Raw genomic sequence first — 52,955 nt, 5'->3', positions numbered from 1 at the left:
GGGGTCAGGGCTTTTTCCAGATTGACCGGGCTGCCGCTTTTCAGGTCATTCATGGCGGTGCAGTCGAGGGTTTCGCGACTGACGTCGGCGGCAAAGCCGTCGCCCGGCAGCTCTACAGCGGTCAGGCACACGCCGTTGACCGCGATGCTGTCGCCGAGTTTGACGTCGCTCAGGTCGAGCTTGCCGGTTTCGACATGCACCCGCACATCACCGCCCTTTGGGGTCAGTGCGCGGATACTGCCGATGGATTCGATGATGCCGGTAAACATGGGGTTCTCCTTGAGAACGAAGCCAGCGCTAACGCGATGGCCGGGAATTATACGCTCGCCGATGAGACAGGGATTGCAGTGACTCGCCAGTCATCGCCAACCGCGCGAATTTCTGTGATTTTCAGCTCCGGCGCATCCTTCATATAGGCTAGCGGCCAGTCCAGCAACGGACGCGCCGTGGAGCCGAGAAACTTACCGGCGATGAAGATCACGAACTCATCGACCAGGCCGAGCTGGGCAAACGCACCGGCCAGTCGCGGGCCGGCCTCGACCAGCACTTCGTTGACGCCACGGCTGGCCAGCTCTATCAGCAATTGGCGCAGGTCGACCTGACCGTCATCACCCGGCACGATCAGGCATTCCGGGCCGTGGGCATATTGCTCTTCGATGGCCACGCAGGTGGCGACCAGCGCCGGGCCAGCCTTGAAGAACGGCGCATCCAGCGGCACCCGCAGACGCCCGTCGATCAGCACGCGCAGCGGCGGACGGCTCAAGGCCAGCGCGGTTTGCTCGGCATCCAGCCCCAGTTCATCGCCGCGCACGGTCAGTCGTGCGCCATCGGCCAGCACCGTATCAGCGCCTGTCAGCACCACGCTGGCCTGGGCGCGCAAACGCTGCACCGCCGAACGCGCGGCAGGGCCGGTGATCCATTGGCTTTCACCGCTCTCCATCGCCGTGCGACCGTCGAGGCTCATTGCCAACTTGACTCGCACGAACGGCAAGCCGTGTTCCATGCGTTTCAGAAAACCTTGATTGAGCTTGCGCGCTTCGGCTTCCAGCACACCGCTTTCGGTGGCGATGCCGGCATCGGCCAGACGCTGCAATCCGCGTCCGGCGACTTGCGGATTGGGATCGCGCATCGCCGCAACCACCCGACCGACGCCGGCATTCACCAGCGCATCGGCGCAGGGCGGCGTGCGGCCATGATGGCTGCAAGGTTCGAGGGTGACGTAAGCGGTCGCGCCCCGGGCCAGCTCACCGGCGGCGCGCAGGGCGTGGACTTCAGCGTGGGGTTCGCCGGCACGTTCATGCCAGCCTTCGCCGACAATCTGCCCGTCGCGCACGATCACACAGCCGACCCGTGGATTGGGATGGGTCGTGTAGTGTCCCTTGCGCGCCAGTTCCAGGGCCCGGGCCATGAAGTGGGCGTCGAGGATGGCCTGTTCGGCGGCGGCGGTCATTCTTTCACCGGTTCACGGGCGAGGCGGTCGATCTCTTCGCGGAACTCGTTGAGGTCCTGGAAGCGGCGATACACGGAAGCGAAACGGATGTAGGCGACTTCATCGAGCTTTTGCAGCTCGGCCATCACCAGTTCGCCGACCACGAGGGATTTGACCTCGCGTTCGCCGGTGGCGCGCAGCTTGTGTTTGATGTGCACCAGCGAGGACTCGAGACGCTCGACGCTCACCGGACGTTTCTCCAGGGCGCGCTGCATGCCGGCGCGGAGTTTTTCTTCGTCGAACGGTTGGCGGCTGCCGTCGGTTTTGATCAGGCGCGGCAACACCAGTTCGGCCGTCTCGAACGTCGTGAAACGTTCGCCGCAGGCCAGGCATTCACGCCGGCGGCGCACCTGTTCGCCCTCGGCGACCAGACGCGAGTCGATGACCTTGGTGTCGTTGGCACCGCAGAAGGGACAGTGCATGGTGGCTGGCAACAAAAAAAGGGAGGGCCATGGTAGCGCATCCCGGTGGCAAGACAAGCCATAGGCTTTGCGGTATACAGACTGCCATGATCGTTTGATCCATGGATTTCATTTTGCTGGAGCCGCCAATGTCGTTACGACCGCTCGTTTTGCTCAGTGTTTTCAGCCTGCTGGTGGCCTGTGGCAGCGACGCGCCCAAGCCGCAGCCGCCAACACCGGGCCCGGCGCCGCAACAGGCGCAGAAAAAGGCCAGGGAAGCTGCCGACCTCGGCCCGCTGCCTGCGTATCAACGTGAACTGAGCGGCACCCTGCAAGGCGTGCCGGCTGGCGCCGAAGTCGAACTGGCGCTGCTGGTGATCGACGAGAAGGGGCGCCCGCAACAATTGCTCGCCAGCTCCAGTCTGATCGGCAACAACCAGGTTCTGCCGTTTCGCCTGCGTTTCAACCCTGACGCCTTCCCGGCCGGCGCGCGAGTCGAACTGCGGGGCCGCGCCACTCAATCCGGCCAGTTGATCCTGCACCTGCCGTCGCAGACCATCAGCCAGCCGACCACCCAGGCGCTGGGCCAACTGCAATTTGTCAAAGCCCCATGAATGCACCGTTAGACCTGCAACAGGCGCTGGGCGAGTTGCTCGGCGACGCGCGACTGAAAGCCTGTGCGTTGCCGGACACCGATTTGCAGCTGTGGCTGATCGACGGCGACAACATGGCCCGCGAATTCAGCCAGGAGGAAACCCAACGAATCCTGCACGAACCGCCGTACTGGAGTTTCTGCTGGGCCAGCGGCCTGGCCGTGGCGCGTTACTTGGCGGAATTTCCCGAGTGGGTGCGTGGCAAACGCGTACTGGATTTCGGTGCCGGCTCCGGGATCGCCGGGATTGCCGCCGTGAAGGCCGGCGCGCTGGAAGTGGTGGCCTGCGACCTCGACCCGCTGGCGATTGCCGCCTGCCGGGCCAACGCTGAACTCAATGATGTGCAGATGAGCTATTCCACGGACTTCTTCGCCGAGGCGGATCGCTTTGATCTGATCCTGGTGGCCGACGTTCTGTACGACCGCGAGAACCTGCCGCTGCTCGATGCGTTTCTCAGTCGCGGTCGCGAAGCATTGGTGGCGGATTCGCGGGTCAGGGATTTCCGTCATCCGCTGTACCGGCGGATCGAAATGCTCGAAGCCATGACCCTGCCGGATCTGGCCGAGCCCGAAGAGTTTCGCCATGTCAGCCTCTACCACGCGGCCCGCGCCTGACCGTATAGTTGCCCCATTCACGCTTTTACGAGATACCCCATGAGTCAGCAAACGCCGTACATTTTCGACGCCACGACGGCCGACTTCGACCAGTCGGTGATCGAGGCTTCTTTTCAAAAACCGGTGCTGGTGGATTTCTGGGCCGAATGGTGCGCGCCGTGCAAAGCGCTGATGCCAATGCTGCAAGGGATCGCCGAGAGCTATCAGGGCGAGTTGCTGCTGGCCAAGGTCGACTGCGACGTCGAGCAGGACATCGTCGCCCGCTTCGGTATCCGCAGCCTGCCGACCGTGGTGCTGTTCAAGGACGGTCAACCGGTGGACGGTTTCGCCGGGGCCCAGCCGGAGTCCGCTGTGCGTGCCCTGCTCGAACCGCATGTGAAGATGCCGCCACCCGCCGCCGCCGATCCATTCGAACAGGCTCAGGCGCTGTTCGACGAAGGCCGTTACGCCGATGCCGAAGCCGCGCTGGTGGTGATGCTCAATGAAGACAACACCAACGCCAAGGCGCTGATTCTCTACGCCCGCTGCCTGACCGAACGCGGTGAACTGGGCGAAGCGCAAGCCGTGCTCGACGCGGTCAAGAGCGACGAACACAAAGCCGCACTGGCCGGTGCCAAGGCGCAGATCAAGTTCCTTGGTCTGGCCCGTGACCTGCCGGACGCCGCCGACTTGAAAAGCCGTCTGGCGCAAAACCCGCAGGACGATGAAGCGGTGTATCAACTGGCGATCCAGCAACTGGCCCGTCAGCAATACGAAGCGGCGCTGGACGCTCTGCTCAAGCTGTTCATCCGCAACCGCAGCTACGGCGAAGGCCTGCCGCACAAGACCTTGCTGCAAGTGTTCGAACTGCTGGGCAACGATCACCCGCTGGTGACCGCTTACCGGCGCAAGGTGTTTGCGGCGCTGTACTAAGCGCTTACTCGATCCAGCTGTAGAGCGGCGTATCCCCGCCGCTCAGCACTTTCACGTCGGATGAATGACGCAGGCGCACCAGCAAGCGCTTGCCCGCCGCCGCGCTGCCGGTCAGCCCTTCGAGTTGATCCAGCAGCTCCGGCCCGCTGAGTTGCCCGGCCTTGCGCAACAAATCCCTGGCGACCTGCCACAACGCGTCATCCTGATTCACCGGTTTCGCCACCGGCGCCACGGCTGCTTGCGGCTGGGCCGCCTGCACCTGCACGCCAAACTGCGAACCGAGCCGCGCCCAGTCGCTTTCATCCAGTTCCAGGGTCAAATCCACCGGCAACTCACCGACGGTTCCGCGTATCCGCAACATAACTTCGCTCCCGCACATTTCTGACCTGCATGCTCCCATGGGACTTGTGTAACGCCAAGTGTCAGAAGCTGGCGACGCTTGCCTTATCGGCTACATTTCTTCTTTTTTTCATGGGAAGGAACCCCATGTCTTCAGGAAGAAAACTGGCGTCGAAGGGAGGCCCCACCTCTACAGGTGGCGTGATTCTCGAAGGAAACGAAAACCTGCGTATCGAAGGCAAAATCATCGCCTCGATCGGGCAACTTGCCAGTTGCCCGGCGTGCAGTGCTGGCCAAGGACCGATTGTCGCCGTTGGCGAAAGAACTCTGATCCTGCCCGCCGGCCCAGCTGCACTGGAGGGTGACTATATCGCCTGCGGCTGCCCGCCCATGGCCAACAAACTGCTCACTCAGCAACACAGCGGCTTCGCCGGCATTGGCCGTCCAGCTCCCATCGATATGGGCCCTTCGATTACCGCCCCGACTTCACATCGCTATCTGCAAGTCATCATCGAACGCCTGGACGACTCCCAGAAACCAGGACTTGCCTACAGACTCAAAGACAAGAAAAAAACAGCCGTCCTGCAAGACATCACCTGTAATGCAACAGGCGAAGGCTGCGAACACCCTGTGGAAAGCCATTCGGATTACGACACTCTGTTGGTCGGTGAAGAGTCCGAGTGGACGTTTTACGCTTATGAAGAATCCCTGAATCAGGACTTGCCATGAAGTCGGAAATCAAACTCGTCTTTAAAGACTTTCTGATGCAGCCACCAAAAGGCGTGAAGTTTCAGTTGCTGATCGACGGACTTGTCATTGATGACAACATCGTTCAAAACGATGACAAACCCCGCATCTACTCACTCGTTTCGGACAAGACTCAAACCGCTATTACCCGCTTGGACGCCCAGAAATTACCTTCGATAAAAAGCCGTGACAGCTACGAAGTCACCGTTCAAATTGTTGGTAACTCCGGCGCAAAAAAGGCAATGCATACAGCCACGCTGAATTCAGGTAAATCGCTGTCGATAGTTGCAGTATCACCTTGGGTAAAAGTGCCCCTATCCACCAGCGGCAAAGTCTCTAACGACACATTCTACGAGGTCGAGTATGGCGTCAAACGGAGGGATGAAACCCGCACCGTAAAGGTGGTCATCCAGGACATGCCGCGCCGCATACTGATGGAGGCGCTATCACACCGAGGTTCGACTGAATGGGCCGGCAACAAAGTCAAACATTCTTTACCGCATCCAACGCTTAAGAAAAGCGTGGAGTTCAGGGCGGAATCAAACAAGTGCAATGTGTTCGTCTATGACGTATTGACTGCCATCGGTGTCAACGTGGCGATGATCGAACATGGCTCTTCAAAATACATCCCGGGCTATTCCAAAGTGAGCCCGCCAACCGCAGGGGAATGGGCAGATGAGACCCGGCTGCTCAATAGTTGGAACGCAGAGAAATCTCCCCTACCCGGAGACGTTGGTGCGTATGCTGTCAATTACTCTGATGCCAGCGGTCACGTCGGATTTGTTCTGACTCAAGGTGTCTGCATTTCAGCAGGCTGGGACAAAATCGAAGTCAACGACGCAGGTTTTCGAATCGCATCGGGTAATGCTGCTCGCAGTGACCACGACTTCACCATCTTCCGACGTTACAAGTACAGCAAACCACAATGAAACGACTCTGGATAATCCTGGCTGCTTCACTCCTGCTCGTTGTGGCATGGCGCTTTTGGTCGCCTGCCGACCTTTCAGCCTGCACCTCCGAAGGCGCAGCACCAGGGCCGTTGAGCGCCATCATTCACAATTACTTTGAAAGTAATAGACGTATCGGATGGCGCGATATGGATGACCGCTTCGACATACTCTCTACTCCCGAAGGCCAAAAAATTGCCGGCCAACCAAAGCCGTACGCATGTGAAGCGTTACAGATACTGCAAAATCCCGCGTTCAGTGAGAGTGAAAAAATCTTCACTACGGCGTTGATGTTCCAGTTGCCGATCAGTCAGTACATGGGCTTCATGGATCGCAGCCATCAACTCTACTCAGAGCACAAAATAGATCCGGAGGTCATGAAGGTGGTGGTACTTCCGCGTGGAACGGCGATCAACTACTGGTGGCTTCCAGCCTGGCGCCAGCGCTTCACTCGCGATGCTCCGAACCTGCTCGACGAAAGTCTGATCCGCCATGTGCTAACGGGAGGCTACTGGTTCGACTATCCCGGCGCCGGATTCTGATTCAAAAATCGTGACACTCAATCTACGTGCCGCTCCGGGAACATCCCGGACGGTGCTCAGTGATGCCTTGCGCAAAGCGTGCGGGGCGGGCAAACTCTGCGCACTTTCGTTATAAGATTACATAACAAACTCTTCACTTTACTTCCCGGAGTTCGCCATGCGTCGTCTGCTGCTCGCTTTGCCGTTTGCCCTGTTGCCACTGGCCATCGCCCAGGCTGCCGATGAGCATGACCACGATCATGAACACGGCAGCCTCGGTGCCCACGAACATGGCGTCGGTCGCCTGAACGCTGCGCTCGACGGCCAGACCCTGGAACTGGAGCTGGAAAGCCCGGCGATGAACCTGGTCGGCTTCGAACACGTCGCCACCAGCGATGCCGACAAGGCCAAGGTCGCTGCCGCTCGCGCGCAACTCGAAAAACCGCTGGCGCTGTTCAGCCTGCCGGCCGCCGCCGGTTGCAAGGTCACCCGTCAGGAACTGTCGAGCCCGCTGTTCGGTGACAAGCCGGATGCCGACGATCATGACGACGATGACCACGACGAAGACGCCAAAGGCGGCGAAGCGCATCACCACGATCACAGCGAAATCCACGCTCACTACCAGTTCACCTGCGCAGCGCCCGGTGCTTTGAACACTCTGGATCTGGCGAACATTTTCAATACCTTCCCGGCGACCCAGAAAATTCAGGTACAACTGATCAGCCCGAACGGCCAGCAAGGCACGGAAGTGACGGCCAAATCCGCCGCCCTGAAATTCTGATCACGAACCGGCACCATGACCCAAGCACTCATCGAACTGTCCGACCTGGGCTTCAACTGGCCCGGTCACCCGCCGCTGCTGGATATCCCGGCGTTTCGTCTGGAACCGGGTGAAACCCTGTTCCTCAAGGGCCCCAGTGGCAGCGGCAAGACCACCCTGCTCGGCCTTCTCGGCGGGGTGCAGAAGCCCGGTCGCGGCAGCATTCGCCTGCTCGGCCAGGAACTGACCGAACTGGGTGCCGGCGCTCGCGATCGCTTTCGTGTCGATCACACCGGCTACATCTTCCAGCAGTTCAACCTGCTGCCGTTTCTCTCGGTGCGCGAGAACGTCGAGCTGCCGTGCCACTTTTCGAAGCTGCGTGCAGAACGCGCGAAGCAACGTCACGGCAGCGTCGATCAGGCAGCCGCCACCCTGCTCGCCCACCTGGGCTTGAAGGACGAAGGCATTCTGGGACGCCGTGCCGACTCGCTGTCGATTGGTCAACAGCAACGGGTTGCCGCTGCACGCGCGTTGATCGGTCAGCCGGAACTGGTGATCGCCGACGAGCCGACCTCGGCGCTGGACTACGACGCCCGGGAAAACTTCATTCGCCTGTTGTTCGCCGAGTGCCGTGAGGCCGGGTCGAGCCTGTTGTTCGTCAGCCACGACCAGAGCCTGGCGCCGCTGTTCGACCGTCACCTGTCCCTGGCCGAACTCAATCGCGCCGCCACGTCTGCCGAGGTCTGAGATGTATCTGTTCCGTCTGGCCATGGCCAGCCTCGCCAACCGCCGCTTCACCGCCCTGCTCACCGCTTTCGCCATCGCCCTCTCCGTCTGTCTGCTGTTGGCAGTGGAACGGGTGCGCACCGAAGCCAAGGCCAGTTTCGCCAGCACCATCAGCGGCACCGACCTGATCGTCGGTGCTCGCTCCGGTTCGGTGAACCTGCTGCTGTACTCGGTATTCCGCATCGGCAACGCCACCAACAACATTCGTTGGGACAGCTTCGAACATTTCGCCAGCAACCCGAAAGTGAAGTGGGCGATCCCGATGTCCCTCGGCGATTCCCATCGCGGCTATCGGGTGATGGGCACCACCGAAGCCTATTTCGAGCATTACCAGTACGGTCGCCAGCAGCATCTGGAACTGGCCGACGGCCGCGCCTTTGCTACCGATCCGTTTGAAGTGGTGCTCGGTGCCGAAGTGGCCGAGGCGCTGCATTACAAACTCGGCGACCAACTGGTACTGGCCCACGGCGTGGCGGCGATCAGTCTGGTCAAGCACGATGACAAACCGTTCACCGTGGTCGGCATTCTCAAGCGCACCGGCACGCCGGTGGATCGCACGTTGCACATCAGCCTCGGTGGCATGGAGGCAATCCACATCGACTGGCACAACGGTGTGCCGGCCCGTGGCAACGGGCGGATCAGTGCCGATCAGGCGCGCAACATGGACCTGACGCCGCAAGCGATCACCGCGTTCATGCTCGGCCTCAACAGCAAGATTTCCACCTTCGCGCTGCAACGGGAGATCAACGAATTCCGCGGCGAGCCGATGCTGGCGATCCTGCCGGGCGTGGCCCTGCAGGAACTCTGGAGCCTGATGAGCACCGCTGAAAAAGCGCTGTTCGTGGTCTCGCTGTTCGTGGTGCTGACCGGGTTGATCGGCATGCTCACGGCGATTCTCACCAGCCTCAACGAACGTCGCCGCGAGATGGCGATCCTGCGTTCGGTGGGCGCGCGGCCGTGGCACATCGCGAGCCTGCTGGTGCTGGAAGCGTTTGCGCTGGCGCTGACCGGGGTGATCGCCGGGCTGGCGTTGCTGTACATCGGCATCGCCGCGGCACAGGGTTATGTGCAGGCCAATTACGGCTTGTATCTGCCGCTGGCATGGCCAAGCGAGTATGAATGGACGCTGCTCGGTGGCATTCTGGCTGCCGCGCTGCTGATGGGCAGCGTGCCGGCCTGGCGCGCGTATCGCCAATCATTGGCCGATGGCCTGTCGATCCGTTTATGAGGATGTTCACCATGCCCCGCGCTGTCCTTGCGCTGCTGTTGCTGGTCGCCCTGCCCGTGTGGGCAGCGGCGCCGAAAGACCTGACCTGGTCGGAGATGATCCCGCCGGACGCGGCGCCCGAAGTGCCGAACATGACGCCGCTGCATGACCTGTCGAAGATGAGCGATGCGCTGTCCGCAGAATCGGCGCCAGCGGCCAAGCAGGACCTGCCCAACGCCCCGGTGGTGCAAAGCCTCGACGGCCAGAACATTCGCCTGCCGGGCTACATCGTACCGCTGGAAGTCAGCGAGGAAGGCCGCACCACGGACTTCCTGCTGGTGCCGTATTTCGGCGCCTGCATCCACGTGCCGCCACCGCCGTCGAACCAGATCGTGCATGTGAAAAGCGCCGTCGGCGTGAAGCTCGACGAGCTGTATCAGCCGTACTGGGTCGAGGGGCCGTTGCAGGTCAAGGCGTCCACCAGCGAACTGGCCGATGCCGGGTATCAGATGGACGCGGACAAGATTTACGTCTACGAGCTGCCGGAGTAATTCCGGCAATCAGTTATAGCCCGCCAAATCGGCTTCGCGAGCAAAGGTTCCACAAAAAAACCGTCCATCACTGTTTCATTGAGCTGAGTCAAAAGACCGTATCAGACGGATTCGTACCATAGGACATCAAACATTTTTAACGTCCTTTGGGAGCTTCCATGAACAAGTCCTTGCTCAGCGCTTCGCTGTTTGCCCTCGCGCTCGCAGCCCCGCTCGCCCACGCCCATGAAGCCGGCGACATCATCGTTCGTGCCGGTGCGATCACCGTCAACCCGAAGGCCGACAGCTCCAGCGTCAAGGTCGATCAGGGTCCGCTGAGCGGCACCAACCTGGGCGGCAAGGCGACCATGAGCAGCGACACCCAACTGGGTCTGAACTTCGCCTACATGCTGACCAACAACATCGGTATCGAGCTGTTGGCCGCATCCCCGTTCGAGCATGACGTGAAGCTCAAGGGCACTGCACTGCCAGCGGCCAACGGCAAGCTCGGCACCCTGAAACACCTGCCGCCGACCCTGAGCGTCGTCTACTACCCGCTGGACGCGAAGTCGGCCTTCCAGCCGTACATCGGCGGCGGCATCAACTACACCTGGATCTACGACGAACACGTCGGCAGCGAAGCCCAGTCCAACGGCTTCAGCAACTTCAAGGCGAAAAACTCCTGGGGCCTGGCCTGGCAGGTCGGCGCTGACTACATGCTGACCGACAACATCATGCTCAACGCCCAGGTGCGCTACATCGACATCGACACCCGCGCCACCGTCGAAAACAACGCCGTGGCTCCAGGCACTCGCGCAAAAGTGAACGTCGACGTCGATCCATTTGTGTACATGGTCGGTCTGGGCTACAAGTTCTAAGCGAGCAATCAAAGAACGTTCACGTGGTGGTGAATGAGGCTTGGTGGCGGGCAGACTCAGAACTGACGGCGATGTTACGCAATCGACCGGGGAGCAAGCTCCCTCGCTACAGGAAATGTGTTTGAAATCCGATTTCCGGCCGTGAAAAAGGCGCCTGTCAAAAGGCGCCTTTTTCATGTCCGCGAGAAGCTCAGCGGCCGAGCAAACGTGCCAGGCCGACGCTCATCAGCGTTGGCGTCGGGCACTTGAATCGCTCGAGCAACCGAGCGTTGTTCGCCCGCGAATGACGGATGTCACCGGAGCGCGCCGGGCCATAGCTGACCGGCGGCAGTTCACCGACCACTGCTTCCAGCGCGGCCAGCATCTGCTTGAGATTGGTCGCCTGATTCCAGCCGACGTTCACCGCGCCGACTTGTGCTTCAGGTTTTTCCAGGGCCTGCACCAGCACGTCGACCAGATCTTCGACGTACATGAAATCCCGGGTCTGCTCGCCATCGCCGAACACGGTGATCGGCAAGCCTTTCTGCGCGCGCTCACTGAAGATGCTGATCACGCCGGAGTACGGCGAGGACGGATCCTGACGCGGGCCGAAAATGTTGAAGAAGCGGAAGATCACCGGTTCCAGACCGTGCTGGCGACGGTAGAAATCGAAGTAGTGCTCGCCGGCCAGTTTGTCCGATGCATACGGCGTCAATGGCGCTTTCGGCGTGTCTTCATTGATCGACTCGCCCTCGCCATTGTTGCCGTAGACCGCGGCGCTGGAGGCGAACAGCACGCGCTTCACGCCGGCCTCGCGCATGGCTTCGCAGACGTTGAGCGTGCCGATGAAATTGCTCTGGTGAGTCTTCACCGGATCATCCACCGACGCCTGCACCGAGGCCACAGCGGCCAGGTGCGCGACCGCGCTGCAACCTTGCATCGCTTGTGCAACCAGCGCGGCATCGGCGACGTCGCCGACGATCAGCTCGACCTTGGGATTGTCCAGCGGCAGGTTGCTGCGTTTGCCGGTCGACAAGTCATCGAGGATCCGTACCGAGTGGCCGTTGGCGAGCAACGCGTCAGTCAGGTGCGAACCGATGAAACCGGCGCCGCCGGTGATTAAAACAGGGCCGTCAGCCATGGCGATAAAACCTATCCAGTAAGCCCGGGAGTGCGGCGCGCCAGGCGCGCGGCTTGATCCCGAAAGTGTGCAGAATTTTCTTGCAGGCCAGCACCGCGTGTTGCGGCTCTTCAGCGGCATCCTCACGCGCGGCGTGCGCCTGGGCGGTCGGTTCTTCGATCGCCAGCGGATGCAGGCTGCGGGCCTCGGTGAGAATCGCCTGCCCCAGCGCCAGCGGCGTAGTCGCCTCGTGGCCGGCGTAGTGGTAAGTGCCCCACAGCGGCGCGGCGCAATCGAGTTGTTTGAGCACCGAAATGATCACCCGGGCCGCATCGTCGACCGGGGTCGGATTGCCGCGACGGTCGTCGGCCAGCAGCAATTCTTCCGGCTGTTCGGCACGGGCCAGGAATCGCCCGAGGGTGCCTTCCGGGCTGTCATCGAGCAGCCAGCCGAAGCGCAGCAACACGTGCTGTGGGCAAGTGGCACGTACGCTCTGCTCGATCCGCCACAGCGCCTGACCGCGCAGGCCCAACGGCACAGGTTCGTCCTTTTCGCTGTAGGCGGTGGCACGGGAGCCATCGAATACCCGGTAGCTGGACGGCTGCACCAGCACGATGTTGTGGTGCTGGCACAGTTCGGCCAGACGCTCGATGGCGCGTTCCTGGCCCGACAGACGGCTTTCGCTGACGGTCTCGGCCTGAAACCAGTCGAAATAGTAGGCAAGGTTGATCAACGCATCGGGACGGGTGTCGTCGAGCAGTTGTGTCAGGCTCGCGGCATCCCAGCCGTCTTCGGGCGGGCGGGGGGCGAGGAAACCGATGTCTTCCTCCGCACCGAGGCGAATCAGCGCCTGCCCAAGGGCATTTCCGCCGCCCAGTAACATAAGGCGCATTCGCATAGAGTCAGCAGGCCCAGTCTGATTGGAACGATGGCTTTAGCGACGATGCGTGTGGCACCGTCGTCGATAATTGCCGGAATCGTTGCATTTTGCGGGTTTAGTGCGCAACCGTCACCCGTAAAGTGTAGATCCCCAGCGGTACTTGCAACTTCGCCCGCTCACCCGCATAACTGAAGCCATGAATCTGCCCCTTCCCAAGGACGCGGCCCTGGCAGGCTTCCACCCCGCTGTCAGCGCCTGGTTCAGCCGCACATTCGCGACGGTCACCGCCGCCCAGGCCCGCGCATGGCCGTTGATCCGCCAGCGTCGCTCGACGCTGATCGCCGCGCCCACCGGCTCCGGCAAGACCCTCACCGCATTTCTCGCGGTGCTCGACGATCTGGTCCACCGTGGCCTGGAAACCCCGGACGGTCTGCCGGACGAGACGCTGGTGGTCTACGTTTCGCCGCTCAAGGCGTTGTCCAACGACATCCGCATCAACCTGCAAAATCCGCTGGCCGGGATAACCGACCAGTTACGTCAAATGGACCTGCCGGCACTGGAAATCACCACCGCCGTACGCACCGGTGACACCCCGCAAAAAGACCGCGCCGCCATGCGCAAAAGTGCGCCGCACATTCTGGTGACCACCCCGGAATCGCTCTATGTGCTGCTAGGTTCCGAGTCCGGGCGCAAAATGCTCGGCACCACGCGCACGGTGATCGTCGATGAAATCCACGCCATTGCCGCCAGCAAACGTGGCAGCCACCTGGCCCTGAGCCTAGAACGCTTGCAGGCGCTGTGCGTCGAACCACTGACCCGCATCGGGCTGTCGGCCACGCAAAAACCGATCGATGCGGTCGCACGGTTTCTGGTCGGCCATGAGCGCCCGTGCGAAATCATCGACATCGGCCACGCGCGCCCACGGGATCTGGGCATCGAAGTGCCGCCGGTGCCGTTGTCGGCGGTCATGGCCAATGATGTCTGGGAGCTGGTCTACGACCGCCTCGCCACGCTCGCCCGCGAACACCGCACCACGCTGATTTTCGTCAACACCCGGCGCCTCGCCGAACGCCTGAGTCGGCACCTGAGCGAACGCCTCGGCAAACACGCGGTGGCCGCGCACCACGGCAGTCTGGCCAAGGAGTTTCGTCTCGACGCCGAACAGCGACTCAAGCGTGGCGAGTTGCAAGTGCTGATCGCCACTGCATCGCTGGAACTGGGGATCGACATCGGTGAAGTCGACCTTGTGTGCCAGATCGCTTCGCCGCGCTCGATTGCCGGTTTTCTGCAACGGGTCGGCCGTTCCGGACACCAGGTTGGCGGCACGCCCAAGGGGCGCCTGTTCGCCACCACCCGCGATGACTTGATCGAATGCGCCGCGCTGCTCGACTGCGTGCGCCGGGGCGAACTCGACACCCTGCACATCCCCGAAGCGCCGCTGGATGTGCTGGCGCAACAGATCATCGCCGAGGTCAGTTGCCAGGAGTGGGCCGAGGACGCGTTGCTCGCACTGCTTCGTCACGCGGCCCCCTACGCCGACCTCGACGAAAAGCATTATCAGGCGCTGCTGACCATGCTCGCCGAGGGCTATAACGGCCGTCAGGGCATCCGCAGCGCCTACCTGCACCGCGATGCCGTGAGCCGAACCTTGCGCGGACGACGCGGTGCGCGGCTGACGGCCGTGACCAGCGGCGGCACCATCCCCGACAACGCCGACTACAGCGTGCTGCTGGAGCCCCAGGGCCTGAACATCGGCAGCGTCAACGAAGACTTCGCCGTGGAAAGCATTGCCGGCGATGTGTTCCAGCTCGGCAACACCTCCTACCGAATCCTGCGGGTGGAAACCGGCAAGGTGCGGGTCGAGGATGCCCAGGGTCAGCCACCGACCATTCCGTTCTGGCTCGGCGAGGCACCCGGTCGCAGCGCCGAATTGTCGATGGCGGTGGCACGCCTGCAAGCACAGCTCGACGAATTGCTGAGCGCCAGCCCCGGTAACCTGCAACCGGCCCTCGACTGGCTGACTGCGACCCTGGGACTGGATCTGGCCAGTGCCGAACAGCTTGTGGATTATCTGGCCCGTGCTCGCCTCACCCTCGGCGCCTTGCCGTCCCAGGACACGCTGTTGATGGAGCGGTTTTTCGACGAGTCCGGCGGCACCCAACTGATCATCCATTCGCCGTTCGGCAGCCGTATAAATCGCGCCTGGGGACTGGCCTTGCGCAAGCGTTTCTGCCGTACCTTCAACTTCGAATTGCAGGCTGCCGCCAGCGAAGACGCCATCGTCCTGTCGCTGTCCACCAGCCACAGTTTCGAACTCGACGAAGTCTGGCGTTATCTGCACAGCAACAGCGCCGAGCACATTTTGATTCAAGCGGTGCTGGATGCGCCGTTGTTCGGCGTACGCTGGCGCTGGAACGCCGGGGTGGCGCTGGCCCTGCCGCGTTTTGTCGGCGGGCGAAAAGTCCCGCCGCAGTTGCAGCGAATGAAAAGCGAAGACCTGATCGCCAGCGTGTTTCCCGATCAGATCGCCTGCCTGGAAAATCTCGCCGGCGAACGGGAAATCCCCGAGCATCCGCTGGTGGAACAGACCCTCGACGATTGCCTGCACGAAGCGATGGACAGCGAGGGCTGGCTCGATCTCCTGCGACGGATGGAACGCGGTGAAGTGCGCCTGATCGCTCGCGATCTGCCGGCGCCCTCGCCGCTGGCGGCGGAAATCCTCAGCGCACGCCCCTACACCTTTCTCGACGACGCGCCGCTGGAAGAGCGTCGCACCCAGGCTGTGCTCAACCGCCGCTGGAGCGATCCACAATCCACCGATGACCTCGGTGCGCTGGACGCCGACGCGATCACCGCCGTACGTGAAGAAGCCTGGCCGACACCGAACAGCGCCGATGAAATGCACGAAGCGCTGATGAGCCTGGCCGGCATCAGCGACCGCGAAGTCGAGGCCAACCTGCATTGGCGCGATTGGCTGAATGCGTTGGCCGACACGGGTCGAGCCTGCCAACTGCAAATCGATCCCGAGCATTCGCTCTGGTTGGCGCGAGAACGCCTGACCTGTCTGCAAGCGCTTTATCCACAGGCATCTTCAGTACTGCAAGCCCTGCCCGGTTTTGATGAAGTCTGGACCGCCGACGATGCCTTGGTGGAAGTCATCCGCGCGCGACTGAGTGCATTCGGCCCGCTGCCACTGGAGACCATCGCGCAACCGCTGTCATTGCCGCCCGCTCACGTCCATCAAGCCCTCGCCCGACTGGAACGCGAAGGCTATGTACTGCGCGGTCAATTCACGCCGGGGCTGAAGACTGAAGAATGGTGCGAACGGCATCTGCTGGCGCGAATTCACCGCTACACCGTCAAGCGCCTGCGCCGGGAAATCGAACCGGTGGCGTTGCAGGATTTCATGCGTTTCCTGTTCGACTGGCAGCATGTCTCCCCGTCCACCCGGGGTCAGGGCAGCGCCGTGTTGCCGGCGATTGTCGGTCAGTTCGAAGGCTATCCGGCTGCCGCCTCGGCGTGGGACAGCGACATTCTTCCGGCGCGGCTCAAGGACTATTCACCGAGTTGGCTGGATGATTTGTGCCGCAGCGGAAAACTGGTGTGGACACGCCTCAGCGCCCGGCAAAAAACCAGCGGCACGGCGCTGCGCAGTACGCCCGTGGTGCTGTTGCCGCGCAGTCAGGTCGGGTTGTGGAGCGCACTGGCCGAGCAGACGCCGATCAGTGAACTGTCGCCTAAAACGCAGAAAGTCTTCGAGGCCCTCAGTCAGCACGGGGCGCTGTTTTTCGATGAGCTGATTCATGAAGCGCACCTGCTGCGCACCGAACTGGAAATCGCCTTGCAGGAACTGGTCGGCGCTGGCCTGGTGAACGCCGACAGTTTTGCCGGCCTGCGGGCACTGATCACCCCGGCGAGCAAGCGCCAGCAACGCAGCAGTCGACGCGGGCGCGGGGCTTTCGTGGGTGGCATGGACGATGCCGGGCGCTGGGCGCTTTTACGTCGTGGGTCAGTTGCGGAAAGCAGCCAGACAGCGCCGCCCGAGACGTTTGAACACATCGCCATGACCTTGTTGCGCCGATACGGCGTGGTGTTCTGGCGCCTGCTGGAGCGCGAAGCCGATTGGCTGCCGAGCTGGCGCGAACTCCTGCGCACCTTTCACCGGCTGGAGGCCCGGGGCGAGATTCGCGGCGGGCGGTTTGTCAGTGGCCTGGCCGGTGAACAATTCGCCCTGCCCGAGGCGATTCCGCTGCTGCGCGAAGTGCGCCGTCGCCCCCATGACGGCAGCCTGATCGCGGTGTGCGGGGTCGATCCGCTGAACCTCGCCGGCACTTTGTTGCCGGGCGCGAAAGTGCCGGCGCTGGCGAGCAACCGGCTGGTGTATCGCGACGGGTTGCCGGTGGCGGCCGAGATTGCCGGCAAGCAGCAGTTCTGGCCGGAGCTGGATCAAGTCTCCATGGAACAGGTGCGCAACAAACTGATTCGGCATTGAGCTCAAGAACGCCTTGAGGGCAGCGTTTGATCTTTGCTCCCAGGTCAAATATCAAATGCCCATCCCTGTATTTTTCCTCCCTCGCCAAACCCCGACACTGCGCTCCATTCAATCCTCAACCGGAGTGCTGTCATGCCCATTGCCTTGCTCGCGCTGACGCTCAGCGCATTTGCCATCGGGACGACCGAGTTCGTCATCGTTGGCCTGCTTCCTACCATCGGCGCCGATCTTGGCGTCAGTCTGCCGTCCGCCGGTCTGCTGGTCAGTCTCTACGCCCTCGGCGTGGCCATCGGTGCGCCGGTGCTGACCGCGCTCACCGGCAAAGTCCCGCGCAAACTGTTGCTGCTGTCGCTGATGGTGCTGTTTACCCTCGGCAACCTGCTGGCCTGGCTGGCACCGAGTTATGAATCGTTGGTGCTGGCGCGGATCGTCACCGGCCTTGCCCACGGCGTGTTCTTCTCCATCGGCTCGACCATTGCCACCAGCCTGGTGCCCAAGGAAAAGGCCGCCAGCGCGATTGCAATCATGTTCACCGGCCTGACCGTGGCACTGGTCACCGGCGTGCCGCTGGGCACGTTCATCGGTCAGCATTTCGGCTGGCGTGAAACCTTCCTCGCCGTGTCGGCGCTGGGCGTCATCGCGTTCATCGGCAGCTTGCTGTATGTGCCGAAAAACATCGCCCACAGCAAGCCGGCTTCGTTGCTGCAACAGTTGCAGGTGCTCAAACAGCCGCGCCTGCTGCTGGTCTACGCCATGACCGCCATCGGTTACGGCGGCTCGTTCATTGCCTTCACCTACCTGGCGCCGATTCTTCAGGACATCTCGGGCTTCAGCGCCGGCACGGTCAGCCTGGTGCTGCTGGTGTACGGCGTATCGGTCGCCGTCGGCAATATCTGGGGCGGCAAACTGGCGGACAAGCGCGGGCCGATCAGCGCCCTGAAAATCATTTTCGCCCTGCTCGCCGCCGTGCTGTTCGTGCTCACTTTCACCGCTGGCAATCCGTGGCTGGCACTGGCCACCGTGCTGGTCTGGGGCGCGGTCGCCTTCGGCAACGTGCCGGGTTTGCAGGTGTACGTGGTGCGTCAGGCTGAACATCACACGCCGCAGGCAGTCGATGTGGCTTCAGGGCTGAACATTGCGGCGTTCAACCTCGGGATCGCCGGCGGTGCCTGGGGTGGCGGGCTGATTGTCGAGCACATCGGCCTGATCCACACCGCGTGGATCGGCGGGCTGGTGGTGCTGGTGGCATTGGCCCTGACAGCCTTGAGCGGTCGCCTCGACCGGCTGGGCCCGATGTATGCCGAACCCGCTGAAGGCTCTGCTCGCGTCATTACCGGCCACTGATCCGGCGAATACCGACCGTCCGTAGTCCCGCCGAAACTTTCTCGAACCGCCCGCAGTCACCAATAGACAGAGGCGGTACGAGGACTTTCGACGGGAGGACGGCATGGCGGCGATTCGCATCGATTACTCAAAGGGGCGCCCTGCCCCTTGGCGCGACCGGCGCCACCCCCCTGCGGGCATGCCGTCATGAGCATTCCCGAGCCGGTCGGCGTCACCGATGAACACGCCACCGTCATCACCACGGTGCGTCGTTTCACGGTACTGACGGTCAACACCCACAAGGGCTTCACCGCGCTGAACCGCCGCTTCATTCTCCCGGAACTGCGCGAAGCGGTCCGCAGCGTGTCCGCCGACGTGGTGTTCCTGCAGGAAGTCCACGGCACCCACGAACACCATCCCAAGCGCTACAACAATTGGCCGACGATGCCGCAATACGAGTTCCTCGCCGACAGCCTGTGGCCGCAGTTCGCCTACGGGCGCAACGCGGTGTATCCGGAGGGCGATCACGGCAACGCCCTGCTGTCGAAATTCCAGATCGTGCGCCACGACAACCTCGACGTTTCCATCAGCGGTCATGAAAACCGTGGTCTGTTGCATTGCGTGCTGCGCCTGCCGGGAGACGCTCGCGAATTGCACGCGATCTGCGTGCACCTGGGCCTGCGTGAAAGTCATCGCAACGCACAGCTGAAACTGCTGCGAAAACGCCTCGCCGACCTGCCCGACGATGCACCGGTAATCGTCGCCGGCGACTTCAACGACTGGCGCCAGCGCGCCGATGCGCTGCTGGAACCTTGCGGTCTGCGTGAAGTGTTTGCCGAGCATCAGGGCAAACCGGCGCGCAGTTTTCCGGCGCGCTGGCCGGCGCTGCGGCTGGACCGGATCTACGTGCGCAACCTCAAGACCAGCCAGCCGAAGGTGCTCGCCAACCGGCCCTGGTCACATCTTTCCGATCACGTGCCGCTGTCAGTGGAGATCGAACTATGAGCAGCGCGCCGCTGGAAAAATCCGCCGTGGAACCGATCACCATCACCCCACCGATCCGCGAGCCCGGTCACGTCGATGTCGACTATGGCTGGCAGGGCAACAACCGCGTCGAACTGCTGGAAAACGGCGAGGCGTATTTCCCGCGAGTCTTCGACGCCATGCGCGCGGCGAAGAGTGAAATCCTGCTGGAGACCTTCATCGTTTTCGAAGACAAGGTCGGCAACGAGTTGCAGCAGATTCTGATCGACGCCGCCCGGCGTGGTGTGCGCACCACCGTCAGTCTCGACGGCTTCGGTTGCGGCGAATTGAGCACCGGTTACCTCACCGCGTTGAGCGAGGCCGGTGTGCACCTGCAAATCTTCGACCCAGCGCCCAAACGCCTGGGTTTTCGCACCAACTGGTTCCGGCGCCTGCACCGCAAGATCGTGGTGGTCGACGGGCTGATTGCGTTCATCGGCGGGATCAATTTTTCCGGCGATCACTTGGCGGATTTCGGCCCCGAGGCGAAGCAGGATTACGCGGTGCAAGTTCAGGGCCCGGCGGTGGCCGACATCCATCACTTCGCCCTGCTGCAAAGCGGTCGTCCCGGCCGGGCGCGGTTCTGGTGGCAGCGTCGACGCCAGCGGCGGGCGGAGATGGCGTTCACCGAACATGACGGTCAGGTGCGATTGGTATTCCGCGACAACGACCAGCACCACACCGATATCGAAGACGTTTATTTGCAGGTATTGCGCCGCGCCCGGCGGCGGGTAGTGATCGCCAACGCGTATTTCTTTCCCGGTTACCGCTTGCTGCGCGAGATTCGTAACGCGGCCCGGCGCGGCGTCGATGTGCGGCTGATCCTGCAGGGCCAGCCGGACATGCTGGTGGCCAAACTTGCGGCGCGCATGACCTATGACTACCTGCTCAAGGCCGGGGTGCAGATCCACGAATATTGCGAGCGTCCGCTGCACGGCAAAGTCGCGCTGGTGGATGAGGAATGGAGCACCGTGGGGTCGAGCAATCTCGATCCGCTTAGTCTCTCGTTGAACCTGGAAGCAAACGTGCTGATCCGTGACCGGGTCTTCAATCAGGAGCTGTTTCGCCGCCTGGAAGATCTCAGCCAAAACCACTGCAAAGCGATGGACGTTGATCAGGCTCCGCGCGGGCGCCTCTGGCACATGACCGTGGGGTTTCTGGTGTTTCACTTCCTGCGTCATTTCCCGGCCATGGCCGGTTGGTTGCCAGCGCACAAGCCTCGGCTGAAGCCCTTCATTCACACTGCCGGGAGCGATCCGTCATGAGCCGCTCCGATGCTCCCGCCGCCACACATTTGAAACCCGCTGCCACATCTCGCTGGAGCCGCTGGAAGCGTCCGCTGACGCTCCTTTTTTTCCTCGCGCTGATCGTCCTGCTGACGATGTTCGCCAGCCGCATCGAATGGGCCGAGGTGCTGCAAACCCTCGCCGACTTCAAGGTGCGCACGCTGATCATCGCCTCCAGCCTGACGCTGTTGAGCTTTCTGGTATACGCCAGTTTCGACCTGATCGGCCGCACTTACATTCGCCAGGAGCTGACCTGGAAACAGATCCTGCCGGTGGGCATCATCAGTTACGCGTTCAACCTCAACCTGAGCGCGTGGGTCGGCGGGATCGCCATGCGTTATCGGCTGTATTCGCGACTCGGCGTGAGCAAAAGCAACATCGCCAAGATCCTCGGGCTGAGCCTGGCCACCAACTGGTTCGGCTACATGACCATCGCCGGCGCGGTGTTCAGCAGCGGTCTGGTGCGCATGCCGCCGGGCTGGAAAGTCAGCAGCAATGCGTTGCAGGGCATCGGCGTTTTGCTGCTGTTGCTGAGTGCCGGTTACCTGGTCGCCTGCCAGTTTTCCCGGCGGCGCGAGTGGTCGATTCGCGGGGTGGAAATCAACCTGCCGTCGCTGCGCATGGCCGTCCTGCAACTGTTGCTCGGCGCGCTCAACTGGTCATTGATGGCGGCGGTGATTTTCACCTTGCTGCCGGACAAACTCGACTACCCACTGGTGCTCGGGGTGCTGCTGATCAGCGCGATTGCCGGGGTCATCACTCACATTCCGGCCGGGCTCGGCGTACTCGAAGCGGTGTTCGTCGCGCTGCTGCAACACGAGGCGTCGCGCGGCAGTCTGGTCGCGGGGTTGCTGGCCTATCGGGCGATCTATTTTCTGCTGCCGCTGCTGATCACGGTGGTGATGTATCTGGTGGTGGAAGCCAAGGCCAAGGCACTGCGGATCGAGAAGAAACCCAAGCCCTGATCAGCGCGACTGAATGATGCTCAACCGTTCGCCCACCACCATCTCGGTGATCCAGTCGACCAGGATCGAGGTGTAGGCCTGCTGAGAAGTTGGATCGCTCAGGGCATGGTCGGCGCCGTCGATGATGCGGTGAGTCAGCGAGTGGGTCTGCTGGCACGCGGCGCGATAACTCATGATCGTCGCGTGGGGCACGTAGTCATCGGTTTCCGATTGCACCAGCAGCACGTCGCCGGTGAATTGCGAGCAGGCATGCAGCGCCCGATTGCTGTCGGCGCGCACCAGCGTACCGCGATAATCGCGCAGGTCAGCCTTGTCCAATTCGCGCTTGGGCGTGTGCCATTGTTCGTCGCGATAAAGCGCCGGCACCCGCAGCGCCAGCCAGCGCACCGGGCGCAATGAGGTGAGGATCGAAGCGAGATAACCGCCGTAGCTGGTGCCGACCACCGCGATGGCCGAGGTGTCCAGCGCCGGGTGCGCGAGCAGCCGGTCGTAGGCCGCCAGTAAGTCACGCAGGTTGTCTTCACGGGTGACCCGGCTCAGCGGAATGCCGGTGCCGCCGGTGTGCCCGCGCAAGTCGAAAGTCAGGCACACGCAGCCCAGGCCGGCGATGCCTTTGGCCCGTTCCAGATCTCGCTCCTGGCTACCGCCCCAACCGTGCACGAACAACACGCCGGGGACTTTCGATTTGGGACTGAGGAACGTCCCGCTCATCTGCTCGTCATCAATGTCGATCTGAATGCTTTCGCTTCTAGCCGTCATAGGATTTGACCGTTACGTATTTGAGGAGAAAGTCGCTGTTCTCGGCCGGGCCGCGATAGACCTCGATAGCATCCGCCGGCAGGGCCTGGTCGATGTAGGTTTCCACCGACGACACGCGGATCGCGCACATCGACGGATCGTTGACGAAGCTCTGCAACGCCGCCACTTCCGCGCTGCTCGCGCCGCCCATGCGCCAGGATTGTTCGAGCACGCCGCTGCGCTGCTGACCATCGCTGCCCAGCCCCTGGGCGATGTCGTAATTGCGCCGCGAAGCGTAGAACCGTGGATAGGCTTCATCCGCCGCGCGGTCGAACACCTGCGCCTGCTCGATGGCCAGCCGCACATCGTCCGGCAGGTCCAGTGTCAGCAGTTCCTCGTAACCGCCCTGCACCACCAGCAGGTTCGAGCCGCCGTACACGTCTTCGCCGTGGGCGTCTTCGGTCAAGTATTGATCACCGCAGTAACTGAGCACCCGGTCGCCGATGAATGACTGACCGACGCTGTGGGTGACTACCTGGCTCAGGTCCTGCTCCAGCACCACGCCTTCGTTGAACTGTTTTGCAATGTCCGGGCGAGTGAGGATCTCGTCGAAAGCGTCGAGGCTCTTGATCACTTCCTGTCCGCGGCCGGCGCACGCATGAATCGGTTTGAGACGGATCGGGCCGCTGTACAACAGATGCTCGGCGGCGGGTCGCGCATCCTCCAAAGCAAACACACTGAGCCCGTCGAGTACGACATTGCGCGTGCGTTCGGAAAACAGCGGCGACCAGCCTTGCGGCGCGCGGGCCAGATGACTGCGCAAACCGTGGCTGATGGCTTTGGTGCAGATGAAATCGTGCTCGACGAAACCGCCCCACAGGTCGTCCGGGCCTTTGATACCCAGCTCATGGGCCTTGGCAGCGCCGACGATGGTTTGGGTCGGCAGCAGATACAGGTCGCGACCACGATGCTTTTGCGCGTCGTAACTGCCACCGAATTTCAGCCCGAGAATCTGCGCCAGCCAGCGGGCCAGCGCCTTGTTGGTCTGCACTTCGTGTTGTGGTGCGTCGGGGCGTACGGAATGGGCGACCACTATTTTGTTGCGAGGTGTCGGGGTCATGCGTCCCCCTTCCAGCGGCAAGATGAATGTAGGTCAGAGGGTGCAGAGATCAGGCCAAACGGCTGCTGCGCGAAACCCCACGCAAATCAGTGAATTAGCCTTTTCGTACTGGCACCCCGCCCGTTTCAATCTGCACGACTGCCGCAATGGCCCCGGCATTTTGCACGAACGTCAGACGCTATCTCGCCAGCGCCGTCGGCGGTGTCACGCCAAACCGCGCCCGATAATCGCTCGGCGCCAGCCCGGTGATTTTTTTGAAGATGGCGCGAAATGCTCCCGGATCCTGATAACCCACCGTCCAAGCAATGTGATCGATGGTGCCGTTGGTGAACTCGAGCATTTCCCGTGCCTTGCCGACCCGCAGGTGCTGACAGTACTCGGTGGGTTTCAGGCCGGTCGCGGCACGGAAACGACGCAGGAATGTGCGCTCCTCCAGCCCCGAGCGCTCAGCCATCGAGGCCAGCGAAACGTCAGTCGCACCGGTGCTTTGCAGCCAGTGCTGGACCTTGAGAATCGACGCATCGCCATGGCTGAGGATCGGCGCGAAATTGCTGCCGCAGGCACTGGCGCTGTCGCTGTGTTCCATCACCAGGAACCGCGCAGTGGCGCTGGCGATGCTCGGCCCGAGCAAACGATCGACCAGCCGCAACCCCAGCTCCGACCAGGCCATCAGCCCGGCGGTGGTGATCAGGTCGCCGTCATCGACAATCGGTGTGTCGGCCTTGAGTTTGATGTCTGGATAACGCTCGGCAAACGCCTTGGCCGAGGTCCAGTGAGTGGTGGCGCTGCGACCGTCGAGCAGGCCGCTTTCGGCCAGCAGCCACGAGCCCACGCAGACGCCGCCCAGCGTCGCGCCACGGGCATGCTGATCGCGCAGCCATTGCAGCAATCCCGGCGATGTCTGCTCTGCACTGAACCCGGCGATCGAAGGTGGGATCAGCACCGCCAGCAAGCCTGTTTCGGCTGCAGGATGACTGTCGTAAACCCTGACCGGAGCCTGTTCGTTTTCGACCTGCCAGTGACTCACCCGCAGCCTTGGCAATTGCGCGGCCTGATGCTCGACCGCGATCCGGTCGGCCACGCCGAACAGGTCGGTCAAACCATGCACCGCCGCCAGTTGCGCGCCGGGATAAATCAGCACGCCCAATTCGGCAACGGCCCTTTCAACACCCATTGTCAGTTTTCCCCTGTCTATTGTCGGTGCGGCCAATCCTCGAAGACGTAGCTGGCGCCGATACTGATTCCACACCCAACAAACACTTCGAGGACACACCCATGGCCAGGCAAGCACTCATCGTAGTCGATATCCAGAACGACTACTTCCCCCAAGGCAAGTGGCCACTGGCTGGCGTCGACGCCGCTGCCGACAACGCCGCCCGACTGATCGCAGCGTTCCGTGAAGCGGGTGAGCCGGTGATCCATATCCGTCACGAATTCACCTCGGCGGATGCGCCGTTCTTCACCCCGGGCTCCGAGGGTGCCAAGTTGCATTCCAAGGTGCTCAACCGCGCCGACGAACCGGTGGTGCTCAAGCACTTCGTCAACTCGTTCCGCGAAACCGAACTGCAATCGATCCTTGATGAGCAAGACATCAAGGAACTGGTGGTGGTCGGCAGCATGAGCCACATGTGCATCGATGGCGTCACCCGTGCGGCGGCGGATCTGGGTTACACCGTCACGGTGATCCACGATGCCTGCGCCACCCGCGATCTGGAATTCAATGGCCTGACCGTGCCGGCGGCCTATGTACACGCAGCATTCATGTCATCGCTGGGTTTTGCCTACGCCAGCGTGGTCTCGGCAGACGAATTCCTCGCGGCCAGCCGTTAATCCTCGTCCGCGAACCTTCGCAAGAAACACAGGCCCGCCATGTTGCGGGCCTTTTTTCGTGCGCTGAAAAAATCTCACGCGTGAGCCATTGATGGCACTTTGAATTGGTTGTAGTGTGGCTCACGCGTGAGTTATTCATAACAGAGTCATCGCCATGAAAAGCAACTCCCCAGCAACAAAATCGGAGAGCCCGAAGGGAGTACGCTCGACAACGTCCGTGAAAAAACCATCGAGTTTCTATATGAAGCAGATGCGTGCGGGCCTGGCGGCCGCCGGTTATGTGAAACACGAAACTTGGGTGCTTCCGGAGAACCGAAGCTTGCTCAAGCAAATGGAGCAACAGCTACGCCAACCGATTCTGGCTGGCTCTTTCATGTCGGAGAATTACATGAGCGCAGGCAACAACTGGAACATCGATAGCCTCTACAACGCTTTCAAGGCACTGGACGAAGTGGCTTCGCAAGAAATCACCCTGTCCCTGATCCAGAGCGCCGAACCCAGCCTCAAACTGGAAATGAACGAATTCGGCGGCCTGCCGATTCACATCGCCATCGCGGGTCAGCAGATCATCGTCGACACCGTGCTGGTGGACATCGATTCGATCACCGACGTGCGCACCTTCAACGATGCGGTCCTGCGCAGCCGGGAAATGTTCCCGCTGTCGTCGATCGGCATCGAGACCATGCCCAACGGCCAGACTGTCTACAACATGTTCGGCGCGCTGAGTGCTGATTCGAGCCTGACCAACGTGGTCACCGAGGTGAAAACCCTGGTCGATAACGTGCAGCGCGCCAGCGAAGCCTTCGAACATTTCTTCAAGTAATCAACAGGGAAAGTCCAATGACTCAGTCCATCTGGAACAAGTTGTTCACCGCGCTGCGCGGCGGCGCCAATGAAGTCGGCGAAGCGATCGTCGATCAACAGGCCCTGCGCATCCTCGATCAGGAAATCCGTGACGCCGACAGCGCCCTGTCCAACGCCCGTCGCGAACTGGTCACCATCATGGCCAAGCACAAGCTGTCCGCCGACCGCGTGAGCGAGTACGACGCCAAGATCAAGGATCTGGAAGCCAAGGCAGTCTCTGCCCTGAACGCCGGCCGTGAAGACCTGGCGATGGAAGTGGCCGAGGCGATTTCGACCCTGACCAACGACCTGACCACCGAGAAGGCCCAGAGCGACGAGTTCGGCACCTACGCCGACAACATGCGCAAGGACATCAACAAGGCCGAAGCGCGGATCAAGAGCCTGCGTCAGCAAGTGGATATGGCCAAGGCCCGTGAAAGCGTGCAGAAAGCGCAGGTCAGCGCCTCCATCGCCAGCGGCGGCGCCAACGGCAAGCTGGAAACCGCAGTCGGCACCCTGAACCGCTTGCAGGAGAAGCAAAAGCAACGCGCCGCCGAGCTGAACGCTCAGGACGAACTGGCCGATGCCACGACCGGCAACGACCTGGAGCGCAAACTGCGCGACGCCGGCATCACGCCGAACGAGGGCAGCGCCAACGCGATCCTCGAGCGACTGAAGCAGAAGTCGGCCCAGTAAGGGCAGCCAGAGAAAAGAAGGGCACCGGGTGCCCTTCTTTTTCGCCTGCTCGTTTGTCACGAGGCCGGTACACTAGCGGCGTTTTGCCAACGAACACCTCCACCCGCTTCAAGGAATGTACCCATGGGATGGTTAAAGAACTTGCTGGGGACCCCGGCTCCAACACCTGAAGCTGTCGGCGGCCCGCTTGGCCTGGCGCAGGGCAAAGGGATCCGGTTCGATTCGACGCTCGGCCTGCTGCTCGATGGCAGCACCTCGGTACGGGTTCCCGATGCCCAGGCCATCTGGAGCGCCGGCTGGATCGACCTCGGCCAGTCGAACAAGCTGCATCGCTATTACCTGAACAACGAAGATTTCTGGCTGCAGGTCCACGTCACCGGCGACGATCAGATCGAATCGGTGACGCTGTTCAATTACGTCAGCTATGTCACGGTCAACAGTGACGCCGAGCTGCAGCGCCTGGCGGGCCCGAACAGCCTGATCGGCCTGCCGGCCTACACCCATGAGGGCGTGTCCTTCACCCGTGAATGGGGCACCGAACGCGGCCAGACCGAACTGGTCCCGCTCACCGAACAAGTGATCAATCCCGACGAGTCCTACACCATCGAACACCATTCGATGCTGTACGCCCGGGAAACCGGCCTGACCGACCGTCGAGAGCTGCTGCTGTTCTCCGTCGAACAGGACGAAGAAGGCACCGTCAGCCTGAGCACATCGCTGGGCATCTCGCTGTACACCACCGATCTGAGCACCATTTAAAAGGAAGTTCCCCATGCTGGAAGTGCTGTCCGTTTCCCTGAACAAGGCCGCGCTGGTCGGTTTCGCCGCCTACCTGATCGGCGCCGTGCTGCTGTTCATGCTGTTTCAGTTCGTCTACACCCGCATCACGCCGCACAAGGAATTCGAACTGATTCGCGGCGGCAACAACGCTGCCGCCATCGCCCTGTCGGGTGCGATCATCGGTTTCGCGATTCCGGCGAGCAACATCATCGCCCACTCGATCAACGTCCTCGATTTCGTGCTCTGGGCGGTGATCGCCGCTGCGGTGCAATTGCTGGCATTCCTGGCGACCGGCCTGGTGCTCAAAGGCACGTCCCAGCGCATCGCCAACGGTGAAGTCGCCGCCGGCATCTACGTCGCTGCGGTGGCGATCAGCGTCGGCATGCTCAACGCCGCGTGCATGACACCGTCCTACTGATCGGCAGGAAGCCTGAGATGAAACGAAGCAAGTACGTTCAACTGTCCCTGGCGGCCTCCGTGGCGCTGGCGATTTCCGGCGAAGTGGCCGCCCAGGAACAACGCAACTTCCAGAGCGTGGAACAGTGCGTTGACGCCGAAGTGGCCGCCGATGCCTGCTCGAACGCCTACGTCGCGGCCCTGACCGAACACCGGCGCATCGCCCCGGCCTATGACGATAAAGCGCAGTGCGACGCAGACTTCGCCGCCGGCTGGTGTCAGAAAAATTCCGACGGCCGCTTTGTACCGAAGCTGGGTGGCTTCAAGGTGCCGCAGAACGTTGAGCCGGCGCAGAACCTCGATGCGATCGCCAATGCGCAGATGCCAGCGGGTGACCCGGCACCTGCCCAGACCATACAGAGCACTTCCCATGGTTCCAGTGGCGGTGGCGGTGGCGGTGGTAACGGCTGGCTCAGCGGATGGCTGATCGGCAATGCCATGAGCAACAATCGCGCAAGCGACACGCGGACGGTCTATCGCGATCGTGACACTCGCCAGACGTACGACACTTCGACGCTGAACCGCCGGATCGAATCGGCTCCGACGACTCGAAACGATTCGGACTACACCAGCTCCCGAAGCAAATCCGTCAACGTGGCGTCTTCGACTTCCCGTGGCGGTTTCGGCAGCCAGTCCAGTGCACGCAGCGGTTGGGGCGGCTGGGGCAGTTCGAGCAGCTGATCATGAAGAAGATCCATTGCGCTGAGCGCCCCGACTGGAAACAGACCGCCGAAAGCCTCGGCTTCCTGTTTCACACCATCGACGACGAACCCTATTGGGACGAACGCGCGTACTACCAGTTCACGCTCGCGCAGATCGAAAACGATCTCGAGGATCCGACCACCGAACTGCACGAGATGTGCATGGACCTGGTCGACCGGGTGGTGCACAGCGAAGAGTTGCTCGATCGCCTGAGCATCCCAGCGTCGTACTACGACATGATCCGAACATCCTGGCTGGAAGGTCATCCGCATCTGTACGGACGCATGGACTTCTCCTACAGCGGCAACGGCCCGGCAAAGTTGCTGGAGCTCAACTACGACACGCCCACCAGCCTGTACGAAGCAGCGGCGTTCCAGTGGGGCTGGCTGGAGCAATGCATCGAGCGCGGAATGCTGCCGCGCCATGCCGACCAGTTCAACAGCATCGACACCCGCCTGCACGAAGCCTTTGCCCAGCTGAAGCTCAAGCGCCCGTTCTACTTTGCCTCGATGAAAGGCTCGGTCGAGGACAAGGGCACCACGGACTACCTGCGACTGATCGCGGAAAAGGTCGGCATCGAATCACGGCACATCGATATCGAAGACATCGGCCTGACTCCCGAGGGACGTTTTGTCGATCTTGAAGATCGCTGGATCCCGCACCTGTTCAAGCTGCACGCCTGGGAGTTCATTTTCCATGAGCCATTCGGCGCAGCCATCGCCGAATGCGACACGCAGTTTTTCGAACCGGCCTGGAAATCCATTCTCTCCAACAAGGGCGCCCTGCCCCTGCTCTGGGAGCTGCACAAGGGCCATCCGAACCTGCTGGCGGCGCATCTCGACCCGAATCCGGGCAGCGCGGTGCCCAAGGGCTGGGTACGCAAACCGTACTTTTCCCGGGAAGGCGCCAACATCGAGCTGCAAACCGCCGACGGTCTGGTCGTCAAAGAGGACGGCCCCTACACGGACGCGCCCTTCATCCTGCAGGAATTTGCGCCGCTGCCCAAGTTCGATGACAGCTACACGCTGATCGGCTCCTGGGTGATTGGTGATCAGGCCGCAGGAATAGGCGTGCGCGAAGACAACAGTCTGATCACCAAGGATTCAAGCCGGTTTTTACCGCATCTGATTCTTGACTGATTCGAGGCTGGCAATAAAAAACCCGTAGCGTTTGCGCGCTACGGGTTTTTCGTTTCCGGCATCGGTTACGACAATTCGGTCGTACGCACCGGCACCTCGGACGCTCGCTTTTCCTTGACCGGCTCGACGGTGCTGACCCCGACCATTCTCCGGCGTGCGATTTCCGCACCGCGACGACGCAATGGGGTTTCGACAAAACGATAGTTCAACTCGCTGCACACCAGCATGATTGCAAACGAGGTCAGCAACATCGGCACGGTGAACTCCGCACCCAACGCGACACCCCGTTCGCTGGCCACCCGGCTCCAGATCTCGGTGCTCAGGTGGTAGGCGAACATATGCACAACGTACAAGGCATACGAGCGCGACCCCAGCCATTGCCCGAGCCCACTCAAAATCGCCGGGCAGTAGATGTAGCCCTTCTGGTAGCTGGAAAGCCAGACGAGAATCAACGCATTGATTGCGATCAGCCCCACCGCGATCGGCATGGCGACCATCTGACCGGCAATGGCACCGAGCATGTAAAGCAGGAACAGCGTGAGCGCCAGCCGCTTGAACAAGCTGGCCCCCAATGCCGTGGGTTCAATGTCCTTGTACAGCGATGTGCGCGTGAACAGGCACAGCAAAATGCCCCACATCATCGCATCCAGACGGAACGAGAACAGCATGCCGGCCAATGGCCCGCCAAACGCATAGCGATTGAAGGGGAACTGCACGGCAATCAGCGCGATCAGGGTAATCACCCGCCAGCGCGTGGAGGTGATCAGCAGCAGGAACAGCGGGAAAATGAAGTAAAACTGCTCCTCCAGCGCCAGGCTCCAGTACACCGAGTTCGGCCCCAGCAGTACACCGTACTGGTTCGCCAGATTCCCCGTGAACGTCGCGACGGCGGTGAAGCTGCGCAGATTCTCGAACCACGACTGGAAGGCATTCGACTGGTTGAAAAAGATCGAAAACGCCAACGGGATCAGTACCCACAGCCACGCCGTAGGCAGCAGACGATAAGCGCGACGAATCCAGAATGAAGTGGCGGCGAGGCCGAACCGGTTTTGCTCGCGGTTCTTGTCGAAATAGTCGAGATAGGCCTTGCTGACGACAAAACCTGAAATACAGAAAAACAGATCCACCCCCGACCAAGGGGAATAGACGTTGAACAGCTTTTCCATGAACTCGGCATGGAACGGCAGTAACAGCGAGCTGTGAGCAAACACCGTCATCAGGATAGCCACGCCGCGCAGGTACTCGATTTCCTTGTTCTTGCTACTGCTCATTGTTTTCTCTTGTTCTTGTGGTGGAACTGACACCCGACGCCGGGGAGCCCGCTCTTGCAAAATGGACGGGCTCGAAAGCGCCGGACCGATCATGGATTGGCTTGCCGCGGCCTTCAAGACTCTACGCGAAACTTTATTGCCCTGACTGCCGGGACCGATCAGTCAGTTCACGATCATCCAAAAGATGTTTACGACGCCAGAAACGACGAAGCCCCCGCAATGCGGGGGCTTCGAATGCAAACCGGAAGGGGTTCGGGCGCTTCAATCAGAACGGGATATCGTCATCGAAGCTGTCGAAATCCGGAGCCGGTTGCGGTGCGGCCTGCTGTGGAGCCGGGGCCGGACGCTGCTGAGGTGCCGACTGCTGCGGACGCGGAGCCTGTTGGCGTGGAGCCTGCTGCTGATAGCTGTTGCCACCGCCTTGTTGGTCGCCCTGTTGTGGACGGCCGCCCAGCAGTTGCATGGTGCCTTGCATGTCGACCACGATTTCGGTGGTGTAACGCTTGATACCGTCTTTTTCCCACTCACGGGTCTGCAGCTTGCCTTCGATGTACACCTGCGAACCCTTGCGCAGGTATTCGCCGGCGATTTCGGCAACCTTGCCGAACATCGATACACGGTGCCACTCGGTCTTCTCGACCTTCTGACCGGTCTGCTTGTCGGTCCACTGCTCGCTGGTCGCCAGACTCAGGTTGGTCACGGCGTTACCGTTGGGCAGGTAGCGTACTTCGGGATCCTGGCCGCAAGTACCGACCAGAATGACTTTGTTAACCCCACGGGCCATAACGTTCTCCTAGGCTTCGCACGCAGTCTGCGCCGGGTTGTTCACCAGGCGCTCAAGAGTGGTGCGATCCATTAATTCGGTGTCCAGTTTGATGTAGATCGCCGCTTCATCAGCGACTATGACTGCATCAGTTACCCCTACGAGGGCCTTGAGGCGCTCGACCAGACCCGCTTCGCGGATCGCTTCGGGCGACAACGGCAGGCGCAGGCTCGTCACGTAGGGAGGTTCGCGCATGGTAACAGCAAAGGCCAGCCAAAGTGCAGCCAGCCCGGCACATCCGAGGAACACAACCGACAGACCGCCATGCTGGAACATCCAGCCGCCGAGAATCCCGCCGAGTGCAGAACCGAGGAACTGGCTGGTGGAGTACACGCCCATGGCCGTGCCTTTGCCACCTGCCGGTGAAACCTTGCTGATCAGCGACGGCAGCGAAGCTTCCAGCAGATTGAACGCGGTGAAGAACACCACCGTCCCGATCACCAGAGCCCGCAGGCTGTCACCGAACTGCCAGAAGAATAGCTCAGTGAGCATCAGCGTCATCACGGCGCCGAGCAAAACTCGTTTCATTTTGCGTTTCTTCTCGCCGTAGATGATGAACGGGATCATGGCGAAGAACGAGATCAGCAAGGCTGTGAGGTAGACCCACCAGTGCTGTTCCTTGGGCAGACCGGCCTTTTCGACCAGGGCCAGGGGCAGCGCGACGAAGCTCGACATCAACATCGCATGTAACACAAAAATGCCCAGGTCCAGCCGCAGCAGGTCCGGGTGTTTGAGCGTCGGCATCAACGCCTGACGCGCCACGCCGGACTCACGATGACTCAGCGGCCCGGTGGACTTCGGCACCATGAACATCACGATCACGATGCCGACCAGTGCCATCCCGCCAGTGGCGAGGAACAGGCCGGACAGACCGAATGCGCGGGTCAGCAGCGGACCGACCACCATGGCCACGGCGAACGACAGGCCGATGGTCATGCCGATCATGGCCATCGCTTTGGTGCGGTGCTGTTCGCGAGTCAGATCGGACAGCAACGCCATGACCGCCGCGGAAATAGCGCCGGCGCCCTGCAGGACCCGGCCGGCAATCACGCCCCAGATCGAGTCGGCCTGGGCCGCCAGCACACTGCCGAGGGCGAAGACGATCAGCCCCAGGTAAATCACCGGGCGACGGCCTATGCGGTCGGAAATGATCCCGAACGGGATCTGGAAAATCGCCTGGGTCAAGCCGTAAGCGCCAATCGCCAGCCCGATGAGGGCCGGGGTCGCTCCCGCCAGATCCATGCCATAGGTCGCCAGTACCGGCAGCACCATGAACATGCCAAGCATACGGAAGGCGAACACCAGGGCCAGACCGCTCGCCGCGCGGGTCTCGCTGCCACTCATGCGTTCGCTGTGGGGATCGTGCATGGAAAAACCTCGTGTGAACCGGCGGCGATTCTACCAGTCCCATCGAAAGACGGGGTATATCGCGACGCTTTGCCACGTACAGATGAAACTCTCTTCATGTAAGGCAGAAATCCCTTCATTTGATAGTGTGCATCCATCCAGTATTTGGCCGTATACTCCTGTGTTTTCGACGCCCGCCGAGCGAGGCCACTTTGGACAAGATCCTGATACGTGGGGCCCGTACCCACAACCTGAAGAACATCGACCTGACCCTGCCACGGGACAAACTGATCGTCATCACCGGCCTGTCCGGATCCGGCAAGTCGTCCCTGGCCTTCGACACGCTGTACGCCGAAGGTCAGCGCCGCTATGTCGAATCCCTGTCGGCCTATGCCCGGCAGTTCCTGTCGATGATGGAAAAACCCGACGTCGACACCATCGAAGGTCTGTCGCCGGCGATCTCCATCGAACAGAAGTCGACCTCGCACAACCCGCGCTCCACGGTCGGCACCATCACCGAAATCTACGACTACCTGCGTCTGCTCTACGCACGCGTCGGCACACCGCGCTGCCCGGATCACGACATCCCGCTGGAAGCCCAGACCGTCAGTCAGATGGTCGACCTGGTGCTGGCTCAGCCGGAAGGCAGCAAACTGATGCTGCTGGCCCCGGTGATCCGTGAGCGCAAGGGCGAGCACCTTTCGGTATTCGAAGAGCTGCGTGCACAGGGCTTCGTCCGGGCCCGGGTCAACGGTCGGCTCTGCGAGCTGGACGAGCTGCCGAAACTGGATAAACAGAAGAAGCACACGATCGAAGTCGTGGTCGACCGCTTCAAGGTGCGCGCCGACCTGCAGCAGCGTCTGGCCGAATCCTTCGAGACCGCGTTGAAGCTGGCCGACGGCATCGCCCTGGTAGCACCGATGGACGACGAGCCGGGCGAAGAGATGATCTTCTCCGCGCGCTTCGCCTGCCCGATCTGCGGCCATGCGATCAGCGAGCTGGAACCCAAGCTGTTTTCCTTCAACAACCCGGCCGGCGCCTGCCCGACCTGCGATGGTCTGGGCGTGAAGCAGTTCTTCGACATCAAGCGCCTGGTCAACGGCGAACTCACGCTGGCCGAGGGCGCGATTCGCGGCTGGGACCGGCGCAACGTCTATTACTTCCAGATGCTCGGCTCGCTGGCTGCGCATTACGGCTTCAGCCTGGAGCAACCGTTCAACGAACTGCCGGCCGATCAGCAGAAGTTCATCCTGCACGGCAGTGGCTCGCAGAACGTCGATTTTAAATACCTCAATGACCGGGGCGACATCGTCAAACGCTCGCACCCGTTCGAAGGCATCGTGCCGAACCTGGAGCGTCGTTACCGCGAAACCGAATCGGCCAGCGTGCGTGAGGAACTGGCGAAGTTCCTCAGCACCCAGTCCTGCCCGGACTGCCGTGGTACCCGTTTGCGTCGCGAAGCTCGGCATGTGTGGGTGGGCGAGAAAACCTTGCCGGCGGTGACCAACCTGCCGATCGGCGATGCCTGCGACTACTTCGGCGAGCTGAAGATGACTGGCCGGCGCGGTGAGATCGCCGACAAGATCCTCAAGGAGATCCGCGAGCGTCTGCAGTTCCTGGTCAACGTGGGGCTGGATTACCTGTCGCTGGATCGCAGTGCCGACACATTGTCCGGCGGCGAAGCCCAGCGGATCCGTCTGGCCAGCCAGATCGGCGCCGGCCTGGTCGGTGTCCTGTACATTCTCGACGAACCGTCCATCGGCCTGCACCAGCGCGACAACGATCGTCTGCTCGGCACCCTCAAGCACCTGCGCGACATCGGCAACACCGTGATCGTGGTCGAGCACGACGAAGACGCGATCCGACTGGCAGATTACGTGGTCGATATCGGCCCGGGCGCCGGCGTTCATGGCGGGCAGATCGTCGCCGAAGGCACGCCGGCCGAAGTCATGGCACACCCTGACTCGCTGACCGGTAAATACCTGTCGGGCCGGGTCAAGATCGAAGTGCCGGCCAAGCGCACGCCGCGCAACAAGAAACAGGTGCTGTCGCTCAAGGGCGCACGCGGCAACAATCTGCGCAACGTCGACCTGGAGATCCCGATCGGCCTGCTGACGTGCGTGACTGGCGTCTCCGGATCGGGCAAGTCGACGCTGATCAACAACACACTGTTCCCGCTGAGCGCCACGGCACTCAATGGCGCAACCACTTTGGAAGCGGCAGCCCACGACAGCATCAAGGGCCTGGAGCATCTGGACAAGGTCGTGGATATCGACCAAAGCCCTATCGGTCGTACACCGCGCTCCAACCCGGCGACCTACACGGGACTGTTCACGCCAATCCGCGAACTGTTCGCCGGCGTGCCCGAGTCCCGCTCCCGTGGTTATGGCCCGGGGCGCTTCTCCTTCAACGTCAAGGGCGGTCGCTGCGAGGCTTGCCAGGGCGACGGCCTGATCAAGGTGGAAATGCACTTTCTGCCGGACATCTACGTACCGTGCGACGTGTGCAAGAGCAAACGCTACAACCGCGAAACCCTGGAGATCAAATACAAGGGCAAGAGCATCCACGAAACCCTCGAGATGACCATCGAGGAAGCGCGGGAGTTCTTCGACGCGGTGCCGGCGCTCGCGCGCAAGCTGCAAACACTGATGGATGTGGGTCTGTCGTACATCAAGCTCGGTCAGTCGGCGACCACGCTGTCCGGCGGTGAGGCCCAGCGGGTCAAGCTGTCTCGCGAGCTGTCGAAGCGCGATACCGGCAAGACCTTGTACATACTCGATGAGCCGACCACAGGCCTGCACTTCGCGGACATCCAGCAACTGCTCGACGTGCTGCATCGCCTGCGTGACCACGGCAACACCGTGGTGGTGATCGAGCACAACCTCGACGTGATCAAGACGGCCGACTGGCTGGTGGACCTAGGCCCCGAAGGGGGTTCAAAAGGTGGACAGATCATCGCCACCGGCACACCGGAGGAAGTGGCCGAGATGAAGCAATCTCACACTGGCCATTACCTCAAGCCGCTGCTGATCCGCGATCGAGCCTGATTGCCAGGCATGAAAAAGCCCCTGTCACTTCACCAGTGACAGGGGCTTTTTTGTATCTGACGCAATCAGGATGTGTGAGATTGCAGGTAGTTCTGAATGCCGATCAGCTTGATCAGGCCCAACTGCTTTTCTAGCCAGTAGGTGTGGTCTTCTTCGGTGTCGTGCAACTGAAGCTTGAGGATGTCGCGGCTTACGTAGTCGCCATTCTTTTCGCACAGCTCAATGCCTTTGCACAGCGCGGCACGCACCTTGTACTCAAGGCGCAGATCCGCTTCGAGCATGGTCTCCACCGTGGTGCCGACGTCCAGGTCATCCGGACGCATGCGCGGTGTGCCTTCCAGCATCAGAATGCGGCGCATCAAAGCGTCAGCATGACCGGCTTCTTCTTCCATCTCGTGGTTGATTCGTTCGTAGAGCTTGGTGAATCCCCAGTCCTCATACATCCGCGAGTGAACGAAATATTGGTCACGCGCGGCCAGTTCGCCGGTCAGCAACGTGTTGAGGTAATCGATAACGTCTGGGTGGCCTTGCATCGCCCTACATCTCCCTTCTTGAAAGTCTGTAGTTTGAACCAACCTGACTGCGAGGTCACTCACTTCGCGCAATAAAAGCGAAGATATTCTGAGAAAAGCAGGTTAAATCACGCAAAAACCGCCATAATGAGGGCGGTTCTGCTTCTCGTTTAGACTTCGTTAAGCTGTACGTTGAGCAGCTTTGCGATTGCTTCTCCATACGCCGGGTCGGCCTTGTAGAAATGCTGCAACTGGCGGTCGACGACATCACTCGAAACACCCGTCATCGCACCGGCAATGTTGCTGACCAACAGCGCTTTCTGTTCGTCGCTCATCAAACGGAACAGCGCACCGGCATGGCTGTAGTAGTCGGTGTCTTCGCGGTGATCGTAGCGATCAGCCGCGCCACTCAAGGCCAGCGCAGGCTCAGCGTAATGCGGCGCCTGCTTTGGCGACTCTACGTAGCTGTTCGGCTCGTAGTTAGGCGTCGCACCACCGTTGCTGCCAAAAGCCATCGAACCATCACGCTGGTAGGTATTCACTGGACTGCGTGGGGCGTTCACCGGCAGTTGCTGGTGATTGGTGCCTACGCGATAGCGATGCGCATCGGCGTAGGCAAACACGCGACCTTGCAGCATGCGATCCGGCGAAAGACCAACACCCGGGACCATGTTGCTCGGGCCGAATGCAGCTTGCTCGACTTCGGCGAAGTAGTTCAGCGGGTTGCGATTCAACTCCAGCTCTCCGACTTCGATCAGCGGGAACTCCTTCTGCGACCAGGTCTTGGTCACGTCAAACGGGTTCTCGTAATGTGCTGCGGCCTGGGCTTCGGTCATGATCTGGATGCACACGCTCCATTTCGGGAAGTCGCCGCGCTCAATGGCCTCGAACAGATCACGTTGCGCGTAATCAGGATCGGTACCCGCCAGGCGTGCCGCATCTGCCGGCGCAAGGTTCTTGATCCCTTGCTTGGTTTTGTAGTGCCACTTCACCCAATGACGTTCGCCTTGCGCACTGATCAAGCTATAGGTGTGACTGCCGAAGCCGTGCATGTGGCGGTAGCCGTCAGGAATACCTCGGTCAGAAAACAGAATGGTGACCTGGTGCAGTGCCTCAGGCGAGTGCGACCAGAAATCCCACATCATCTGCGCACTTTTCAGATTGCTCTGCGGCAGGCGTTTCTGGGTGTGGATAAAGTCGGGGAATTTCAGCGGATCACGAATGAAGAACACTGGCGTGTTGTTGCCGACGATGTCCCAGTTGCCTTCTTCGGTGTAGAACTTCAGTGCGAAACCACGAGGGTCGCGCTCAGTGTCAGCGGAACCACGCTCACCGCCAACCGTAGAGAATCGCAGGAAAGTCGGCGTCTGCTTACCCACCGCAGAGAACAGTTTGGCGCTGGTGTACTGCGTGATATCGCGAGTGACGGTGAAAGTACCGTAGGCGCCCGAGCCCTTGGCGTGCACGCGGCGCTCAGGAATGTTTTCACGGTTGAAATGGGCAAGCTTCTCGATCAAGTGAAAGTCATCGAGCAGCAACGGACCACGCGGCCCGGCAGAGCGGGAGTTCTGGTTATCGGCGACTGGCGCGCCGCTGGCAGTCGTAAGCGTCTTGTTCTGGCTCATGCGATCTTCTTCCTCTGTCAGTCTTGAACTGCCGGCTAATCGGCTTGTTGGGGAGTATCGATCATCAACATGACAGCCACAAATTCATTAACTCATGGTCATCAATAGAAAAAAGCTAACGATAAATCCCCACACATAGTGCAGACACAAACAGGGTAGAAGCTTGTACGAACCGCGCATTTCTTGCGGGCACAAAAAACCGGGCACTAGGCCCGGTTTTTTGTTTCAGACTGACGTCTTACTCAGCGGATACAGCTTCACCGCCGACAGCACGATCAACCAGTTCGACGTACGCCATAGGCGCGTTGTCGCCAGCGCGGAAACCGCACTTGAGGATGCGCAGGTAGCCACCCTCACGGGTAGCGTAACGCTTGCCCAGGTCGTTGAAGAGCTTACCAACGATAGCTTTCGAACGAGTACGGTCGAAAGCCAGACGACGGTTAGCAACGCTGTCTGTCTTGGCCAGAGTGATCAGCGGCTCGGCAACGCGGCGCAGTTCTTTGGCTTTTGGCAGAGTAGTTTTGATCAGCTCGTGCTCGAACAGCGACACTGCCATGTTTTGGAACATGGCCTTGCGGTGCGAGCTGGTGCGGCTCAGGTGGCGACCACTTTTACGATGACGCATGGTTCATTCCTTACCAAACACTACGTTCGGTGATTACGACGATCAGGCAGTCGCCTTGTCGTCCTTCTTAAGACTTGCAGGCGGCCAGTTGTCGAGGCGCATGCCGAGGGACAGACCGCGGGAGGCCAGAACGTCCTTGATTTCAGTCAAGGATTTCTTGCCCAGGTTCGGAGTCTTCAACAGCTCTACTTCGGTGCGCTGGATCAGGTCACCGATGTAATAGATGTTTTCCGCCTTAAGGCAGTTAGCCGAACGTACAGTCAGTTCCAGATCGTCAACCGGGCGAAGCAGGATCGGATCGATCTCGTCTTCCTGCTCGACAACCACTGGCTCACTGTCACCTTTGAGGTCGACGAACGCAGCCAACTGCTGTTGCAGGATGGTTGCAGCACGACGGATAGCCTCTTCAGGATCCAGAGTACCGTTGGTTTCCAGATCAATAACCAGCTTGTCCAGGTTGGTACGCTGTTCGACACGGGCGTTTTCCACCACGTATGCGATACGGCGAACCGGGCTGAACGAAGAGTCAAGCTGCAAGCGACCGATGCTGCGGCTTTCGTCTTCATCGCTCTGACGCGAGTCTGCTGGTTCATAACCACGACCACGAGCTACGGTGAGCTTCATGTTCAGGGCGCCGTTAGACGCCAGGTTAGCGATTACGTGATCGGGATTAACGATCTCGACATCATGATCCAGCTGAATATCGGCAGCGGTAACCACCCCCGAACCCTTCTTCGACAAGGTCAGCGTAACTTCGTCACGGCCGTGCAGCTTGATAGCCAGACCTTTAAGGTTCAACAGGATTTCAATTACGTCTTCCTGTACACCTTCGATGGCGCTGTACTCGTGGAGCACACCGTCAATCTCGGCCTCGACTACTGCGCAGCCGGGCATTGAGGACAACAGGATGCGGCGCAGCGCGTTGCCCAGGGTGTGGCCGAAACCACGCTCGAGAGGCTCGAGAGTGATCTTGGCGCGGGTTGGACTGACAACCTGCACATCAATATGGCGGGGTGTCAGGAACTCATTTACCGAAATCTGCATGGATGCACCTATTTTCTAGCCCTTACTTGGAGTAGAGCTCGACAATCAGGCTTTCGTTGATGTCGGCGGACAGATCACTGCGAGCAGGAACGTTCTTGAAAACGCCCGACTTCTTCTCAGTGTCTACTTCTACCCACTCTACGCGGCCACGTTGAGCACACAGATCGAGAGCTTGGACAATGCGAAGTTGATTTTTTGCTTTCTCGCGAACAGCGACCACGTCACCAGCACGAACCTGGTACGAAGGAACGTTTACGGTCTGACCGTTAACGCTGATCGACTTGTGCGATACCAACTGACGGGATTCGGCACGAGTCGAACCAAAGCCCATACGGTATACGACGTTGTCCAGACGGCATTCGAGCAGTTGCAGCAGGTTTTCACCGGTTGCACCTTTCTTGCCAGCAGCTTCTTTGTAGTAGCCGCTGAATTGACGCTCGAGAACGCCGTAGATACGACGGACCTTCTGCTTTTCACGCAGTTGGGTGCCGTAGTCGGACTGGCGACCGCGGCGTTGGCCGTGGATACCAGGTGCTGCTTCAATGTTGCACTTCGATTCGATCGCGCGCACGCCGCTCTTCAGGAAGAGATCGGTGCCTTCGCGACGAGCGAGTTTGCATTTTGGACCAATGTAACGAGCCATTCTTTACAATCTCCTGGATTACACGCGGCGCTTCTTCGGCGGACGGCACCCGTTGTGCGGGATTGGCGTCACGTCGGTGATGCTGGCGATCTTGTAGCCACAGCCGTTCAAAGCGCGGACTGCGGATTCACGACCTGGACCTGGACCCTTGACGTTCACGTCGAGGTTTTTCAGGCCGTATTCCAGCGCAGCTTGACCAGCACGCTCAGCAGCTACTTGAGCAGCGAACGGGGTGGACTTGCGGGAACCGCGGAAACCCGAACCACCGGAGGTAGCCCAGGAAAGAGCGTTACCTTGACGGTCGGTAATGGTCACGATGGTGTTGTTAAAAGAAGCATGGATGTGGGCGATGCCATCAACCACTGTCTTTTTAACTTTTTTACGAGGACGAGCAGCAGGTTTTGCCATGATTAAATTCCTGTCGATTCGCTGGGGCGATTACTTGCGGATCGGCTTACGCGGACCTTTACGGGTACGCGCGTTGGTCTTGGTACGCTGACCGCGTACTGGCAGACCACGACGATGACGCAGACCGCGATAGCAACCGAGGTCCATCAAGCGCTTGATTTTCATGTTGATTTCGCGACGCAGGTCACCTTCAGTGGTGAACTTCGCCACTTCGCCACGCAGCTGTTCAATCTGCTCGTCGCTCAGATCCTTGATCTTTGCGGCTGGGTTTACCCCAGTCTCTGCACAAATCTTCTGTGCAGTAGTGCGACCAACACCATAGATGTAGGTCAGCGAGATAACAGTATGCTTGTTATCTGGAATGTTAACGCCTGCAATACGGGCCATTCAGTGGGACTCCAATTGACAGCTACCTACGCCCCGGAAGCCAAGAAATAGGGCGCGAGATAATATCGCTGTAATAACAAATAATCAACCCGGCAGCGCACTAGCTGCCGGGCTTGAAGCACAATCACACTCAGCCTTGGCGCTGTTTGTGACGCGGTTCCGCGCTGCAAATTACTCGAACAACACCTTCGCGGCGAATAATCTTGCAGTTACGGCACAGCTTTTTCACCGATGCACGAACTTTCATCACCAACTCCTCGAACCTTATGGGTACTCAGCGCAACATGCCGCTGCCGTAACCCTTCAGGTTGGCTTTCTTCATCAGGGATTCGTACTGGTGCGAAACGAGGTGCGATTGTACTTGGGACATGAAGTCCATCACAACCACGACCACGATCAGCAACGAGGTCCCGCCAAGGTAGAACGGAACGTTTGCTGCAACCACCAGGAACTGGGGCAACAGGCACACGGCCGTCATGTAAAGAGCACCGAACATGGTCAAGCGAGTCAGAACGCCATCAATGTAGCGCGCGGACTGCTCACCTGGACGGATGCCCGGAATAAAGGCACCGGACTTCTTCAGGTTTTCCGCTACGTCTTTCGGATTGAACATCAACGCCGTATAGAAGAAGCAGAAGAAAATAATCCCTGCACTAAACAGCAGAATATTCAACGGCTGACCAGGAGCGATCGACTGCGAGATGTCCTGCAACCAGCCCATACCTTCAGACTGACCGAACCAGGCACCCAGCGAAGCCGGGAACAGCAAAATGCTGCTCGCGAAAATAGCCGGAATAACACCGGCCATGTTCACCTTCAGCGGCAAGTGGCTAGTCTGCGCAGCGAAAACCTTGCGGCCTTGCTGACGCTTGGCGTAGTGAACGGCGATACGACGCTGACCACGCTCAATGAACACCACGAAACCGATAATCGCTACTGCCAGCAAACCGATGGCAACCAAGGCGAAGATGTTGATATCACCCTGACGCGCAGACTCGAAAGACTGCCCGATTGCTCTCGGAAGACCGGCGACGATACCCGAAAAAATCAACATCGAGATACCGTTGCCTACACCACGCTCAGTAATCTGCTCACCCAGCCACATCATGAACATCGCACCAGCCACAAAAGTGGATACCGCGACGAAATGGAAGCCAAAGTCACCAGTGAACGCAACGCCCTGCCCCGCCAGACCAATGGACATGCCAATGGCCTGGACGAGAGCGAGGACGACGGTGCCGTAGCGGGTGTACTGGCTGATCTTGCGACGGCCAGCTTCACCTTCCTTCTTCAACTGCTCCAGCTGCGGGCTGACGGCGGTCATCAGTTGCATGATGATCGATGCCGAAATGTACGGCATGATCCCCAGTGCAAAAATGCTCATCCGCTCCAGCGCGCCGCCGGAAAACATGTTGAACAAGCTAAGAATGGTCCCCTCATTCTGTCGAAACAGGTCCGCGAGTCGGTCCGGGTTGATACCTGGAACCGGGATGTGTGCGCCTATTCGGTAGACGATAATCGCCAGGAACAGAAAACGCAGACGAGCCCAGAGTTCAGACATACCGCCTTTGCCGAGCGCAGAGAGAGCACCTTGCTTAGCCATTTATTCCTCGAACTTGCCGCCAGCTGCTTCGATAGCCGCACGCGCACCTTTGGTGGCGCCGATTCCCTTGCCGATAGTGACAGCGCGAGTCACTTCACCGGACAGCATGATTTTCACACGCTGTACGTTGACGTTGATCACGTTGGCATCTTTCAGGGACTGCACGGTGACGATGTCGCCTTCCACTTTAGCCAGCTCGGACAGACGCACTTCTGCGCGGTCCATGGCCTTCAGGGAAACGAAACCGAACTTCGGCAGGCGACGATGCAGCGGCTGTTGACCGCCTTCAAAGCCTGGAGCAATAGTGCCACCGGAGCGGGAGGTCTGACCTTTGTGACCACGGCCACCAGTCTTACCCAAACCACTACCGATACCACGGCCCGGACGATGCTTTTCGCGACGGGAACCCGGCGCTGGACTCAGATCATTGAGTTTCATCGATTAACCCTCGACACGCAGCATGTAGTAAGCCTTGTTGATCATCCCGCGATTCTCGGGAGTATCCTGGACTTCTACAGTGTGACCGATGCGACGCAGACCCAGACCCTTAACGCACAGTTTGTGGTTAGGGATGCGGCCGGTCATGCTTTTGATCAGCGTAACTTTAACGGTAGCCATGATTACTTGATCTCCTCAACACGCAGGCCACGCTTGGCTGCGATGGACTCAGGAGACTGCATAGCCTTCAGACCCTTGAAAGTGGCGTGAACCACGTTTACAGGGTTAGTCGAGCCGTAGCACTTGGCCAGAACGTTCTGAACGCCAGCAACTTCGAGGACAGCACGCATAGCGCCGCCAGCGATGATACCGGTACCTTCAGAAGCAGGCTGCATGTACACCTTCGAAGCGCCGTGAGCGGACTTCATTGCGTACTGCAGAGTGGTGCCGTTCAGATCAACCTGGATCATGTTGCGGCGAGCAGCTTCCATTGCCTTCTGGATCGCAGCAGGCACTTCACGCGACTTGCCACGGCCGAAGCCAACACGCCCTTTACCATCACCAACCACGGTCAACGCGGTGAAAGTGAAGATACGGCCGCCTTTAACGGTTTTGGCTACGCGGTTAACTTGAACCAGCTTCTCAATGTAGCCTTCGTCGCGCTTTTGGTCGTTATTTGACATAACTTAGAACTCCAGCCCAGCTTCACGAGCAGCATCAGCCAGCGCTTTAACGCGGCCGTGGTACTTGAAGCCAGAGCGGTCGAAAGCCACCTGCGAGACGCCAGCGGCCTTAGCACGCGTAGCGACCAGCTGGCCAACCTTAGTGGCCGCGTCGATGTTGCCAGTGGCGCCATCACGCAGTTCTTTATCCAAAGTCGAGGCGCTTGCCAGGACTTTGTTGCCGTCGGCCGAAATGACCTGGGCGTAGATGTGCTGCGACGAGCGGAACACGCAGAGACGCACGACTTCGAGTTCGTGCATTTTCAGGCGTGCTTTGCGAGCGCGACGCAGTCGAGTAACTTTTTTGTCGGTCATTTGCTATGCCCTACTTCTTCTTGGCTTCTTTACGACGGACGACTTCGTCCGCGTAGCGCACACCTTTGCCTTTGTACGGCTCTGGTGGACGGAAGTCGCGGATCTCGGCGGCCACTTGACCTACCAGCTGCTTGTCGATGCCCTTGATCAGGATATCGGTCTGGCTAGGGGTCTCAGCGGTGATGCCTTCCGGCAGTTCATAATCCACTGGGTGCGAGAAGCCAAGAGCCAGGTTCAGCACTGTGCCTTTTGCTTGCGCTTTGTAACCAACACCGACCAGCTGGAGCTTGCGCTCGAAGCCTTGGCTTACGCCCTGGACCATGTTGTTAACCAACGCACGAGTGGTACCGGCCATTGCGCGAGTTTGTTGATCGCCATTGCGAGCAGCAAAACGCAGCTCACCGGCTTCTTCAACGATCTCAACGGACGAATGGACGTTCAGTTCGAGAGTGCCCTTGGCACCCTTCACCGAAAGCTGTTGGCCTGCGAATTTGACTTCGACACCGGCTGGCAGCTTAACGGGGTTCTTAGCGACGCGAGACATGCTTATCCCCCCTTAGAACACAGTGCAAAGAACTTCGCCGCCGACACCGGCAGCGCGCGCAGCACGATCAGTCATCACACCTTTGTTGGTGGAGACGATAGACACACCGAGACCGCCACGTACTTTTGGCAGATCTTCGACGGACTTGTACTGACGCAGGCCTGGACGGCTAACGCGCTTGACTTCTTCGATGACCGGACGGCCTTCGAAATATTTCAGCTCGATAGACAGCAGTGGTTTTGTTTCGCTGCTGATCTGATAACCCGCGATGTAACCTTCGTCCTTCAGGACTTTAGCTACAGCCACCTTCAACGTGGAAGAAGGCATGCTTACGACGGACTTTTCAGCCATCTGGGCATTACGGATTCGAGTTAGCATGTCCGCTAACGGGTCCTGCATACTCATGGGCTAGACGCTCCTAATACAGAAAAATTAGCCTTGCGGCTACTACTTGTCGCCGAGAAATTCCGGGCATAAAAAACACGGGCTCAGGCGAGCCGGTCATTCTAGACATACCCCAGAAATGAATCAAGCCCCAAAAGGGGCTTGATTCATGTTCAAGGCCACCGATGGTCAGGTTCTTGCGAACCCGACCATCGAGACTTTGACAGCAATTACCAGCTGGCTTTAACCAGACCTGGAACGTCACCACGCATTGCAGCTTCACGCAGCTTGTTACGGCCCAGGCCGAACTTGCGGTAAACGCCGTGCGGACGACCAGTCAGGCGGCAGCGGTTACGCATGCGCGAAGCGCTTGCGTCACGTGGCTGCTTCTGCAGAGCTACGGTAGCTTCCCAACGCGCTTCTGGACTTGCGTTCAGATCAACGATGATAGCTTTCAGCGCTGCACGCTTGGTGGCGTACTTGGCAACGGTGAGCTGACGCTTCAGCTCACGGTTTTTCATGCTCTTCTTGGCCATTTTCCTACTCCAATCAGTTGCGGAACGGGAATTTGAAAGCACGCAGCAGAGCGCGGCCTTCATCATCGTTCTTGGCAGTGGTGGTCAGGGTAATGTCCAGACCGCGGAGAGCATCGATCTTGTCGTAGTCGATTTCCGGGAAAATGATCTGCTCTTTCACGCCCATGCTGTAGTTGCCACGACCATCGAAGGACTTGGCATTCAGGCCGCGGAAGTCGCGAACCCGAGGCAGGGAGATCGACAGCAGACGATCCAGGAACTCGTACATACGCTCACGGCGCAGGGTCACTTTGACGCCGATCGGCCAACCTTCACGGACTTTAAAGCCAGCGATGGATTTGCGAGCGTAGGTCACAACGACTTTCTGGCCGGTGATCTTTTCCAGGTCAGCAACAGCGTGCTCGATGACTTTTTTGTCGCCGATCGCTTCGCCCAGACCCATGTTCAGGGTGATTTTGGTAACGCGCGGAACTTCCATCACGTTCGAAAGCTTAAGTTCTTCCTTAAGTTTCGGAGCGATTTCCTTCCGGTAAATCTCTTTTAGTCGTGCCATGGTCTTCTACCTAGCAGTGTTCAAGCATCAACCGCTTTTTGGGTCGACTTGAAGACACGAATTTTTTTACCGTCTTCTACTTTGAAACCAACGCGGTCAGCCTTGTTGGTTTCGCCGTTGAAGATGGCGACGTTAGAAGCGTGCAGTGGCGCTTCTTTCTCGACGATACCGCCCTGTACGCCCGACATCGGGTTAGGCTTGGTATGACGCTTGACCAGGTTCAGACCACCAACAACCAGACGGTTGTCAGCAAGAACCTTCAGCACCTTACCGCGCTTACCTTTGTCTTTGCCGGCGATCACGATGATCTCGTCGTCACGACGAATCTTTTGCATGTCGGATCTCCTTACAGCACTTCTGGGGCGAGCGAGACGATCTTCATGAACTTCTCAGTACGAAGTTCACGGGTCACTGGCCCAAAGATACGGGTGCCGATCGGCTCTTGCTTGTTGTTCAGAAGAACAGCAGCGTTGCCATCAAAGCGGATAATGGAGCCATCAGCACGACGTACGCCGTGACGAGTGCGGACTACAACAGCAGTCATCACTTGGCCTTTTTTCACCTTACCGCGAGGAATTGCTTCCTTCACGGTAACTTTGATGATGTCACCGATACCAGCGTAACGACGATGGGAGCCACCCAGCACCTTGATGCACATAACGCGGCGAGCGCCGCTGTTATCGGCCACATCGAGCATGGATTGAGTCTGAATCATATAATTTCTCCGACCCCTAGCCCTTAGACTTCCACAGCGCGTTCGAGAACATCAACCAGCGCCCAAGACTTGGTCTTGGCCATCGGACGAGTTTCACGAATAGTGACTTTGTCGCCGATGTGGCACTGATTGGTTTCGTCGTGCGCGTGCAGCTTAGTCGAACGCTTAACGTATTTACCGTAGATCGGGTGCTTAACGCGACGCTCGATCAGAACGGTGATGGTTTTGTCCATCTTGTCGCTGACAACACGGCCAGTCAGCGTACGGACAGTTTTTTCGGCTTCAGCCATGATCACTTACCTGCCTGCTGGTTGAGCACAGTCTTCACGCGAGCGATGTCACGCTTAACTTGCGAGAGCAGATGAGACTGCCCCAACTGGCCAGTTGCTTTCTGCATACGCAGATTGAACTGGTCGCGCAGCAAGCCGAGCAGTTGCTCGTTCAGCTGCTGTGCGGATTTTTCACGAAGTTCATTCGCTTTCATCACATCACCGTCCGTTTAACAAAGGAGGTGGCGAGCGGCAGCTTTGCAGCAGCCAGGGCGAAAGCCTCACGCGCCAGCTCTTCAGAAACACCCTCGATTTCATACAGGACTTTGCCTGGCTGAATCTGGGCAACCCAGTACTCCACGTTACCCTTACCTTTACCCATACGAACCTCGAGAGGTTTCTTGGAGATCGGCTTGTCCGGGAATACACGGATCCAGATCTTGCCGCCACGTTTTACGTGACGGGTCAGAGCACGACGCGCTGACTCGATCTGACGAGCGGTGAGACGACCACGAGCTACAGACTTCAGCGCGAACTCGCCGAAGCTGACTTTGCTACCGCGCAGTGCCAGACCACGGTTGTGGCCGGTCATCTGCTTGCGGAACTTCGTACGCTTTGGTTGCAACATTTGGCGTACCCCTTACTTAGCAGCTTTTTTACGAGGCGCTGGTGCTTGTGGTTTCAGTTCTTCTTGGCGACCACCAATTACTTCGCCCTTGAAGATCCAAACCTTTACACCGATCACACCGTAAGTGGTGTGAGCTTCGTAGTTGGCATAGTCGATGTCGGCACGCAGGGTGTGCAGTGGCACACGACCTTCGCGATACCATTCAGTACGTGCGATTTCAGCACCGCCGAGACGACCGCTCACTTGGATTTTGATGCCTTTGGCACCAATGCGCATGGCGTTTTGTACAGCGCGCTTCATAGCGCGACGGAACATTACGCGACGCTCCAGCTGCTGAGCTACGCTCTGCGCAACCAGCATACCGTCGAGTTCCGGCTTGCGGATCTCTTCGATATTGATGTGCACAGGCACACCCATTTGCTTGGTCAGGTCCTGACGCAGTTTCTCAACATCTTCACCTTTCTTCCCGATAACGATACCTGGACGAGCGGTGTGGATGGTGATGCGTGCAGTTTGGGCCGGACGATGGATATCGATACGGCTTACGGACGCGCTTTTTAGTTTGTCTTGGAGGTATTCACGCACCTTCAGATCAGCGAACAAGTAGTCCGCATAAGTCCGACCGTCTGCGTACCAGACGGAGGTGTGCTCCTTGACGATTCCCAGGCGAATGCCAATGGGATGTACTTTCTGACCCATCTCTTCGACTCCGTTACTTGTCAGCAACCTTGACAGTGATATGGCAAGACCGCTTGACGATGCGATCAGCACGGCCTTTGGCACGTGGCATGATGCGCTTCAGCGAACGCCCTTCGTTGACGAAAACGGTGCTGACCTTCAGGTCATCAACATCTGCGCCTTCGTTATGCTCGGCGTTGGCTACGGCCGACTCCAGCACTTTTTTCATGATCTCGGCGGCTTTCTTACTGCTGAAAGCCAACAGGTTGAGCGCTTCGCCCACCTTCTTCCCGCGGATCTGGTCGGCGACCAAGCGGGCTTTCTGGGCGGAGATTCGAGCGCCCGACAACTTAGCGGCTACTTCCATTTCCTTACCCCTTAACGCTTGGCTTTCTTGTCTGCCACGTGCCCGCGATAGTTGCGGGTACCGGCGAACTCGCCCAGTTTGTGGCCGACCATGTCTTCGTTAACGAGAACTGGGACGTGCTGACGACCGTTGTGTACTGCGATGGTCAGACCGACCATTTGTGGCAGGATCATCGAACGACGCGACCAAGTCTTAATTGGTTTGCGATCGTTCTTTTCCGCCGCCACTTCGATCTTCTTCAGTAGGTGAAGATCAATAAAAGGACCTTTTTTCAGAGAACGTGGCACTGTCGTATCCCTCTATTTACTTGCGACGACGGACGATCATTTTGTCGGTACGCTTATTACCACGAGTCTTCGCGCCCTTAGTCGGGAAGCCCCATGGCGATACCGGATGACGACCACCAGAGGTACGACCTTCACCACCACCATGTGGGTGGTCAACCGGGTTCATGGCAACACCACGAACGGTTGGGCGAACGCCACGCCAGCGCTTGGCACCAGCTTTACCCAGCGAACGCAGGCTGTGCTCGGAGTTCGAGACTTCGCCCAGGGTCGCACGGCATTCAGCCAGTACTTTACGCATTTCACCGGAACGCAGACGCAGGGTCACGTAAACGCCTTCACGAGCGATCAGCTGAGCCGAAGCACCAGCGGAACGAGCGATTTGTGCGCCTTTACCTGGCTTCAGTTCGATGCCGTGTACGGTGCTACCAACTGGAATGTTGCGCAGTTGCAGAGCGTTGCCCGGCTTGATCGGTGCCAGAGCACCTGCGATCAGCTGGTCGCCAGCGCTCACGCCTTTAGGGGCGATGATGTAGCGACGCTCGCCATCTGCGTACAGCAGCAGAGCGATGTGAGCAGTACGGTTTGGATCGTATTCGATACGCTCGACAGTGGCAGCGATGCCATCTTTGTCGTTGCGACGGAAGTCGACCAGACGATAATGCTGCTTATGACCACCACCGATGTGACGAGTGGTAATACGGCCATTGTTGTTACGACCACCAGACTTCGATTTTTTCTCGAGCAGCGGTGCGTGAGGAGCGCCTTTATGCAGCTCCTGGTTGACCACCTTGACCACAAAACGGCGGCCAGGGGAAGTCGGTTTGCATTTAACGATTGCCATGATGCACCCCTTCCTTACTCAGCACTGCTGCTGAAATCGAGATCTTGGCCTGGCTGAAGGGAGATAACTGCCTTCTTCCAGTCATTACGCTTGCCCAGACCGCGAGCGGTGCGCTTGCTCTTACCCAGAACATTCAGGGTAGTAACACGCTCAACTTTCACGCTGAACAGGCTTTCGACGGCCTTCTTGATTTCCAGCTTGGTTGCGTCAGTAGCAACCTTGAAAACGAACTGGCCTTTCTTGTCTGCCAGAACCGTAGCCTTCTCGGAAACGTGCGGGCCAAGCAGAACTTTAAATACGCGTTCCTGGTTCATCCCAGCAGCTCCTCGAATTTCTTCACGGCCGACACGGTGATCAACACCTTGTCGTATGCGATCAGACTAACTGGATCGGAACCTTGCACGTCACGTACATCTACGTGTGGCAGGTTGCGAGCAGCCAGGTACAGGTTCTGATCAACAGCGTCCGACACGATCAGAACGTCGGTCAGGCTCATGTTGTTCAGTTTGCCCAGCAGGTCTTTGGTTTTCGGAGTTTCAACTGCGAAATCCTGAACCACAACCAGACGATCAGTACGCACCAGCTCAGCAAGGATGGAACGCATTGCTGCGCGGTACATCTTCTTGTTCAGCTTCTGGGAGTGATCTTGTGGACGAGCTGCGAAAGTGGTGCCGCCGCCGCGCCAGATTGGGCTACGGATAGTACCGGCACGAGCACGGCCAGTACCTTTCTGACGCCATGGGCGCTTACCGCCACCACGAACGTCGGAACGGGTCTTTTGCTGCTTGCTACCTTGACGGCCGCCGGCCATGTAGGCCACGACTGCTTGGTGAACCAGCGTCTCGTTGAACTCGCCGCCAAATGTCAGTTCGGAAACTTCGATCGCTTGAGCGTCATTTACATTTAATTGCATGTCAGCTTCCCCTTAACCGCGAGCCTTGGCTGCTGGACGTACAACCAGGTTGCCGCCAGTAGCGCCAGGAACAGCACCCTTGACCAACAACAGATTGCGTTCAGCGTCCACGCGCACTACTTCCAGGGACTGCACGGTCACGCGCTCAGCGCCCATATGACCGGACATTTTTTTGCCCTTGAATACACGACCAGGAGTCTGGCACTGGCCGATAGAGCCTGGGACGCGGTGGGATACGGAGTTACCGTGGGTGTTATCTTGCCCGCGGAAATTCCAACGCTTGATCGTACCCTGGAAGCCTTTACCTTTGGACTGACCGGTTACATCAACCAGTTGACCAGCGGCGAAGATTTCAGCGTTGATCAGATCGCCGGCCTGGTACTCGCCTTCTTCAAGGCGGAATTCCATTACGGTACGACCAGCGGCAACGTTCGCTTTAGCGAAGTGGCCAGCCTGAGCAGCTGTTACACGGGAAGCACGACGCTCGCCGACAGTGACTTGCACTGCACGATAGCCATCGGTTTCTTCAGTTTTGAACTGGGTGACGCGATTCGGCTCGATCTCAATGACCGTGACCGGAATGGAGACACCTTCTTCGGTGAAAATACGGGTCATACCCGCTTTACGACCGACTACACCAATAGTCATGTTGTAAACCTCATGAGTGTACGGGGCTTTCACCCGCTATGGCCGCCCATTTCAGAGCGTTACACGACTAAGACCGAGTCTTAGCCGAGGCTGATCTGCACTTCCACACCGGCCGCAAGATCAAGCTTCATAAGTGCATCAACGGTTTTATCCGTTGGCTGGACGATGTCCAGAACGCGCTTATGAGTGCGGATTTCGTACTGGTCACGCGCGTCTTTGTTGACGTGCGGGGAAACCAGAACGGTAAACCGCTCTTTACGGGTAGGCAGTGGAATTGGACCACGCACTTGAGCACCAGTACGTTTCGCGGTTTCCACGATTTCCTGGGTTGATTGGTCGATCAGGCGATGGTCAAAAGCCTTCAACCTGATACGGATTTGCTGATTTTGCATTGGATTTCAGACTCCGGCTGCTATTCCCACCGGGCGCAATACGCCCGTTAAAAGGAGGCGCAATTCTATAGACGCCCCAGATAGGTGTCAACCCAATAAAAAAGCCCCCGCTAAGCGGGGGCTTTTTCAACTCATCAAAGCTATCTCAAAAAAGAGATTACTCGATGATTTTGGCTACGACGCCAGCGCCGACGGTACGACCGCCTTCACGGATAGCGAAACGCAGACCGTCTT

67 protein-coding genes (1 of these 67 running past the window's edge) are annotated in these 52,955 nt (G+C 59.6%); 24 read left to right on the top strand and 43 right to left on the bottom strand.

Annotation, left to right across the window (positions count from 1 at the left end; genetic code table 11):
• The 3 genes in view from AC1RMX_RS21250 to nrdR are tightly spaced (at most 47 nt apart) and all read right to left on the bottom strand, a layout consistent with a single transcriptional unit that may run on beyond the window.
• Window positions 1–269: the start of a riboflavin synthase gene (locus tag AC1RMX_RS21250; RefSeq protein ID WP_085712322.1), read on the bottom strand. It extends 394 nt beyond the left edge of the window; only the first 269 of its 663 coding nucleotides appear in the window; its start codon is at window positions 267–269; the stop codon falls past the left edge of the window.
• Window positions 270–316: 47 nt separating this feature from the next.
• Entirely contained in the window at window positions 317–1,450 is a 1,134-nt protein-coding gene (gene ribD, locus AC1RMX_RS21245) for a bifunctional diaminohydroxyphosphoribosylaminopyrimidine deaminase/5-amino-6-(5-phosphoribosylamino)uracil reductase RibD (protein ID WP_493072939.1), read from the bottom strand.
• Window positions 1,447–1,911 (bottom strand): transcriptional regulator NrdR, encoded by a 465-nt coding sequence (gene nrdR / locus AC1RMX_RS21240; protein WP_003228656.1) that lies wholly within the window; start codon window positions 1,909–1,911, stop codon window positions 1,447–1,449. Before nrdR ends, ribD begins: the two co-directional genes overlap by 4 nt.
• 128 nt (window positions 1,912–2,039) lie before the next feature.
• Here nrdR and AC1RMX_RS21235 point away from each other — a divergent pair, with 128 nt between their 5' ends.
• From AC1RMX_RS21235 to trxA, 3 genes are read left to right on the top strand one after another with little or no spacing between them, the layout of a single operon-like run.
• Window positions 2,040–2,504, top strand: coding sequence for a YbaY family lipoprotein (locus AC1RMX_RS21235; RefSeq protein ID WP_096820929.1), 465 nt, complete (start codon window positions 2,040–2,042; stop codon window positions 2,502–2,504).
• Window positions 2,501–3,157, top strand: coding sequence for a class I SAM-dependent methyltransferase (locus AC1RMX_RS21230; protein WP_493072937.1), 657 nt, complete (start codon window positions 2,501–2,503; stop codon window positions 3,155–3,157). The genes AC1RMX_RS21235 and AC1RMX_RS21230 overlap by 4 nt, the downstream gene beginning before the upstream one ends.
• A 39-nt stretch (window positions 3,158–3,196) precedes the next feature.
• Complete coding sequence (gene trxA, locus AC1RMX_RS21225; RefSeq protein WP_096820749.1) at window positions 3,197–4,069, top strand: thioredoxin; 873 nt, start codon at window positions 3,197–3,199, stop codon at window positions 4,067–4,069.
• A 4-nt stretch (window positions 4,070–4,073) separates the two neighbouring features.
• Here the strand turns inward: trxA and AC1RMX_RS21220 are convergent, their stop codons facing one another.
• The gene (locus AC1RMX_RS21220) at window positions 4,074–4,430 is read right to left on the bottom strand and encodes a hypothetical protein (protein ID WP_096820748.1); all 357 of its coding nucleotides are present in this window, start codon (window positions 4,428–4,430) and stop codon (window positions 4,074–4,076) included.
• Window positions 4,431–4,555: 125 nt separating this feature from the next.
• Here AC1RMX_RS21220 and AC1RMX_RS21215 point away from each other — a divergent pair, with 125 nt between their 5' ends.
• From AC1RMX_RS21215 to AC1RMX_RS21180, 8 genes are all read left to right on the top strand, one after another.
• Window positions 4,556–5,137 (top strand): PAAR domain-containing protein, encoded by a 582-nt coding sequence (locus AC1RMX_RS21215; RefSeq protein ID WP_255261922.1) that lies wholly within the window; start codon window positions 4,556–4,558, stop codon window positions 5,135–5,137.
• Complete coding sequence (locus tag AC1RMX_RS21210; RefSeq protein WP_096820747.1) at window positions 5,134–6,084, top strand: CHAP domain-containing protein; 951 nt, start codon at window positions 5,134–5,136, stop codon at window positions 6,082–6,084. The genes AC1RMX_RS21215 and AC1RMX_RS21210 overlap by 4 nt, the downstream gene beginning before the upstream one ends.
• Window positions 6,081–6,644, top strand: coding sequence for a hypothetical protein (locus tag AC1RMX_RS21205; RefSeq protein ID WP_096820746.1), 564 nt, complete (start codon window positions 6,081–6,083; stop codon window positions 6,642–6,644). The genes AC1RMX_RS21210 and AC1RMX_RS21205 overlap by 4 nt, the downstream gene beginning before the upstream one ends.
• A 157-nt stretch (window positions 6,645–6,801) precedes the next feature.
• Window positions 6,802–7,404 carry a DUF2796 domain-containing protein gene (locus AC1RMX_RS21200; RefSeq protein ID WP_493072936.1) on the top strand — a complete coding sequence of 201 codons (603 nt, stop codon included), beginning with the start codon at window positions 6,802–6,804 and terminating at the stop codon, window positions 7,402–7,404.
• Window positions 7,405–7,419: 15 nt separating this feature from the next.
• Window positions 7,420–8,130, top strand: coding sequence for an ABC transporter ATP-binding protein (locus AC1RMX_RS21195; RefSeq protein ID WP_096820744.1), 711 nt, complete (start codon window positions 7,420–7,422; stop codon window positions 8,128–8,130).
• A 1-nt stretch (window position 8,131) separates the two neighbouring features.
• Window positions 8,132–9,397 (top strand): ABC transporter permease, encoded by a 1,266-nt coding sequence (locus tag AC1RMX_RS21190; RefSeq protein ID WP_096820743.1) that lies wholly within the window; start codon window positions 8,132–8,134, stop codon window positions 9,395–9,397.
• 11 nt (window positions 9,398–9,408) lie between these two features.
• Window positions 9,409–9,927 (top strand): DUF3299 domain-containing protein, encoded by a 519-nt coding sequence (locus AC1RMX_RS21185; protein WP_096820927.1) that lies wholly within the window; start codon window positions 9,409–9,411, stop codon window positions 9,925–9,927.
• Between the two features lie 158 nt (window positions 9,928–10,085).
• The gene (locus AC1RMX_RS21180) at window positions 10,086–10,784 is read left to right on the top strand and encodes an OmpW/AlkL family protein (RefSeq protein WP_007955593.1); all 699 of its coding nucleotides are present in this window, start codon (window positions 10,086–10,088) and stop codon (window positions 10,782–10,784) included.
• A 190-nt stretch (window positions 10,785–10,974) separates the two neighbouring features.
• Here AC1RMX_RS21180 and AC1RMX_RS21175 read toward each other — a convergent pair whose 3' ends face one another.
• Together AC1RMX_RS21175 and AC1RMX_RS21170 are read right to left on the bottom strand one after the other, a co-directional pair.
• Window positions 10,975–11,904, bottom strand: a complete 930-nt coding sequence (locus AC1RMX_RS21175) for an NAD-dependent epimerase/dehydratase family protein (RefSeq protein ID WP_493072934.1) — start codon at window positions 11,902–11,904, stop codon at window positions 10,975–10,977.
• Window positions 11,897–12,781: a sugar nucleotide-binding protein gene (locus AC1RMX_RS21170; RefSeq protein ID WP_096820741.1), complete on the bottom strand. Its 885-nt coding sequence runs from the start codon at window positions 12,779–12,781 to the stop codon at window positions 11,897–11,899. The genes AC1RMX_RS21175 and AC1RMX_RS21170 overlap by 8 nt, the downstream gene beginning before the upstream one ends.
• Window positions 12,782–12,959: 178 nt before the next feature.
• Between AC1RMX_RS21170 and AC1RMX_RS21165 the strand changes: the two genes are divergently transcribed.
• From AC1RMX_RS21165 to AC1RMX_RS21145, 5 genes are all read left to right on the top strand, one after another.
• Window positions 12,960–17,255, top strand: a complete 4,296-nt coding sequence (locus tag AC1RMX_RS21165; protein ID WP_493072932.1) for a DEAD/DEAH box helicase — start codon at window positions 12,960–12,962, stop codon at window positions 17,253–17,255.
• A gap of 132 nt (window positions 17,256–17,387) precedes the next feature.
• On the top strand, window positions 17,388–18,599 hold the full coding sequence (locus AC1RMX_RS21160) for an MFS transporter (RefSeq protein WP_493072931.1): 1,212 nt from the start codon (window positions 17,388–17,390) through the stop codon (window positions 18,597–18,599).
• A gap of 186 nt (window positions 18,600–18,785) precedes the next feature.
• Entirely contained in the window at window positions 18,786–19,583 is a 798-nt protein-coding gene (locus tag AC1RMX_RS21155) for an endonuclease/exonuclease/phosphatase family protein (RefSeq protein WP_102620877.1), read from the top strand.
• A complete protein-coding gene (gene clsB, locus AC1RMX_RS21150) occupies window positions 19,580–20,866 on the top strand; it encodes a cardiolipin synthase ClsB (RefSeq protein WP_493072929.1) in 1,287 nt (428 codons plus the stop codon). The genes AC1RMX_RS21155 and clsB overlap by 4 nt, the downstream gene beginning before the upstream one ends.
• Window positions 20,863–21,852: a lysylphosphatidylglycerol synthase domain-containing protein gene (locus AC1RMX_RS21145; protein ID WP_493072928.1), complete on the top strand. Its 990-nt coding sequence runs from the start codon at window positions 20,863–20,865 to the stop codon at window positions 21,850–21,852. The genes clsB and AC1RMX_RS21145 overlap by 4 nt, the downstream gene beginning before the upstream one ends.
• On the opposite strand, the gene AC1RMX_RS21140 is transcribed toward AC1RMX_RS21145, so the two are convergent.
• From AC1RMX_RS21140 to AC1RMX_RS21130, 3 genes are all read right to left on the bottom strand, one after another.
• On the bottom strand, window positions 21,853–22,611 hold the full coding sequence (locus tag AC1RMX_RS21140; RefSeq protein WP_493072927.1) for an alpha/beta hydrolase family protein: 759 nt from the start codon (window positions 22,609–22,611) through the stop codon (window positions 21,853–21,855).
• Window positions 22,601–23,710: a DUF3182 family protein gene (locus AC1RMX_RS21135; RefSeq protein WP_493072925.1), complete on the bottom strand. Its 1,110-nt coding sequence runs from the start codon at window positions 23,708–23,710 to the stop codon at window positions 22,601–22,603. The genes AC1RMX_RS21140 and AC1RMX_RS21135 overlap by 11 nt, the downstream gene beginning before the upstream one ends.
• A gap of 178 nt (window positions 23,711–23,888) precedes the next feature.
• Complete coding sequence (locus tag AC1RMX_RS21130) at window positions 23,889–24,884, bottom strand: GlxA family transcriptional regulator (protein WP_493072924.1); 996 nt, start codon at window positions 24,882–24,884, stop codon at window positions 23,889–23,891.
• Between the two features lie 101 nt (window positions 24,885–24,985).
• On the opposite strand from AC1RMX_RS21130, the gene AC1RMX_RS21125 reads away from it, so the two are divergent.
• The 7 genes from AC1RMX_RS21125 to AC1RMX_RS21095 all read left to right on the top strand — a co-directional run bounded on the left by AC1RMX_RS21125 (window position 24,986) and on the right by AC1RMX_RS21095 (window position 30,156).
• Window positions 24,986–25,540 (top strand): cysteine hydrolase family protein, encoded by a 555-nt coding sequence (locus tag AC1RMX_RS21125; protein ID WP_096820732.1) that lies wholly within the window; start codon window positions 24,986–24,988, stop codon window positions 25,538–25,540.
• 154 nt (window positions 25,541–25,694) lie between these two features.
• Window positions 25,695–26,363, top strand: a complete 669-nt coding sequence (locus AC1RMX_RS21120) for a YjfI family protein (RefSeq protein ID WP_096820731.1) — start codon at window positions 25,695–25,697, stop codon at window positions 26,361–26,363.
• Between the two features lie 17 nt (window positions 26,364–26,380).
• Window positions 26,381–27,079, top strand: a complete 699-nt coding sequence (locus AC1RMX_RS21115; RefSeq protein ID WP_192559111.1) for a PspA/IM30 family protein — start codon at window positions 26,381–26,383, stop codon at window positions 27,077–27,079.
• Window positions 27,080–27,202: 123 nt separating this feature from the next.
• Window positions 27,203–27,838, top strand: coding sequence for a DUF2491 family protein (locus AC1RMX_RS21110; protein ID WP_096820729.1), 636 nt, complete (start codon window positions 27,203–27,205; stop codon window positions 27,836–27,838).
• 13 nt (window positions 27,839–27,851) lie between these two features.
• On the top strand, window positions 27,852–28,277 hold the full coding sequence (locus AC1RMX_RS21105; RefSeq protein ID WP_085712345.1) for a DUF350 domain-containing protein: 426 nt from the start codon (window positions 27,852–27,854) through the stop codon (window positions 28,275–28,277).
• A gap of 17 nt (window positions 28,278–28,294) precedes the next feature.
• Window positions 28,295–28,996, top strand: coding sequence for a DUF1190 domain-containing protein (locus AC1RMX_RS21100; protein WP_493072922.1), 702 nt, complete (start codon window positions 28,295–28,297; stop codon window positions 28,994–28,996).
• Between the two features lie 2 nt (window positions 28,997–28,998).
• Complete coding sequence (locus AC1RMX_RS21095) at window positions 28,999–30,156, top strand: glutathionylspermidine synthase family protein (RefSeq protein WP_096820926.1); 1,158 nt, start codon at window positions 28,999–29,001, stop codon at window positions 30,154–30,156.
• A 65-nt stretch (window positions 30,157–30,221) separates the two neighbouring features.
• On the opposite strand, the gene AC1RMX_RS21090 is transcribed toward AC1RMX_RS21095, so the two are convergent.
• From AC1RMX_RS21090 to AC1RMX_RS21080, 3 genes are all read right to left on the bottom strand, one after another.
• Window positions 30,222–31,427: an acyltransferase family protein gene (locus tag AC1RMX_RS21090; RefSeq protein ID WP_096820727.1), complete on the bottom strand. Its 1,206-nt coding sequence runs from the start codon at window positions 31,425–31,427 to the stop codon at window positions 30,222–30,224.
• Between the two features lie 265 nt (window positions 31,428–31,692).
• A complete protein-coding gene (locus tag AC1RMX_RS21085; RefSeq protein WP_096820726.1) occupies window positions 31,693–32,211 on the bottom strand; it encodes a single-stranded DNA-binding protein in 519 nt (172 codons plus the stop codon).
• A gap of 9 nt (window positions 32,212–32,220) precedes the next feature.
• Entirely contained in the window at window positions 32,221–33,618 is a 1,398-nt protein-coding gene (locus AC1RMX_RS21080; protein WP_457381299.1) for an MFS transporter, read from the bottom strand.
• Window positions 33,619–33,809: 191 nt separating this feature from the next.
• On the opposite strand from AC1RMX_RS21080, the gene uvrA reads away from it, so the two are divergent.
• Complete coding sequence (gene uvrA / locus AC1RMX_RS21075; RefSeq protein WP_096820724.1) at window positions 33,810–36,644, top strand: excinuclease ABC subunit UvrA; 2,835 nt, start codon at window positions 33,810–33,812, stop codon at window positions 36,642–36,644.
• A gap of 65 nt (window positions 36,645–36,709) precedes the next feature.
• Here the strand turns inward: uvrA and bfr are convergent, their stop codons facing one another.
• The 31 genes from bfr to AC1RMX_RS20920 all read right to left on the bottom strand — a co-directional run.
• On the bottom strand, window positions 36,710–37,177 hold the full coding sequence (bfr, locus tag AC1RMX_RS21070) for a bacterioferritin (RefSeq protein ID WP_085733015.1): 468 nt from the start codon (window positions 37,175–37,177) through the stop codon (window positions 36,710–36,712).
• Between the two features lie 149 nt (window positions 37,178–37,326).
• Complete coding sequence (locus tag AC1RMX_RS21065) at window positions 37,327–38,781, bottom strand: catalase (protein ID WP_493072920.1); 1,455 nt, start codon at window positions 38,779–38,781, stop codon at window positions 37,327–37,329.
• A gap of 238 nt (window positions 38,782–39,019) precedes the next feature.
• Window positions 39,020–39,406 carry a 50S ribosomal protein L17 gene (gene rplQ, locus AC1RMX_RS21060; protein ID WP_007955635.1) on the bottom strand — a complete coding sequence of 129 codons (387 nt, stop codon included), beginning with the start codon at window positions 39,404–39,406 and terminating at the stop codon, window positions 39,020–39,022.
• Between the two features lie 42 nt (window positions 39,407–39,448).
• Window positions 39,449–40,450 (bottom strand): DNA-directed RNA polymerase subunit alpha, encoded by a 1,002-nt coding sequence (locus AC1RMX_RS21055; RefSeq protein ID WP_003186012.1) that lies wholly within the window; start codon window positions 40,448–40,450, stop codon window positions 39,449–39,451.
• Between the two features lie 22 nt (window positions 40,451–40,472).
• A complete protein-coding gene (gene rpsD / locus AC1RMX_RS21050) occupies window positions 40,473–41,093 on the bottom strand; it encodes a 30S ribosomal protein S4 (protein WP_003176404.1) in 621 nt (206 codons plus the stop codon).
• An 18-nt stretch (window positions 41,094–41,111) separates the two neighbouring features.
• The gene (gene rpsK, locus AC1RMX_RS21045) at window positions 41,112–41,501 is read right to left on the bottom strand and encodes a 30S ribosomal protein S11 (RefSeq protein WP_002555466.1); all 390 of its coding nucleotides are present in this window, start codon (window positions 41,499–41,501) and stop codon (window positions 41,112–41,114) included.
• 30 nt (window positions 41,502–41,531) lie between these two features.
• On the bottom strand, window positions 41,532–41,888 hold the full coding sequence (rpsM, locus tag AC1RMX_RS21040; protein WP_009045849.1) for a 30S ribosomal protein S13: 357 nt from the start codon (window positions 41,886–41,888) through the stop codon (window positions 41,532–41,534).
• Window positions 41,889–42,018: 130 nt separating this feature from the next.
• Window positions 42,019–42,135, bottom strand: coding sequence for a 50S ribosomal protein L36 (gene rpmJ, locus AC1RMX_RS21035; protein WP_002555468.1), 117 nt, complete (start codon window positions 42,133–42,135; stop codon window positions 42,019–42,021).
• Window positions 42,136–42,162: 27 nt separating this feature from the next.
• A complete protein-coding gene (secY, locus tag AC1RMX_RS21030) occupies window positions 42,163–43,491 on the bottom strand; it encodes a preprotein translocase subunit SecY (RefSeq protein ID WP_003228718.1) in 1,329 nt (442 codons plus the stop codon).
• On the bottom strand, window positions 43,492–43,929 hold the full coding sequence (gene rplO, locus AC1RMX_RS21025) for a 50S ribosomal protein L15 (RefSeq protein ID WP_003228720.1): 438 nt from the start codon (window positions 43,927–43,929) through the stop codon (window positions 43,492–43,494). It abuts the gene before it with no gap.
• Between the two features lie 3 nt (window positions 43,930–43,932).
• The gene (gene rpmD, locus AC1RMX_RS21020; protein ID WP_003176408.1) at window positions 43,933–44,109 is read right to left on the bottom strand and encodes a 50S ribosomal protein L30; all 177 of its coding nucleotides are present in this window, start codon (window positions 44,107–44,109) and stop codon (window positions 43,933–43,935) included.
• Window positions 44,110–44,111: 2 nt separating this feature from the next.
• Window positions 44,112–44,612, bottom strand: coding sequence for a 30S ribosomal protein S5 (rpsE, locus tag AC1RMX_RS21015; protein ID WP_007955637.1), 501 nt, complete (start codon window positions 44,610–44,612; stop codon window positions 44,112–44,114).
• A 3-nt stretch (window positions 44,613–44,615) separates the two neighbouring features.
• Window positions 44,616–44,966: a 50S ribosomal protein L18 gene (gene rplR / locus AC1RMX_RS21010; RefSeq protein WP_003186037.1), complete on the bottom strand. Its 351-nt coding sequence runs from the start codon at window positions 44,964–44,966 to the stop codon at window positions 44,616–44,618.
• A 10-nt stretch (window positions 44,967–44,976) separates the two neighbouring features.
• Window positions 44,977–45,510, bottom strand: a complete 534-nt coding sequence (gene rplF / locus AC1RMX_RS21005; RefSeq protein WP_025129400.1) for a 50S ribosomal protein L6 — start codon at window positions 45,508–45,510, stop codon at window positions 44,977–44,979.
• A 12-nt stretch (window positions 45,511–45,522) separates the two neighbouring features.
• A complete protein-coding gene (gene rpsH, locus AC1RMX_RS21000) occupies window positions 45,523–45,915 on the bottom strand; it encodes a 30S ribosomal protein S8 (protein WP_003228724.1) in 393 nt (130 codons plus the stop codon).
• Window positions 45,916–46,124: 209 nt separating this feature from the next.
• Window positions 46,125–46,430 carry a 30S ribosomal protein S14 gene (gene rpsN, locus AC1RMX_RS20995; RefSeq protein WP_003228726.1) on the bottom strand — a complete coding sequence of 102 codons (306 nt, stop codon included), beginning with the start codon at window positions 46,428–46,430 and terminating at the stop codon, window positions 46,125–46,127.
• Between the two features lie 13 nt (window positions 46,431–46,443).
• Entirely contained in the window at window positions 46,444–46,983 is a 540-nt protein-coding gene (rplE, locus tag AC1RMX_RS20990) for a 50S ribosomal protein L5 (protein WP_003210069.1), read from the bottom strand.
• Window positions 46,984–47,003: 20 nt separating this feature from the next.
• Window positions 47,004–47,318 carry a 50S ribosomal protein L24 gene (gene rplX, locus AC1RMX_RS20985; protein WP_003186046.1) on the bottom strand — a complete coding sequence of 105 codons (315 nt, stop codon included), beginning with the start codon at window positions 47,316–47,318 and terminating at the stop codon, window positions 47,004–47,006.
• Between the two features lie 11 nt (window positions 47,319–47,329).
• A complete protein-coding gene (gene rplN, locus AC1RMX_RS20980) occupies window positions 47,330–47,698 on the bottom strand; it encodes a 50S ribosomal protein L14 (protein WP_002555479.1) in 369 nt (122 codons plus the stop codon).
• A 23-nt stretch (window positions 47,699–47,721) separates the two neighbouring features.
• Window positions 47,722–47,988, bottom strand: coding sequence for a 30S ribosomal protein S17 (gene rpsQ / locus AC1RMX_RS20975; protein WP_003194644.1), 267 nt, complete (start codon window positions 47,986–47,988; stop codon window positions 47,722–47,724).
• A gap of 2 nt (window positions 47,989–47,990) precedes the next feature.
• A complete protein-coding gene (rpmC, locus tag AC1RMX_RS20970; protein WP_002555481.1) occupies window positions 47,991–48,182 on the bottom strand; it encodes a 50S ribosomal protein L29 in 192 nt (63 codons plus the stop codon).
• A complete protein-coding gene (gene rplP / locus AC1RMX_RS20965) occupies window positions 48,182–48,595 on the bottom strand; it encodes a 50S ribosomal protein L16 (protein ID WP_003228729.1) in 414 nt (137 codons plus the stop codon). The genes rpmC and rplP overlap by 1 nt, the downstream gene beginning before the upstream one ends.
• Before the next feature lie 12 nt (window positions 48,596–48,607).
• On the bottom strand, window positions 48,608–49,294 hold the full coding sequence (rpsC, locus tag AC1RMX_RS20960) for a 30S ribosomal protein S3 (RefSeq protein WP_003176422.1): 687 nt from the start codon (window positions 49,292–49,294) through the stop codon (window positions 48,608–48,610).
• Between the two features lie 13 nt (window positions 49,295–49,307).
• Window positions 49,308–49,640, bottom strand: coding sequence for a 50S ribosomal protein L22 (gene rplV / locus AC1RMX_RS20955; RefSeq protein ID WP_003103908.1), 333 nt, complete (start codon window positions 49,638–49,640; stop codon window positions 49,308–49,310).
• 11 nt (window positions 49,641–49,651) lie between these two features.
• Window positions 49,652–49,927, bottom strand: coding sequence for a 30S ribosomal protein S19 (gene rpsS / locus AC1RMX_RS20950; protein WP_011336172.1), 276 nt, complete (start codon window positions 49,925–49,927; stop codon window positions 49,652–49,654).
• Window positions 49,928–49,943: 16 nt separating this feature from the next.
• Window positions 49,944–50,768, bottom strand: a complete 825-nt coding sequence (gene rplB / locus AC1RMX_RS20945; protein ID WP_003186055.1) for a 50S ribosomal protein L2 — start codon at window positions 50,766–50,768, stop codon at window positions 49,944–49,946.
• 14 nt (window positions 50,769–50,782) lie between these two features.
• Window positions 50,783–51,082: a 50S ribosomal protein L23 gene (gene rplW, locus AC1RMX_RS20940; RefSeq protein ID WP_002555488.1), complete on the bottom strand. Its 300-nt coding sequence runs from the start codon at window positions 51,080–51,082 to the stop codon at window positions 50,783–50,785.
• Window positions 51,079–51,681: a 50S ribosomal protein L4 gene (gene rplD, locus AC1RMX_RS20935; protein WP_003228735.1), complete on the bottom strand. Its 603-nt coding sequence runs from the start codon at window positions 51,679–51,681 to the stop codon at window positions 51,079–51,081. The genes rplW and rplD overlap by 4 nt, the downstream gene beginning before the upstream one ends.
• A 12-nt stretch (window positions 51,682–51,693) precedes the next feature.
• Window positions 51,694–52,329 carry a 50S ribosomal protein L3 gene (gene rplC / locus AC1RMX_RS20930; protein ID WP_007955641.1) on the bottom strand — a complete coding sequence of 212 codons (636 nt, stop codon included), beginning with the start codon at window positions 52,327–52,329 and terminating at the stop codon, window positions 51,694–51,696.
• A gap of 80 nt (window positions 52,330–52,409) precedes the next feature.
• On the bottom strand, window positions 52,410–52,721 hold the full coding sequence (gene rpsJ / locus AC1RMX_RS20925) for a 30S ribosomal protein S10 (RefSeq protein WP_003186070.1): 312 nt from the start codon (window positions 52,719–52,721) through the stop codon (window positions 52,410–52,412).
• A 157-nt stretch (window positions 52,722–52,878) separates the two neighbouring features.
• The coding region (locus tag AC1RMX_RS20920) for an EF-Tu C-terminal domain-related protein (protein ID WP_223268883.1) at window positions 52,879–52,955 on the bottom strand (77 nt) is incomplete at its 5' end.

The sequence above is a fragment of the Pseudomonas sp. GW822-FHT03F04 genome (assembly GCF_058801405.1).
Note: the sequence above shows the minus strand (reverse complement) of the source record. Positions and strands in the feature narration are given on the sequence as shown.

Excerpts from the sequence above, each read along its gene's own strand:
- AC1RMX_RS21090 (WP_096820727.1), bottom strand. The coding sequence starts at position 31,427 with ATGAGCAGTAGCAAGAACAAGGAAATCGAGTACCTGCGCGGCGTGGCT.
- AC1RMX_RS21135 (WP_493072925.1), bottom strand. The coding sequence starts at position 23,710 with ATGACCCCGACACCTCGCAACAAAATAGTGGTCGCCCATTCCGTACGC.
- AC1RMX_RS21115 (WP_192559111.1), top strand. The coding sequence starts at position 26,381 with ATGACTCAGTCCATCTGGAACAAGTTGTTCACCGCGCTGCGCGGCGGC.
- AC1RMX_RS21235 (WP_096820929.1), top strand. The coding sequence starts at position 2,040 with ATGTCGTTACGACCGCTCGTTTTGCTCAGTGTTTTCAGCCTGCTGGTG.
- secY (WP_003228718.1), bottom strand. The coding sequence starts at position 43,491 with ATGGCTAAGCAAGGTGCTCTCTCTGCGCTCGGCAAAGGCGGTATGTCT.
- AC1RMX_RS21205 (WP_096820746.1), top strand. The coding sequence starts at position 6,081 with ATGAAACGACTCTGGATAATCCTGGCTGCTTCACTCCTGCTCGTTGTG.
- AC1RMX_RS21210 (WP_096820747.1), top strand. The coding sequence starts at position 5,134 with ATGAAGTCGGAAATCAAACTCGTCTTTAAAGACTTTCTGATGCAGCCA.
- AC1RMX_RS21125 (WP_096820732.1), top strand. The coding sequence starts at position 24,986 with ATGGCCAGGCAAGCACTCATCGTAGTCGATATCCAGAACGACTACTTC.
- AC1RMX_RS21185 (WP_096820927.1), top strand. The coding sequence starts at position 9,409 with ATGCCCCGCGCTGTCCTTGCGCTGCTGTTGCTGGTCGCCCTGCCCGTG.
- rplX (WP_003186046.1), bottom strand. The coding sequence starts at position 47,318 with ATGCAAAAGATTCGTCGTGACGACGAGATCATCGTGATCGCCGGCAAA.
- rpsM (WP_009045849.1), bottom strand. The coding sequence starts at position 41,888 with ATGGCCCGTATTGCAGGCGTTAACATTCCAGATAACAAGCATACTGTT.
- AC1RMX_RS21105 (WP_085712345.1), top strand. The coding sequence starts at position 27,852 with ATGCTGGAAGTGCTGTCCGTTTCCCTGAACAAGGCCGCGCTGGTCGGT.
- AC1RMX_RS21165 (WP_493072932.1), top strand. The coding sequence starts at position 12,960 with ATGAATCTGCCCCTTCCCAAGGACGCGGCCCTGGCAGGCTTCCACCCC.
- AC1RMX_RS21110 (WP_096820729.1), top strand. The coding sequence starts at position 27,203 with ATGGGATGGTTAAAGAACTTGCTGGGGACCCCGGCTCCAACACCTGAA.
- rpsJ (WP_003186070.1), bottom strand. The coding sequence starts at position 52,721 with ATGCAAAATCAGCAAATCCGTATCAGGTTGAAGGCTTTTGACCATCGC.
- AC1RMX_RS21065 (WP_493072920.1), bottom strand. The coding sequence starts at position 38,781 with ATGAGCCAGAACAAGACGCTTACGACTGCCAGCGGCGCGCCAGTCGCC.
- rpsD (WP_003176404.1), bottom strand. The coding sequence starts at position 41,093 with ATGGCTCGTTACATTGGTCCAAAATGCAAACTCGCTCGTCGCGAAGGC.
- AC1RMX_RS21155 (WP_102620877.1), top strand. The coding sequence starts at position 18,786 with ATGAGCATTCCCGAGCCGGTCGGCGTCACCGATGAACACGCCACCGTC.
- rplO (WP_003228720.1), bottom strand. The coding sequence starts at position 43,929 with ATGAAACTCAATGATCTGAGTCCAGCGCCGGGTTCCCGTCGCGAAAAG.
- rpsN (WP_003228726.1), bottom strand. The coding sequence starts at position 46,430 with ATGGCCAAGAAGAGCATGAAAAACCGTGAGCTGAAGCGTCAGCTCACC.
- AC1RMX_RS21145 (WP_493072928.1), top strand. The coding sequence starts at position 20,863 with ATGAGCCGCTCCGATGCTCCCGCCGCCACACATTTGAAACCCGCTGCC.
- AC1RMX_RS21100 (WP_493072922.1), top strand. The coding sequence starts at position 28,295 with ATGAAACGAAGCAAGTACGTTCAACTGTCCCTGGCGGCCTCCGTGGCG.
- rpsK (WP_002555466.1), bottom strand. The coding sequence starts at position 41,501 with ATGGCAAAACCTGCTGCTCGTCCTCGTAAAAAAGTTAAAAAGACAGTG.
- AC1RMX_RS21195 (WP_096820744.1), top strand. The coding sequence starts at position 7,420 with ATGACCCAAGCACTCATCGAACTGTCCGACCTGGGCTTCAACTGGCCC.
- AC1RMX_RS21230 (WP_493072937.1), top strand. The coding sequence starts at position 2,501 with ATGAATGCACCGTTAGACCTGCAACAGGCGCTGGGCGAGTTGCTCGGC.
- AC1RMX_RS21220 (WP_096820748.1), bottom strand. The coding sequence starts at position 4,430 with ATGTTGCGGATACGCGGAACCGTCGGTGAGTTGCCGGTGGATTTGACC.
- rplF (WP_025129400.1), bottom strand. The coding sequence starts at position 45,510 with ATGTCTCGCGTCGCTAAGAACCCCGTTAAGCTGCCAGCCGGTGTCGAA.
- rplW (WP_002555488.1), bottom strand. The coding sequence starts at position 51,082 with ATGAACCAGGAACGCGTATTTAAAGTTCTGCTTGGCCCGCACGTTTCC.
- AC1RMX_RS21190 (WP_096820743.1), top strand. The coding sequence starts at position 8,132 with ATGTATCTGTTCCGTCTGGCCATGGCCAGCCTCGCCAACCGCCGCTTC.
- rplB (WP_003186055.1), bottom strand. The coding sequence starts at position 50,768 with ATGGCAATCGTTAAATGCAAACCGACTTCCCCTGGCCGCCGTTTTGTG.
- rplC (WP_007955641.1), bottom strand. The coding sequence starts at position 52,329 with ATGACTATTGGTGTAGTCGGTCGTAAAGCGGGTATGACCCGTATTTTC.
- rplP (WP_003228729.1), bottom strand. The coding sequence starts at position 48,595 with ATGTTGCAACCAAAGCGTACGAAGTTCCGCAAGCAGATGACCGGCCAC.
- AC1RMX_RS21055 (WP_003186012.1), bottom strand. The coding sequence starts at position 40,450 with ATGCAGATTTCGGTAAATGAGTTCCTGACACCCCGCCATATTGATGTG.
- AC1RMX_RS21080 (WP_457381299.1), bottom strand. The coding sequence starts at position 33,618 with ATGCACGATCCCCACAGCGAACGCATGAGTGGCAGCGAGACCCGCGCG.
- rplQ (WP_007955635.1), bottom strand. The coding sequence starts at position 39,406 with ATGCGTCATCGTAAAAGTGGTCGCCACCTGAGCCGCACCAGCTCGCAC.
- rpsE (WP_007955637.1), bottom strand. The coding sequence starts at position 44,612 with ATGTCAAATAACGACCAAAAGCGCGACGAAGGCTACATTGAGAAGCTG.
- rplR (WP_003186037.1), bottom strand. The coding sequence starts at position 44,966 with ATGACCGACAAAAAAGTTACTCGACTGCGTCGCGCTCGCAAAGCACGC.
- rpmD (WP_003176408.1), bottom strand. The coding sequence starts at position 44,109 with ATGGCTACCGTTAAAGTTACGCTGATCAAAAGCATGACCGGCCGCATC.
- AC1RMX_RS21140 (WP_493072927.1), bottom strand. The coding sequence starts at position 22,611 with ATGACGGCTAGAAGCGAAAGCATTCAGATCGACATTGATGACGAGCAG.
- rpmC (WP_002555481.1), bottom strand. The coding sequence starts at position 48,182 with ATGAAAGCGAATGAACTTCGTGAAAAATCCGCACAGCAGCTGAACGAG.
- rpmJ (WP_002555468.1), bottom strand. The coding sequence starts at position 42,135 with ATGAAAGTTCGTGCATCGGTGAAAAAGCTGTGCCGTAACTGCAAGATT.
- AC1RMX_RS21120 (WP_096820731.1), top strand. The coding sequence starts at position 25,695 with ATGAAAAGCAACTCCCCAGCAACAAAATCGGAGAGCCCGAAGGGAGTA.
- nrdR (WP_003228656.1), bottom strand. The coding sequence starts at position 1,911 with ATGCACTGTCCCTTCTGCGGTGCCAACGACACCAAGGTCATCGACTCG.
- AC1RMX_RS21175 (WP_493072934.1), bottom strand. The coding sequence starts at position 11,904 with ATGGCTGACGGCCCTGTTTTAATCACCGGCGGCGCCGGTTTCATCGGT.
- rplD (WP_003228735.1), bottom strand. The coding sequence starts at position 51,681 with ATGCAATTAAATGTAAATGACGCTCAAGCGATCGAAGTTTCCGAACTG.
- rplE (WP_003210069.1), bottom strand. The coding sequence starts at position 46,983 with ATGGCACGACTAAAAGAGATTTACCGGAAGGAAATCGCTCCGAAACTT.
- AC1RMX_RS21200 (WP_493072936.1), top strand. The coding sequence starts at position 6,802 with ATGCGTCGTCTGCTGCTCGCTTTGCCGTTTGCCCTGTTGCCACTGGCC.
- ribD (WP_493072939.1), bottom strand. The coding sequence starts at position 1,450 with ATGACCGCCGCCGCCGAACAGGCCATCCTCGACGCCCACTTCATGGCC.
- rplN (WP_002555479.1), bottom strand. The coding sequence starts at position 47,698 with ATGATTCAGACTCAATCCATGCTCGATGTGGCCGATAACAGCGGCGCT.
- AC1RMX_RS21180 (WP_007955593.1), top strand. The coding sequence starts at position 10,086 with ATGAACAAGTCCTTGCTCAGCGCTTCGCTGTTTGCCCTCGCGCTCGCA.
- rpsQ (WP_003194644.1), bottom strand. The coding sequence starts at position 47,988 with ATGGCTGAAGCCGAAAAAACTGTCCGTACGCTGACTGGCCGTGTTGTC.
- AC1RMX_RS21160 (WP_493072931.1), top strand. The coding sequence starts at position 17,388 with ATGCCCATTGCCTTGCTCGCGCTGACGCTCAGCGCATTTGCCATCGGG.
- clsB (WP_493072929.1), top strand. The coding sequence starts at position 19,580 with ATGAGCAGCGCGCCGCTGGAAAAATCCGCCGTGGAACCGATCACCATC.
- trxA (WP_096820749.1), top strand. The coding sequence starts at position 3,197 with ATGAGTCAGCAAACGCCGTACATTTTCGACGCCACGACGGCCGACTTC.
- rpsC (WP_003176422.1), bottom strand. The coding sequence starts at position 49,294 with ATGGGTCAGAAAGTACATCCCATTGGCATTCGCCTGGGAATCGTCAAG.
- AC1RMX_RS21130 (WP_493072924.1), bottom strand. The coding sequence starts at position 24,884 with ATGGGTGTTGAAAGGGCCGTTGCCGAATTGGGCGTGCTGATTTATCCC.
- rpsH (WP_003228724.1), bottom strand. The coding sequence starts at position 45,915 with ATGAGTATGCAGGACCCGTTAGCGGACATGCTAACTCGAATCCGTAAT.
- AC1RMX_RS21215 (WP_255261922.1), top strand. The coding sequence starts at position 4,556 with ATGTCTTCAGGAAGAAAACTGGCGTCGAAGGGAGGCCCCACCTCTACA.
- AC1RMX_RS21170 (WP_096820741.1), bottom strand. The coding sequence starts at position 12,781 with ATGCGAATGCGCCTTATGTTACTGGGCGGCGGAAATGCCCTTGGGCAG.
- bfr (WP_085733015.1), bottom strand. The coding sequence starts at position 37,177 with ATGCAAGGCCACCCAGACGTTATCGATTACCTCAACACGTTGCTGACC.
- AC1RMX_RS21095 (WP_096820926.1), top strand. The coding sequence starts at position 28,999 with ATGAAGAAGATCCATTGCGCTGAGCGCCCCGACTGGAAACAGACCGCC.
- AC1RMX_RS21085 (WP_096820726.1), bottom strand. The coding sequence starts at position 32,211 with ATGGCCCGTGGGGTTAACAAAGTCATTCTGGTCGGTACTTGCGGCCAG.
- rplV (WP_003103908.1), bottom strand. The coding sequence starts at position 49,640 with ATGGAAGTAGCCGCTAAGTTGTCGGGCGCTCGAATCTCCGCCCAGAAA.